Genomic DNA, 57,671 nt, shown 5'->3' with positions numbered 1-57,671 from the left:
TCTGACTGTTGGTGATGACGTTGAAGCGAAAATCATCAGTGTTGATCGTAAAACACGCAACATCAACTTGTCTATCAAAGCGAAAGACGAAGCTGAAGAGCGTCAAGCGATTAAAGAACTAAGCAGCACAAGTACTACTGCCGCTGCCGGTTCTGAAGCTCAACCAAAAACGATTGGTGACTTGATCAAAGAACAAATGCAGTAAGCTGCTAAGTTATTGATATAAAAGTAATGTAAAAAAAGCGACTCCGGTCGCTTTTTTTTATGAATAAATTTTGATATTGCTATTAGGGCGTGTCCTCATTTTAAAAATGGTGGTAAAAATGAGATAAATTGCCGTCAAACGAGGAAAATAGTGCAGATAATATCGAGATATTGACCAACTATTTGACGATGTTTGGCAAAATTTAGCTATTTTTAGCCCATTTAGAGAACACTCGTTTGAACTGAGGACACGCCCTAATGAATGATGTTTTTGTTCAAATGGGAAAACTCTTATTTTCATTTACGGTAATATCCGCTATCATTTGCAACATTGAGTAACAAGATGTGAATCATCGCTTATTTAAGACAATGGTGTTACTTTCATCGATGGATTTTCATCCTTATGATTTTAAAACAAATACTGTCTTAAACATAACAATTGAGCATGATAGTCTGATTCACAGTCATCTTATCCATTAATCAACAAGGCAAGCGTAATAATGCAGCAAGCGATTAACAAGTCCGAATTTATTAGTAATTTGAGTGCGAACTGTGACAATATGACTGATACAGTCGTCGATGATGCAGTGCGTGAAATATTAAATTTAATGACCCATACTTTAGCCAATGATGGGCGTGTAGAAGTTCGTGGGTTTGGCAGCTTTTGTCTGCACCATCGCCGTGCTCGTATGGGTCGAAACCCTAAAACGGGTGAAAGTGTGCCTGTACCTGCTAAAGCCATTCCACATTTTAAACCAGGCAAAGCCCTGCGCGAAGCGGTCAATGAAACGGTAGCAAATAGCTAATTATTGTCATATATCACTGATCCAATGAAACTTATCATTCTAAACTGAGGTAACTGTCTCATGCGCTTTTTACTATTCGTATTGCTGTTTTTGAGCTTTGCCTATGCGCTTGGTTTGGTGTTGGCAAATAATACCGAAGTTGGGGTAAATTTACTGTTTTCGCAAGCACCCACGATGAATCTGGGCTTGCTGCTGATACTATGTTTGATGTTGGGTATTGTGATTGGTATTTTACTAGCGCTGCTTATATTCCGTGTATTGCAAAATAAATGGGAAATTTCACGTTTGCAAAAGGCAAAAACCAACCTACAAGAGCAACTGACACAAGCCAATACCGTCATTGATCGCCAAGCACATTCGTCAATGGTAGAAGAAATAGATTATGGCTCTACGGCAACCAACATGCAAGATGGCATGGACAGTGATTTAGGTGAAGGTGCTACGCTTACTAAGCATAAGCGAGACTGAAGCCACGAACAATAAAATTGCGATGATAGTTAGTCCTATATAAATCAGATACGGTGTCAGGCTCGCTCAGTCTACTGTTTGTAGTACTTTTACTTTACTGCCTTGTATCCCAATTATATTGAACCGACTCTCAGTTAGGGCGGATCCTCAATGCAATCGATAGTCCTCTAAATGGACTAAAAATGAAGACATACCCTAGATATACTTTTTTAATAATTCTGATATCAAGATGGCAAACTCATGAATAATATAATGAAATCTCCAGTCGTCGTCGCTCTAGATAATATGACTTTAGATGCTTCCTTAGCGCTAGCTGACCAACTAGATCCCTCTCTATGTCGATTAAAAGTGGGCAAAGAGCTGTTTACACGCTGTGGCCCTGATATCGTTAAAGCGCTACATCAGCGTGATTTTGAGGTATTTCTAGACTTAAAATTTCATGATATTCCCAATACTACTGCACAGGCAGTATTGGCAGCGGCTGAGCTTGGTGTATGGATGGTCAATGTCCATGCCAGTGCAGGGCTAGAAGCCATGTCATTGGCAAAACAGCGTTTGTTAGATAGAGATCTTGATACATTGCTAATTGCAGTAACGGTATTGACCTCTATGGACAGTGAGGCCTTGATGCAAACAGGCATTACTGACAGCTTAGATGCACAAGTAAGCCGATTGGCGCAATTGACCAAGCAAGCTGGCCTTGATGGGGTGGTATGCTCAGCGCAAGAAGCCAAGACACTTAAGGCGCTATGTGGTCAGGATTTTAAGCTGGTGACCCCTGGTATTCGTCTAGCAGAAGACAATGCTGATGATCAAAAACGCATTTGTACGCCGGCTCAGGCACTCAGTGATGGCTCTGATTATTTGGTGATAGGTCGTTCGATTACGCAGGCCGCCGATCCTGCAGCGAAATTGCAGATGATACTACAAAGTATTTAGTCCACGCCTTAATAATTTGTAATGCCTGAACGATAAAAAGACAGCCTAACTTGCTGCCTTTTTTGCTTTTTGCGAGTAGATAAAAGGTGCTAAACTATTTACGTTTATTTAATGATAGTGAACTTATGAAATTACAAATATTAAGTGACTTACATATTGATAGCTATGCTCGTCAGTCACATCCGATAGGGCATATCCCTAAAACAGATGCAGACGTGGTGTTAGTAGCAGGAGATACCGCAAATAGTGATAAAGGTATGCCATGGCTACAAGACCAAGCCGCGCGTCTACAAGTACCTCTGATTACCATTGCAGGAAATCATGAATACTTTAATGAAGATGTGCGGCATTTTGACCACAAGCTAGCGACTTGGGATAATTATAATGTAGCGTCGAATCAAGGCGTTCGTGTCTTGCAATGCCAGCATATTGATATTGGTGATATTCGCATTTTAGGCTGTACGTTATGGACAGATTATCAGTATCAAGCCACTGAAGACACCATGGAAACCGCTATGCGCTTTATGCGAGACTATAAGCAAATCTATGCAGGCAGCGAGTTGTTTTCACCCGAGATATCCATGCAAATTCATGCTGAACATCGCCAGTGGCTACAAAAAGCATTGATGATTGCCAAAGAGCTGGGTAAAAAAACCGTGGTAATGAGCCATCATAGTGTCAGCTCGCTATCTGTGTCTGAAAAATATGCCGATCTGCCGAGTAATGCCGCTTTCGTTAGTGACTTTTCAGGTTGGATGCATGAAGATTGGGCACCGATGCTATGGGTGCATGGACATACCCATGAAGCATTTGATTACCGACTCGGTAACACGCGAGTGATTGTAAATCCACGAGCTTATCCGAATGAGGTGAGTAGTACTGCATTGGAATTTGCATGGGACAAAGTCATTGATATTGGTTAGGATGGTGTTGACTAAGGCGTGTCTTCAATTCAATCGCTACCCATCTAAATGGGCCAAAAATGGCTAGATTTTGCCTAAAAACGTCAAGTAGCTTGATATTATCTGTATATTTTTATCGTTTGATAGCACCTTATCTCATTTTTATCATCATTTTGAAATGAGGGCACTGCCTAGATATATTGCAACTAGATTTGTCTATTGTTCATTCTTGATCAGAAATCTGCTAGGCTTGCTGTTATGAGTAAATACCTTAATAATACCCTGTCAAAAATATCTGCTGATAAGCTTGCGAGTCACACCCCAAGTGCGCCTGCACCCTCGCATTTGCCAGACAGTATGATTCCCTCCGTCAGTTTATTGCCAGAAAATAAGCGGCTGATTTTATTTACTAGGCACTCTTTGCGTGAGCGTTCTGATGGTAATGGTTTTGCCAGCTATCAGTTACCGCTCACCCCAAAAGGTCGCGTGTTGGCAAAGTCTTGGGGTCGTTGGTTGGCAGGTCATCTGCCATATTCGCTCGATGTCGATAGTATCTCGAGTCCGATTGGCCGCTGCATAGATACCGCCCAGCTTATGCAAGAAGGCGCTGGTCTAAAACGTGATATTGCCCACCAGTCACTGTTGGTTGAGCCTGGTAGCTTGGTTACTGAGCCTGAGATAGCCAATCCTGTGTTTAAAGAAATTGGCGTACTGAATTTTATCAATCGCTTTTTGCAAGGCAATCTCGAAGGCACCAAAAATACCTATCAAGGGGGGTTGGATATCCTGTCGCTTTTTTACCAGAATCAGCCGCAACATGGCCACCTAATGCTTGCCGTGAGTCACGATACACTGTTATCTGCATTTTTAGCCGTCATGTTTGATGTGGTTGAGATTGATTGGAATGATTGGCCAAAGATGATGGAGGGCGTGTTTTTGTGGTTTGATGACAAGCCTTTTGATCAAGCGAACGCCCATTTTATCTGGCGCGGTAATGTCTATACTCGTCCGATTAGCTCATTATTAGATGGTTATCGTGCGGCAGGCTTTCATCCAAGCAAGTTATTATTGCCCCCAGAAGTGCAGTGGACATAATGTCTTATTTAAAGATGTGATGAGTTGCGCCAAATCCGCTATTTATTTTTAGCGTTGAATTTTTAATTAAGTCGTTTTGTTGTGTCATTTTTGAAGATGGTGTAGAGGTAGGTAGCGTCATTGCTCAACACTCATATTTTGAATAGACATAAAAAAACCTTGCCACTGTATTAGAAACAGCGACAAGGTTTTAGTCATGACGCTATAAAAGCGAAATGCGGTCTAGACAATACAAATCTTAAGCTTGTAGGCCTTTGATTGTTTTGTTTAGGCGGCTCTTACGACGAGCAGCTTTATTCTTATGAATAATACCTTTGTCAGCCATACGATCAAGAACTGGTACCGCTTTTTTGTAAGCTTCGGTAGCCGCGTCATAATCTTTAGCTGCGATAGCCGCATCAACACGTTTTAGGTAAGTACGAACCATAGAGCGTTGTGACGCAGAGTTCTGACGACGTTTGGTGTTTTGACGGGCGCGTTTACGAGCTTGTGCAGTATTAGCCACGCGTATCTCCTTGATAAAGATAGATAAAAATATGAATGTTGATTGCAATAATGGGTTTAACAATCATCGGTGACGAGCAGCCGTCTCGCCAAATATGATGTCGATGTCTGATATTAAAGCATCTAATATGAATAGATCATCGCAAGCACCAAAACTGTTTGGAATAATTAAACAGCGTTGGCGTGTAAAGCCGATTATCTTAGCAAATTATTGAACTAAGGACAATATATTTGATGATTAATGCTCAAAGAAGTTACGTAATAACAAGGAATTCAGGCTCATTGGGCTATCTAAGCCACTAGCGGACGCTAAGAGAGGCAGATGGCTGATAAAATCTCTTACAATAAATTCCACATAATAGCGTCAGTTATTCGCAAATTTAGGTATGATATCCTAACGATAGACCTTGATATAGGTATTTTTTCATCAATATAGATCATCTAACGTTATATAAGTGGATAGGGTATGCAGCGAAAAGCAATTGTGATTGGCGCGACAGGATTGGTAGGGCAGCACTTGGTCAAGCAGTTGAGCGAGCTTTATGACACATTGATTGTGATCGCTCGACGCCCGCCACGTTATATTAATGTCAGCATGCGTTTTTATCAGGTGAATGATTTTGATAATCTCTCTGAAGTGTTTGCAAGTGTTGGTGCAGATCGGACGACAGATGCCTTTAGTTGTCTGGGTACGACAAAAAAGCAGGCAGGTAGTGACGAGGCTTTTCGCAAAGTAGATCGTGATTACAACGTAAATTTTGCCAAGCTATGCCGTGATAAAGGCGTGGAAAACTTATTTTTGCTCTCTTCAATGAATGCGGATATTGACAGTCGCTTTTTATACAATCGTGTCAAAGCTGAAACGGAACAGTCAATTATGGCACTAGGCTTTGGGCAATTGATTATTTTTAGGCCTTCATTATTATTGGGTAAGCATAAAGGTCGTCCACTTGAGAGCATCGGCCAAAAAGCATTTAAGCTTATTTCGCCTTTGGTATCAGAATCATTCTCATTGCATCCTATTTCTGCTAAGCGCGTTGCTATTGCTATGGCGATGAGCGCACATAGTATCTATGAGCGTAGTAAATACTGTACTGACCCACAGATTGAACATACCGATATTATTGAAAACAAACAGATGCTGGCGATGACCCGAGTTAAGCATTGAGTGATAAAGGCGATGTGATTTTATAAAAAGTTTCACAGTAAATAGCCTAAGTGAAATGATGAGGAGCGGGTTAAATAGACCGCTTAATCAAAAAATTAATCATTGAGAGCAAGGAGCTGATCATGCCAGAATCGATACAAATGGATAGAGAGAATTTTGTGACTTGTGATCTGTTGGATGCCAATCCTGAGTCACAAGTATGTCTACCAAATATTGAAGGTAAGTCATTCCGTCATTTTGGCGCAAAAGACAGATTCTGCGGTGAAATCGTGACGGTTAAGTGCTTTGAAGACAATAGCCGTGTCAAATCATTGCTGAATAGCGATGGCAAAGATAAAGACGGCCATGGCAAAGTGTTGGTTGTGGATGGTGGCGGCTCTATGCGCTGTGCATTGCTGGGTGATATGATTGCACAATCGGCTATTGATAATGGCTGGGCTGGAGTCGTTATATATGGTTGTGTCCGTGATGTCGATGACATCGCCAAGATGGATATTGGGGTGATGGCACTTGGTTGTATTCCGCGTAAGTCGAATCGCCGTGATGAAGGTCAAACCGATATCGACATCAGCTTTGGTGATTTAACATTGAACTCGGGTATGTTTGTCTATGCAGACAATAATGGCATTATCGCTAGTGCTACACCGCTAATCTAACAATAATTGAATGAATGCGAATCAAAAACCTCAGTTGATACGTTGAGGTTTTTTGTTGCAGGGCCATTGTCATCGATTTTGTCACAGCCTGAATCCTCGTTTTTGAAGTAATTACACCTCAATCAGTAATAAATAAACTTTTAAGTGACAAACCGTTACGGCATAAGTTTTGGTAATTGCCTAAATATTCGTATAATAGCTTTCTGACTCCTTAACTTTGATCCTATTCTTTATGCCTATCACTGCTTTGACTGACGCGTTTGACCCTATTAACCAGCAGTTGTTCCCTATCCAAAATGCCGAGCGGCGTTGGCTAGCGCCTGTCCATGGTGCGGTCAGCAGTTTGTGGCTGGCAAGCTTGGTGCAAACGCCTATGTGGAATGTTGCCGAGCGATTAAAGGTCGTGGTGGCACGTGACCAAAACCAACTCAATCAAATAGAGACCGAGCTGGCGTTTTGCGGAGTCGATGCTTATGTGTTCCCTGACTGGGAAACATTGACTTATGATGAGCTGTCTCCGCATCAAGACATCGTTAGTGAGCGCATCAACCTGCTGACGGATATGCCAAGATCAGGTGTGCTGCTTATCTCCGTACAGGCGCTGATGCATCGCGTTGCACCGCCAAGTTGGCTGATTGGTCAGCATTTTGATTTGAGTGTCGGTGATCAGTTTGATATCAATACGCAACGTGGGCTGTTGGCAAAGGCAGGCTACCGCGCTGTTGAAAATGTCTTTGAACCAGGTGAGTTTGCAGTGCGTGGCAGTATTATTGATATTTTTGCCATGGGTCAGCCTTTTCCGCTGCGTTTAGACTTGTTCGATGATGAAATCGAAACGATTCGCTTTTTTCATCCTCAAACCCAGCGCACATTGACCGCTGATGATCTCAAAGCGATGTTAACGGGCAACGATACCAGCATGGCAAAAGAGTCGCTGTCGTTACTGCATAAGATGCCAGATATCTCAAAGCCTATTCAGCAATTTCAAATACTGCCAGCAAAAGAGTTTCCACTTGATGAAGGGCGTGAGACGTTTCGCACGAACTTTGCTGCGATGTTCCCTAATACCAGTAGTCGCAAGTCTGAGCTACATAAAGACGTGATGGCAGGGATTGCTAGTAGCGGATTAGAGTATTATCAGCCGCTATTTTTTGACTTAAAAGACTGGGAAGCAGAGAGTAGCTTATTCTCCTATTTACCAAGTGATGCATTGTTTATCACCGATGAATTAATCAACGAAAAACAAGCCGATTATTGGTCACAAATCCAGCGCCGCTACGAAGAGCGTCGACATGATGTTGACAAGCCTATTGTAGAGCCTGCATTGCTGTATCTATTATCCAATGCACTTAATGAGCAGCTAAACCAGTATCCACGAGTGATATTAAGTGCTCGTGATGAACTGGCTACGATGAATGATGTGTCAGCGTTGGAAGATACAGACGCATCACAGATACCATTGCCATTGAGTGTCACTAAACAACAAGGACTGGTGACACTAAGTGCTCAAGAGCCGCCACAACTGGCAGTCAATCACCAAAAGTCTGAACCATTAATTGAACTGCTCGACTTCTTAAGTGTGCAAACAGAAACAGCAACACCTGTATTAATCGTTGCAGAGACCGCAGGCCGTCGCGAGGTTCTCATTGAACTGTTTAAGGGAAAGATTGATATCAAAGCGTATGATAGCTTTGAAGCCTTTCTAGCCGCAGATAAAACCAATGCTATTAATAACAGTCATTTGCCGCATGTTGGTTTGACTGTCGCACCACTCGAACGTGGTGTCTATGTGCCTGAGCGCTTGGTGTTGATTAGTGAGACGCAGCTGTTTGGTCGTCAAGTTTTACAGACGCGCCGTCGTCGTCAAAGCGGTGTATCAGAAGAATTCTTGGTCAAGAGCGTCACTGAGATAACAGACGGAAGCCCAGTGGTTCACATCGAGCACGGTATTGGTCGTTATAATGGTTTGATTACCTTAGATGTGGGCGATGGTGAGCAAGAGTTTATTCATTTAAAGTATTCTGATGATGCCAGCATCTATGTACCAGTCGCCAATCTGCAAATGATTAGTCGTTATAGTGGCGGTGATCCAGCCTTGGCACCGCTACACAAGATTGGTAGTGGGAAGTGGGATAGAGCCAAGCAAAAGGCGCTAGAACAAATTCATGACGTCGCTGCAGAGTTGCTGAATATGCAAGCCAGACGTGAGGCCAAAGTTGGCATTCATTTTAAAATAGATCCTTCGCAATATGAGCTATTTGCCAGTCAGTTTGCTTTTGAAGAGACGCCTGATCAAGCCAATGCCATTCATGCAGTGATGGAGGACATGAGACAAAATCAGCCAATGGATCGTCTGATTTGCGGTGATGTTGGTTTTGGTAAAACAGAAGTCGCGATGCGCGCGGCCTTTATTGCCGTCAGTGCTGGATATCAGGTTGCCGTACTAGTGCCTACCACGTTGCTCGCTGGTCAGCATGAAGACAACTTCCGCGACCGTTTTGCCGATTGGCCAGTTCGTATTGAGAGCCTGTCACGCTTTGGCGGAAAAAAACACCAAGAAATGGTATTGGCTGATTTGGCTGCTGGTAAAGTAGATATCGTCATTGGCACTCATAAACTGCTACAACCTGATGTAAAGTTTTCGAATCTCGGGCTAATGATTGTTGATGAAGAGCATCGCTTTGGAGTGCGTCATAAGGAGCGTATCAAGGCGATTCAGACAGATGTAGATAGTATATCTATGACCGCGACCCCTATCCCTAGAACGCTTAATATGGCGCTCTCAGGCATGCGTGATATGTCGATTATCGCCACACCGCCTGCCCGTCGCCTTGCCATCAAGACCTTTGTGATGCAAAAAACAGAAGCCTTGATGAAAGAAGCTATATTGCGTGAGCTTTTGCGTGGTGGTCAAGTATACCTACTGCATAATGATGTTGCGAGTATTGAGCGCATGGCAGAGACCATTCGCGACCTTGTACCAGAAGCGCGAGTAGGGGTTGCTCATGGACAAATGCAAGAGCGTCAGCTTGAGCAGATCATGCAGCAGTTTTATCACAAAAAATTCAACGTGTTGATTTGTTCCACCATTATCGAGACGGGTATTGATGTACCGAATGCCAATACGATCATCATTGAGCGTGCGGATAAGTTTGGTCTTGCGCAATTGCATCAGCTGCGAGGCCGAGTAGGACGCAGTCACCACCAAGCGTATTGTTACTTACTAGTGCCTTCTCTTAAAGGTCTTAAAGGGGATGCCAAGCGCCGTTTGCATGCGATTGAGCGTGCCAATACTTTAGGTGCAGGCTTTATGCTGGCAAGTGAGGATTTAGAGATTCGCGGCGCAGGGGAGATATTGGGTAAGCAGCAGAGTGGCAATATGCAGGCGATTGGTTTTAGCTTGTACATGGATATGCTTGAGCGGGCGACTAAAGCCATTAAAGCGGGCAAGGAGCCTGATTTAAATACACCATTGTCGTTGACCAGTGAAATCAATCTACACAGCTCTGCCCTTATTCCAGAGGAATATCTACACGACGTGCATCAGCGCTTATTGTTTTACAAACGTATTAGTAATACTGATGATAAAGAGGCATTGACCGATATTCGCACGGAAATGATAGATCGCTTTGGTGCACTGCCAGATCAAACCAAGCAGCTATTCGCCATTCATGGATTACGTTTACAAGCAGAGCCACTGAAGATCAACAAAATCGATGCCAATAGTAGTAGTATGACGCTGGAGTTTGCGCCAGATACTCCAGTCGATGCGTTGGCCATTATCAAATTGATTCAATCGAATGGGCAGCATTATCGTATGAATGGTGCGTCTGGTATTCGTTATCAGAATGCCGATAAACTGGCAACGTCGCAGCAACGAGTGACGGTCATACAAGAGCTTTTGCGCTACTTTAGCGAGCATATGGTGACAGAGTCTCCTTAGGCCAGTCAGATATAAAGTAGCTGCTGAGTCAGCGAATTCAGTGGAATAAAAGAACTGACTAAGCTGAGCAGTAACATCAAAGCAATAAATCATGGTGCTATTTTATCGACCAGATAACTGATAAAATAGCCAAACTGTATTTTTAACTTACTGTATTTTATTTGCATTAAACAACAAGAGAACCGTCATTATGTTCCAACTTCATCATAAACTTGCTGCTGATAGTTTTTTAGTGGGGGATTTTCCATTATCCACTTGTCGTTTAATCAATGACTGCCAGTTTCCTTGGCTGATATTAGTGCCACGCGTATCGGGTATTAAAGAGCTGTATGAGCTGTCTGAAGCAGACCAAACACAGTTTTTACGAGAGTCTAGCTGGTTGTCGAGTCAGCTAGCCAAAACCTTTCAAGCTGATAAAATGAATGTGGCAGCCCTTGGTAATCAAGTACCACAGCTTCACTTTCATCATATTGTCCGCTATCAGAATGATATGCAATGGCCCAATCCAGTATGGGGGGTTCCTGCGATACCTTATACCAAGGAAGTATTGGCGCAAATGCAGCAAACATTGATGATGGCGCTACGTGGTCATCACCAAATGCCATTTGATTGGCAAATGCAATAAGCTTTTGACTTTATCTGATGACACACCCTAGATAATAGTTTACCTAAATGGTAGTAGATTGAACATCAGTCTTATATGAAAGAGAAGCCAGATACCCAGCCGTATCTGGCTTCTTTTTTTTATAGTAGCGCCAGCTATCGTCTTAAGTGAGTCAATAAACTAGACAAAAGGTCGCTTTTGCAGCACCAGTGACCTGTGCATTACCTTATTCCAAAAGTATAATATATTATCAGACATGTTTTACGACAAATTGAGATAAGGGCAAATAAGGCGCATTCATATGTGCTAGTGTGAACGACTTTGTCCTTCAGATAGTTCTCCTTATTTAGGTGAAATTCCATATGCCCTTTTCAGAGACATTACAGCCAAGGTCGCCGTTAAAGGGCAGTGGATCCTGCCGTTTTGATTATCCAGAAGTTTTCGTTCTGATCCTTACCGTCATACTCCTCGCTTTATATTTTGATTTTAGCCCAAATTCAATGGCACTGCTTGTCATTGTTTGCCTGCCCAGCTTAATGATTTTGATTTATAACTATCGTCGTCAAACCAGTTTTTGGACGTCTAATATTGTCATCATTTTATTATCTGCGGTCATTGGATCGATACAGTTTTGTACGGTAATTTCGCTTAGCTTAGCCGCGCTTATAGGGCTAAGAGTTATTATTAGTAGCTCTGAAAATCACTTAAAACTGCTTTCTGTTTCAGTCATAACGGGTATTGTTTTTTATTATGTTAGCGTTACTTTGAGTAGTACTGAGATAGACTGCCATAACAGTTGGTTGCCTCCTACGATACTACTAGCCAGTATGACTGTTATCTTATGTCAGTTTCGACGCGTATACCAAGAATATATGGGTTATAAGGTGTCCGCACATAAGATTGGTGGGCGACTTAATACAATGGTGTCCGTTATTAATAAGTTGACACGATTTATACCACCCCAAATTTGGGAGCCTATCGTAAAATCGGATAGCCCAGTCACTGTCTCTAACAAACGTGCCAAGCTGACAATTATGTTTTCAGATATTGTGGGCTTTACAGAGTTGTCAGATAGTTTGAGTTCTGACAATTTAGCGGACATTTTGAATACTTATATGAATTGCATGACATCGATTGCTGACAAGCATGGTGCCGTTCTTGATAAGTTCATTGGCGATGGCATGGTATGCTTCTTTGGTGAGCCTGATAGTCGTGGCTCGCGTCAAGACGCGTTAAATTGTGTGGCGATGGCCATAGATATGCGCCGAGAAATGCGAACTTTACGGCAGAAATGGCGGCTGATGGGGTTTGAGGGCTTATACATACGTATTGGCATCACAACTGGCTACTGCCATGTTGGTAATTTTGGTAGTAATAATCGACTTAGCTATACAATGATTGGTAAAGAGGCCAATCTAGCCTCTAGGCTTGAGTCCCGCGCCGATAAGGATCAGATACTGGTTAGCGAAAGTACTTATGATTATATCTGCCATAATTATGAGTGCCAGTACGTTAATGCATTTCAATTAAAGGGCTTTGATGAAAAGGTCAATGCATGGCAAGTGTTTGATCCCAATGCCAACAAAGGCCACTTGTCTAAATGGGTTGACCACACGTTGCCTGGTTTTAATCTACATTTGAATTTTAGAGATATGAAAGACAATGATTATCAAGATATTAGAGCTCGCTTAAATTTTGCGCTTGAACGTATCGAGCAAGAGGAAGAAAAAATGGTGAAGAGTATCACTGCAGAAAAAGCACGTCAGAATATTACTCACAAATAAGCGTTTTATATGCAAGCGTTGTAAAATGGACATCGTAAAATGCCACACATAAAAAGGCCAGCTATCATCATAATAGCTGGCCTTTTTGGTAGTAACGTAGAGATTACGATAGTGGGTTCATTTTACAACCAATGCAGTGCAACTGGAATGAATCTCTTCTAGCTTCTGTGATGGCAGAAAGCAAGGAACATTTATATCAGTCACACATGACTATGAACGTATCGACTCTATATTGAACTGACAGTCTGAGTGCTTAATGATTTTCTTTTGCGTGATTGAGTGTATATTTAGGAACCTCAATGGTTAAATCTTCATCATCCAACATAACCTGACAAGACAAACGTGAGTCAGGCTCTAGTCCCCAAGCACGATCAAGTAAATCCGCTTCGATATCATCCATCTCATCTAAACTATTAAAGCCTTTACGCACAACAACATGACAGGTGGTACAGGCTTTTGACATCTCACATGCGTGCTCGATTTTGATGCCTTTCTCTAATAGTGCTTTGCATAAGTTTTCGCCAGCTTGTAGCTCAACTTCTGCGCCTTCAGGGCAAATTTCGTGGTGGGGTAATATGGTAATTTTTGGCATAAATTATCTGTCCGATGCTAATCAATTTAAAAAATATGAGAAGTTAGCTTAATATGTCAACTAAGCTATTATGTCGATGTATCTGTTACCAGTCTTTGGCACTAGTACCAGCCATACTGGTCTTGACGCTTTGATTCATAATACGAGCAGCAAAGGCATCGCTATGTGGTTTAAGCTGTGCCTGTTGAGCTTCAATAAGCGCTAAATCGTCAGTACCAAGAGCAGTACGCAGCGTTTGTATATGCGCCGCTAATGATTGTTGTTCTTCAGCAGAGAGTAATACGGCAAACTCGTTAAGGGCAGATTCTAAGGCAAGGATTTCACGTTCAGCTTCTACCTTGGTCTCGATTAAAGAACGTGCATTTTTATCTTCTTCTGCATGCTTGAATCCTGCAATAAGCAACTGTTCTTTTTGCTCATCTGATAGGCCATAAGAAGGCACAATCTCAATCTTACTTTCTGTTTTGGTCGTGGTTTCTTGCGCACTGACAGTCAGCTGACCATTGGCATCAATACTAAATGTCACCTCGATACGAGCAAAGCCAGCCTTCATTGATGGGATACCATATAGCTCAAAGCGTCCCAGTGAACGGCAATTGTCTACGGTTTCGCGTTCACCTTGCACCACATGAATCACCATACCTGTTTGACCGTCTTGATACGTTGTGAATACTTGGCGTTTTTTGACAGGGATAGGGGTATTGCGCGGTATGAGCACTTCGACTAGGCCACCCATGGTCTCAAGACCAAGTGATAGCGGCGTCACATCTAGTAATAATAAGTTATTGTCACTATCACCGTTGACCAATTGATGGGCAGTTTGTGCGGCACCTAAAGCAACGACTTCGTCTGGATTCAGGCGGCAAAGTGGTTGCTTGGCAAAGAATTCAGTCACAACTTGTTGTATGGTAGGCATTCGCGTCGAGCCACCAACTAGGATAACTTCGTCTAACGCTGCGGTAGACAGTTTGGCATCACGCAATACTTGCTCACACACGCTGAGCGTGCGACGGCTAACAGGTTCTGTGATAGCTAGTAAGTCTGCACGGCTCAGCACACCTTGATAAGACTGTTCATTGACAGTGACACTGATATCCACTTGCTCAGCATCAGTCAATGCTTGTTTATACGCTTTGGCTTGTTGCGCGAGTATTGATTTGTCATGACGGCTTACGTCTTTTGGATCGATATTTAACTGCTTAATCATCCAATTGGTGATAAGGCGATCAATATCATCCCCACCTAATGCGCTATTACCACCCGTTGCCAATACTTCAAAGACACCATCAGTCAGCTTTAAGATAGAGACGTCAAAAGTACCACCGCCCAAATCATAGATTAGATAATAGCTTTCTTTTTTATTGTCTTCTAATGACTGGTCAAGACCATAAGCGACCGCCGCCGCTGTTGGTTCATTTAGCAAACGCAGTACCTTGATACCAGCTGCTTGAGCGGCATCCTTGGTCGCTTGACGCTGCGCCTCATCAAAGTAAGCAGGTACAGTAATGACTGCGCCCTCGATACTGTCTGTAGGCAATGCAGTCGCTGCACGTTGCTCAAGCGCGGCTAATATACGCGCTGACACCTCAACAGGAGATACTTCACCCTGAGCGGTGACAAAAGCTGGCATGTCATCTGCGCTGCCGCTTAACTCATACGGGTGAGAGAATTTGATATCAGCTTGGCTACGACCCATAAAGCGCTTAGCCGAGACGATCGTATTTTTTGGATCATCCGCTAAATGTGCGAGAGCATCACAGCCGACCAATGGATTGCCAGTAGCTGGATAATAGACGACAGACGGTAATAACGTATCTGACGCGGTGCCTGCCTCTAAGACTTGTGCTTTACCTGAACGTACCACAGCGACCAGTGAGCGTGTGGTACCAAGATCGATGCCCAAGCCAAATTTATGTTGGTGAGGTTGGGCGCTTTGATTGGGTTCAGCAATTTGCATTAAAGACATAAGGATAACTCAGAGATAAAATGAATAAGTGAAATGGAGCAAATATAGCACATGCAATATGAGCATTTACCGTCTGTAATCTCACTCCAAAGATAATAGATTTTGGCTGTCTAGCGTGCTTTAATTCAGAGATTATACGGTATAGTTGGTACTATTTTAACCAAATATTCAGAATTTGGTTTTTGAGTAAAATACAAAACCATAGGCATTTAGACGTATAGGTCATCGTCATCTGAATGCGCCGCAGCTGCAACGTCATCAAGACCAGTCGTGACATCTGCATTTAACTTGACCAAAAACTTCAATTTTTGTGTCGCATCAATCGCCGTTTGCCAATCTTGGCTGTCATAAGCATGGCTAAAGCGCTCAGATTGTTTTGCGAGACGCTCTGTGATTTGAGGATGTAACTGCTGCAAGGCTGGAAGATCTTTGCCTTCAATAGCGTCATCCAAATCCATTCGCATTTCCATCGCATCTTCTAAGAAGTCTAAGTCTGCAATTGAATGCTCTATATTTTGTGCTTGGTCTGCCATATCTAGCATATAACCGGCACGACTATCAGGTGCGCTCAGTGTTTGATACGCCTGATTGATAAGCGCTGAGGTTTGCTCAGACTGTCGTTGCGCTTGAGCCATGTCTGTCTGGTTCTTGACAACATTGTCAGGATGATAACGTTTTTGTAGCAGACGCAGATATTGATCGAGACTATTTTGGTTGACTTCAAATTTTACAGGTTGCTCAAATAGGGCAAAGAAGTTATCAAACTGAGTTTCTGAAATGATGTCTGTCATAATCTTATGCCTTGCTTTTTTATTTGTTTTTTAAAGTCTTTGTCTGGTTAAGCACGTCTTAATAGAGTGGTTTTTAACGAAGCTTGTCACGCTGTTTGTGGCTCTGGCAAAGGTTTTGCACTGTTCGTATGAAAATCTATGTGTGCAAGAATTTGTTTGCGTAAGAGTCTATCAAACGTCAGCCATGGAACGATTAAACTGTGAAAGATTCGCCGCAACCACATTCACCTTTCTGGTTAGGATTGGTGAATTTAAAGCCTTCGTTGAGGCCTTCTTTTTCGTAATCCATTAATAAGCCATCTAAATATACGAGGCTTTTAGGATCAATAAAGATGCTAACGCCACGGCTTTCATAACGAGTGTCATTCTCGTCAGGGGTATCTACAAACTCTAAAACATAAGCCAAGCCCGAGCAACCGGCCGTACGGATACCCACTCGAATGCCTTCACCTTTACCGCGATTGTCCAAAAAATCTCGAACATGCTGAGCGGCGCGTTCTGTCATTTCAATCATGCCAACTCCCATTGACTATTAATAATCATAAATATCAATAAAAAAATCTGTATGAACTGGCAACCAAAATCACACGTTTGCCAAAACAATAACACTAGAAAACAAAAGGTGACAATTACATAAGCGTCATTGTCACCTCTTTAGCGTCAGTAGCTATTTACGTGTTGCTACTATAGCGCTGCTAATACCATGCAGCACATAGGCTAGTAGGTTTGTTTAGCCTTAGATAACAGCTTCTTCAGTTGCTGCTGCTACGCCATGCTTACCTTTATAGTCGCTAATAGCGGCTTTAATGGCGTCTTCTGCAAGGACAGAGCAATGCACTTTTACTGGTGGTAATGCCAATTCTTCAGCAATGTGACTGTTCTTGATTTCGCCAGCTTGGTCTAGGCTTTTGCCTTTTAGCCACTCAGTAACGAGTGAGCTTGAAGCAATAGCTGAACCGCAACCATAAGTCTTAAAACGTGCATCTTCGATAATACCATTGTCATCGACTTGGATTTGTAGACGCATCACATCGCCACATGCTGGGGCACCGACCATGCCAGTACCAACATTTTTGGCATTTTTATCAAGATTGCCAACGTTGCGTGGGTTTTCGTAATGATCAATAACTTGGTCACTATAGGCCATGGGGTTTTCTCCTAGTTAGATGATGAGTAGTCGTTTATTAACTTTGAATGTCTAACTACTCATCGATAATTGGGGTCAAACGCTTATCTTAATTGTCTGATCAATCGTTTAATAAATATATTTGAGGATTGTGCCGTTATTGACGCTTGATTTTAGTGCTCAGCCCACTCGACTGAGTTTAAATCAACGCCTTCTTGGTACATATCCCAAAGTGGTGATAGGGCACGTAATTTGTCAACGGCTTCATGCATTTGCTTGATAACGGTATCGATATCTTCTTCAGTCGTATAACGACCAAAGCTAAAGCGAATAGAGCTATGTGCCAATTCATCTGGACGACCAATAGCACGTAGTACGTATGATGGCTCAAGCGTCGCTGATGTACAGGCTGAACCTGATGAGACAGCCAAGTCTTTAAGTGACATCATGAGTGATTCACCTTCAACGAAGTTAAAGCTGATGTTCACAATATTAGGAACGCTATGCTCTAAATCACCGTTTAAGTAAATTTCTTCGATATCTTGTAGACCGTCCCACAGCTTTTGACGTAGTTTGGCTGCATGGGCATTGTCTTCTTTATAGCTGTCATTGGCTAAGGCAAATGCAGCACCAAGGCCAACGATTTGATGCGTTGGTAATGTACCTGAACGCATACCACGCTCATGACCACCGCCATGTTGCTCTGCTTTCAAGCGGATACGTGGCTTACGGCGGACAAACAATGCGCCAATACCTTTAGGGCCATATGCTTTGTGACCTGAGAAACTCATCAAATCGATTTTCATGGCTTCAAGGTCAATCAATACTTTACCAACAGACTGTGCGCCATCAACATGGAATACCACACCCGCTTCACGAGTGATTTCACCAATAGCAGTTACGTCTGTAATCGTGCCAAGCTCATTGTTCACCATCATCAGTGATACTAAAATCGTATCTTCACGTAGCGCATCTTTCACTTGTTCTGGCAAGATAAGACCAGTGCTTGGCTGTGGCTCAAGATAAGTGATTTCAAAACCTTCTTGCTCAAGCTCACGGCAGGTATCTAATACCGCTTTGTGTTCAATTTTACTGGTGATAATGTGTTTACCACGAGACTGATAAAAATGCGCAGCACCTTTAATGGCTAAGTTATCAGACTCAGTCGCACCAGAAGTAAAGACGATTTCGCGTGGATCAGCGTTAATGACTTCAGCCACTTGACCACGAGCAGTTTCTACTGCTTCTTCTGCTTGCCAGCCATAACCGTGTGAGCGCGAGGCTGGATTACCAAAGATGCCATCTACAGTCAGATACTCGCTCATTTTAGCGGCTACTGATTTGGCAACTGGGGTAGTGGCGGCATAATCTAAGTATATAAGGTTATTATGTTGGCTCATGCTGGGTTTGCCTCGCTGTTCGATAGGGTAATAGTATTGATGTCTTTTATGGAAATATCTTTTGTAGAAGTGTGCTGGCGTTCTGAGACGGACTGCACATTTTCCATATCTAATAATTGCGCTAATGTTATATTTTTCAAGTACTGTTCGATATGATTTGACAGTGCACACCACAGATCGTGGGTTAGGCACATTGTACCACCTTGACAGTCACCGCGTCCTTCACATTGCATCGCGTTCACTGATTCATCAACCGCAGATATGATGCTCATTACATCTATCTCATTCAGTGGCTTAGCGAGATGGTAACCACCTGCGGCACCGCGAATACTGGTAACAAGACCACGTTTTCGAAGTTTGGAAAACAACTGTTCAAGGTATGAGATTGAGATAGACTGCCGCTTGGCGATATCGGATAACGATACAGCACTGTCTTGTTGGCTGGTCTGCAATGCCAAATCTAATAATGCGGTAACAGCGTATCTGCCCCGAGTAGTCAAACGCATGTGTTATCTCCAAACTTGATGTCATTTATGTTTAACAACGATCCCAACCAAAGGTATTGATAAGCACTCATAAAATAAAAAGCGACTAAAAATACACCAGCTAAGTTTTGTTTTATCGTTATTGAACAACAGATGATTAACCCGATGTGTGCAACGATTAAGGTAATTATACTTAATCCCGAGTAATTTAGTCAAGATTAAAGTGTGGTTCAATGGTTAATCAAGCTTATTGCTATAATTGATAAAAACAATGATGTTGATAAGAGGGATATGAGTGAGGTTCGAATGGCCTATTTTACGTAATTAATGACACGCCTTAGAGGCTTAGGTTTTAGTGATAGCTATATTCGATAGATGAAAAAATAAGCGTTCAATATCTGTAAAAGACATTGAACGCTTATTTATGATAGATAGTATAGATAGTACCGTGCAATCAGAATTAATTCATCAATAGTGCTATGACTGAGCCAATCATAATGACCAGTGCCACCACAGTGACCATCATCAACGTCTTTTGTTTGCTCTGTAATTCTTTTACGGTTGTTTCAAGCTCACGGTTTTTGATGGTCAAGGTGTTAATCTGTGTTTGCTGTTCTTTAATACGCAGTTTGTAGTTGTTCTTTTTTTCTTCTCGCTCAGCATCGGTAGGCTTGGTTTTAGCTTTACCACCTTTTATCTTTCTAATCAGACCTTGAATCAAGCTGCCAAGCCCAAGTTGCATAATAAATTGTTTGACCAGTTGTACTTGAATCGATTCACCACGCATCTGTAGTTTGTCAGTGGTTTCGCTATCGTGAGTCGTAATGGCGTTGATAACTTGGATGCTATAAGCATTGATGACCACATCAGGCTCACTGCGTCCAATGGGCAATTCAGCATCTAGTAATACACCTTTGGTACTAAAGGTGGCAAATATTTCTACATGAGGTAGATATAGACGAAGCGCTACGACGGTGCCCTGCTTGGCAAGCGGATAAGCGGCCTTACGCAATTCAGGATCCAAACGTAACAGTAATGTCAGCGCCGACTCGATAAACACTAAAATGATATTAAGAAAAGAGTGAGACAACGTAGAACGCTTCATGTAAATAATCCGTTTTTTATTTAGCAAATCTTGTTTAATAACAGACATTAGTTTATTATTAAGCAAGATTTGCAGTGATATTTTGCTTATAGTAACGTCTTTATAATAAAAAGTAACGCTAGTTTCTGTAGTGGCTAAAGTATTACATTACAATTTGGCAGTCAACAAAGACATGATTATCTGTGACTCGCAATGTACGGGCCTCATGAGTCGCAATGCCTAGACGGTAAATGATAACTTTTCTAACGCCTAGAAACCATATAAGCCAATCCTCTCAGTTAAATACGCTGGCTTATATAGCGATTATTGACGCTTTGCGTAACATTAGGTGTCAAATACGTAGTGCAGAGCGCAAAAATATGTAAAATCGCTTGCGCTCCTTATGCTGCCTTGATATAAAGACGATAACAAAGAAGAACCTGTTAATACGCCAGTTAAGTAGTTTTTATTGCGTAAGCACCATGAGAGCGTTACAATACTTGGCGTGAGCATTTATTACTCCCTTAAACTTGAAGGAAATTTTATGAATAAGTCAGAATTAATTGATAGCATTGCAGACAAAAGTGGTCTAAACAAAACCCAAGCTGGTGATGCGTTAAATGCTGTTATGGAAAGTGTTGGCGAAGCGCTAGAAGCTGGCGATAGCATCTCATTAGTTGGCTTTGGTACTTTTAGTGTGAAAGATCGCAAAGCACGCACTGGTCGTAACCCTAAGACTGGCGAAGAGCTAAGCATTCCAGCAAGCAAAGTACCAAGCTTCAAAGCTGGTAAAAACTTAAAAGAGCGCTTGAACTAAGCCGCTTTGCTAAGAGCAAAATGATAGTGGGTGGCTTGTAGCTGATGTTATAAGCCAGCCATCAAAGAAAGCACCTAATATTTAGGTGCTTTTTTTTATCGCTATAGTTTGTCTCATACATCGTGAATATTTTGAGTCTACGTGAAAAATCACGTATCATAGGGCGCGCGATAGGTGCGTCATTTAAGTCAAATTTCTTTAGTAAGTTTTATTTTTTACTATAAAATGCATACGCCCTTACTCTTACCATTGCCAGCTTAGATAGCACTGATATCAATAATAGTATTACAATGGTTTTTCATCAATATAGGTTAATAAAGCAGAGATAACTATGGATAAATTGCGCGATTTCTTAAAAAGCTGGCCAGGTCGCATTTTATTGATTTTATGCCTATCGCCGCTCGCTCTATTGGGCGTCGAAAGCTATTTTGGCGGCAACGTCGATCCCAACCAGATTGCTCAGGTAGGTGAGGCAAGCGTAGGACTGTCCGAATATCAAACTGCTGTCAATAGCCGTCGTACTGAGGTGCTAGAGCAAGTCGAAGATGCCAGCTTATTGAACGAAGATGTGCTTCATGAGCAAGTATTAAAGGGTTTAATTGACCGTACTTTATTAGAGCAGCAAGCAGGCAAGCTTGGCATGACAGTCTCTGACGACACGATTAACCGTCTGCTGCGTCAAGAAGAAATATTTCAAGATGCAGAGGGTGATTTTTCGAATGATCAGTTTGCGAGCTTCTTGCGCCAGCGTGGCATGACCAAAAACCAGCTGTTTACAGAATTTCGCAATCAGTTAAGCTTGGATCAATTGAATGCCAGTATCGTTGGTACAGCCGTTTATCCTATGCAAGCGGTCAGTCAATTGATTGATTTACAGCTTGAGTCGCGTAATATCTGGGTACATCGTTTTAATTGGCAAGACTATGCTGACAAGGTTAAGTTGAGCAAAGCAGATATTCAGTCCTATTATGATGCCAATAAAGACACGCTGAAAAGTGCAGCCATGGTTGACTTGGCTTATATCCAGCTTAGCCCGCAAACCATTAAGGTTGATGACGTAACAGCAGAAGATTTGCAGCAGCAGTATGAAGCCTACAAACAAGGTATCGCTGCGACTGACGAGCGTAAAGTCAGTCAAATTCTCTTGACTGGTAAAGAGGCCAAGGCACGAGCAGACAAAGTGAAAGCTCGACTAAATAAAGGAGAAGCTTTTGCTGCATTGGCTAAAGCAGAGTCGGATGATCCATCAGGAGAAACAGGTGGTGATATCGGACGTTTCAACCCATCAGTGTTTGGCAGTGATGCAGATACTGTGCAGAAGGCGTTAGAAGGGTTAAGCGTTGGCGATGTGACAGCACCTATCAAGACCAGCTTTGGTTATCAAATATTTACGGTCACTGAAGACAATGGCGAAAAGATTCCAAGCCTTGATAGTATGCGTGAAGCGCTGACAGCAAAAGCAAAAGAGTATAAGCGTCAGGAAATCTATGCTGATAAAGTGACGTCGATCAATGATTTGGCCGCAGATGGCTTTAGTATTGAAGATATTGCGCAACAAGAAAACGTAACTTTGAAGCGTCTCAAAGATTATCGTAAAGAAAACAATAAATCAGCATTACCGCAACCAGCAGTCGTTAAACAAGCTTTTGATGAGTTTACCATTCAAGATCAAGCGGTAACGGCGGGCGTGGAAGTTGGTAACGGTACAGTATGGTTACAGCCAAGCAATTATCGCCCTACTAAGACGCTTACTTTGGCGAATGCAACCCCAAGAATCACTCAAATATTACGTCAGCAGAAAGCGACAGCATTAGCTTTAACAGATGCTAAAGCATTGGCAGCTGGTATTAAGACGTCAGCTGACATCAGTAAGCAGACGATAAGCTTCCAAGCATTGGGTGAGATCAATCGTCAAACGACACAGCTAACAGACAAAGAACGCGGGTTGGCATTTAGTCAGCAAGCGGCTGATAATGGTGTTGTTGCCATTGCTAGTGAGACTGAGATGGGTGCAACGCTATTGGTTGGAGATCGTATCAGAACTGAGCAGCAGTCACCGCTGTCTGATATGCAAAGAGCACAAACAGCCGGTATCATTCGTGATAATTTGGGTCAAGATCAGTTGCAAGACTACTTAGATTATCTGCGTTTGGTATATAAGGTTGAGATTAATGAAGCCAATATGGCAAATGCACAAGGACGCTAGAGATAAGGATATTAAGGACAATACAACAAACTTGTTAAATTGTATCTTCTAAATACCCTTATTAAATTTGACGTATAAAAAAGCCACTATTTATAGTGGCTTTTTTAATGGATATTGCTTTTATCATAAGAATGTAGCATTAACAGTGACATGAAAATTTGTACAGCTATTAATGCCAGTTTTCAAAGTGATACGACACAGCTTAATGGCGGAAATGGCGCATGCCCGTGAATACCATCGCGATACCATGCTCATTAGCAGCAGCAATGGTTTCGTCATCACGCATAGAGCCACCGGGCTGAATGATAGCAGAGATGCCTACTTCAGCAGCATTGTCGATGCCATCACGGAACGGAAAGAATGCATCTGATGCCATAACAGCACCTTCTGTGGCTAGTCCAGCATGCTCTGCTTTGATAGCAGCGATACGTGCTGAATTAACACGGCTCATTTGACCTGCGCCAACACCGATAGTACGTTGACCTTTGGCATAGACAATGGCATTAGATTTGACATACTTTGCCACGTTCCAGCTGAACAATAAATCTGCAATCTGTGCTTCAGTTGGTTGTACGTCAGTGACGATTTTTAGGTCATTGGCAGTGATTAAGCCAAGGTCTTGCTCTTGTACCAGTAGGCCACCGTTGACGCGCTTATAGTCAAGTTGGATATCGCGCTGATCGGGTGCTGGTAGCTCGCCGCATACCAAGACACGTACGTTTTTCTTAGTAGCTGTCGCTTCAAGTACACCGTCTTCGATACTAGGCGCAATGATTACTTCTACAAATTGATTGTCGATAATGGCTTTTGCAGCAGCAAGCGTTAACGGACGGTTGAATGCGATGATACCGCCAAAAGATGATTCAGGATCAGTGCTAAAAGCAGTACGATAAGCCGAAACTTGGTCACTATCAACCGCGACACCGCAAGGATTGGCATGCTTGACGATAACGCAAGCAGGGGTGCTAAAGGCTTTAACACACTCAAGGGCAGCGTCGGTATCAGCAATATTGTTATAAGACAGAGCTTTGCCCTGTAATTGCTTAGCAGTAGCAATAGAAGCCTGTTGGCTTTTTAGTGGCTGGTTTTCAGTATAAAAAGCAGCGTTTTGATGTGGGTTTTCACCGTAGCGTAGGTCTTGTGCTTTTTCAAGCTGTACATTGAATGTACGTGGGAAGTTCTCTGGTTCTTGAGTTTCGTTGACACGGCTACCCAAGAAGTTTGCAATCATACCATCGTACTGTGCCGTATGCTCAAAAGCCTTCACTGCTAAGTCATAACGTAACGCAGTCGTCAGTTCAGTGCCGCCATTTAAGGCGGTAAGGACGCGGTCATAATCAGCCGGATCAGTCACGATACCCACATGAGCATGATTTTTGGCAGCTGAACGCACCATGGTAGGGCCGCCAATGTCGATGTTTTCGATGGCATCGTTCATAGTCACATCAGCACGTGCAATCGTCTCAGCAAACGGATATAGATTCACGACAACTAAGTCAATACGTTCGATCGCATGATCACTCATGATTGCATCGTCCGTTCCACGGCGCCCTAAGATACCACCATGAATTTTAGGATGTAGTGTTTTAACACGGCCATCCATCATTTCAGGAAAACCTGTGTAATCCGATACTTCCGTCACCGCGACGTTGTTTTCTGTGAGTAACCGATAAGTACCGCCAGTAGATAGCAAGCCAAAGCCTGCTTTAATAAGGCCTTGAGCAAACTCGACGATATTAGATTTATCGGAGACCGATAGTAGAGCAAGAGGGGTTGTACTCATAAGAAATCTTCCATAAAAAAAGCCTGACGTAAACGTCTGGCAAGGTGATGATAACAACAATTGTGTACCGTATCATGATAGATAAAGCGACGAACATTCAATTGCCATACATAGTGATAGTCAATGATGATGGGTGAGCTCATATAGCCATGCTACATTAAATCGTACGTTTTAAGTTTTTTGCGTAAAGTACCCCGATTTAGACCTAGGATTTGCGCACATTTGGTCTGATTGCCTCTGGTTTTTTCTAGGACGACTGATAAAAGCGGCTCTTCGATTTGCTTTAAGATAAGCTCGTACAAATCAGTAGGCGTCTCATCGCCTAGCATCGCAAAATATTGACGTACCACGCGCTCTACATGTACCCGTAACGGCTGCTGAGCACTGCTTGTATCGCTATCAGCAGCAAAACTAAAGCTGTGCGCAGGAGGGTGATAGTTTTCTTTATTATAATCGGCAGGGTGCTCAGAGCTTTTAGCAAAATGATTGGCATTATGCTGTGCATGAGGTGCCATAAAATAATATCCTTGAGATGAAAAAAGAGTCTGACCGTAAGGGGTTAGAGCCATAGTATATCAAATTAATATCGTTTAGCACTGACAGATTCATCGTTATCTTGGCTGCCACGATATGCATTGAAAATGAATGTACGACGTATTTTCTACAAAAGTTTATCTGTTTATGAAAAACCAACTCAATAAAGCGCGGTCATCGTGATTTCGCGAATCTGTGCATTGGCTACAGGAATAGTAAGTAGTAGCGTCCTATCCATATTAGCGGCTAGATGGCCTTGTTTCCCTAATAAATAATCGTTTGGTGCGGCAATAAATTCTCCAATGAGATCATTAGCACCATACACACTGACTTTTATATTTGGGTATATCTGAGCTTGCGTGCTTCCATTGCCCAAGGTCGCACTTATGTCACTGAACGTACCACCCGCCTTAATCCGACTGCTCTTGTGATGAGGCTTGGTGATGGTCAGCGCTGCCAAATCTGCACTTGGCAAACTACAAGCAGCGACTGCACATATTGCTTGCAAGCGCTGCGCGTATGAAGGGTTTTTGATTAAGGTCTCTAGGTTGAAAATGACGTATTGTGCAGCCAGTAGGAGTGCCAATACTAGGCAGCCTAACATCCATAATAATGAAGCGATCGAACGTGTCGTTGGCGTCGGAGTAAACTGTAACTGCGTTTTTCTTGCACGTTCTTCAGCTGAGATGCCCTCATCTTGAATGGGAACGCCCATATCAAGCAGGAGCTGTGATAGATTTGTATCATCTGGCGGTGTTTCTTCGTATTTATTTTGCTCTTCTAAAAGTTTTTCTAGCCACGAGTTGTCATCAGTACTATCAATATTTGCATGAATATCGTTGGCAGCCGCCGAGCTAAGTACGTCTTGAGTTGATGAATTGGTTTTTTTGGAGTGAGTGTCTTGTGGTTTGTCTATTATTGCTATGGCAGCGTTGGCATTGCTAGCTTGAGTCAACCAAGCATCCATACTGTCTAACGAGTCGTACTCTAGCGCATTCTCTTCTGGTTCATCGACATCCATATCATCATAGATTAAGTCATCATGAATCAAAGTCCCCGATGATCGGGTTTTATGGAGTGATGATCGAGATGTGCTCGATATACCATGAGACTTGTGATGGGTATTGCTAGGACTGGCAAGGGAATCGTTTGAATCGAGTTCAGAACGCCCTTCTTCTTGATGGGTAATGTCTATTTGGCTTGTAGGCTTATGCGGAATATCAAAGTTCACAATGAGATGCTTATTGACCAAAAAACTTTGCTGGCATTGATCACAGCAGATGGTCGCATTCACTTTATTTAATTGCGTTTGTTGCACTTTAAAGCAAGTCTGGCAATGAGGACACTGGGTTTTTATTGGCGTGGTCATAGAGGTGAATCCAAAAAAGTATGGTTATCAATACCGCTTAGCCACTCACCAATAGCTGCCTATAATACTCAATTGTACTTTTGTGATTCTGATGAATCATGGGCAAAGACAGAGTGGCGTCAAATACATAACATTTGACTGCCCTCTATCGTAACAGATGTAATCAAATGTTGCTAGCTAGTAAATGTACCAGATAGACGCTGCCAATGTTGATCTTCTTGTGCGGTAAAAGCATGTTTTGGATCAAGTGCAAAATAAGGCTGATAAGCGGCGGTCACTTGTTCGGTTTGCGATTCTATTAGACCTGCCAATACAATCCGACCTTTCGGTGCAATCAACGTCGCAAAGTAGGGCGCCAAGCCAATGAGCGGTTTTGCTAAAATATTGGCGACGATGACTTCTACAGGCAACACATCCTGCTGTGAGCAGTAATCTGTGAAGTCTTCTGGTAAGAATGCTTGCAAGCGATTGCCAACATGATTACGTACCGCGTTTTGATTGGTGGCGAGTACCGCTTGTGGGTCAATGTCGACTGCATACACTTGACGCGCACCCAACAATAAAGCGGCAATACCTAAGATGCCTGAGCCACAACCATAATCGATCACCACTTTGTCCGTTAGGTCTTGTTCTGTGAGCCAGTCCAGACATAAGCGAGTCGTCGCATGATAGCCTGTACCAAATGCTAAGCCTGGGTCCATGATGATATTAGTTGCATCAGGGTTGGGCGACGTCAGCCAATCAGGTACGATCCATAGATCATTTGCACACTCGATAGGATGATAGTTACTCATCCATTCACGTTCCCAATCTTTATCCTCAACCGCACTTAGCCACATACGAGTCGCATGCACTTGCGCTGCGATTTCATGGCTTAATTGCTCGACAGCCTGACGACTACCAGTATCAGTAGTGGCGTCAAACAATCCTGTTAATATCACCTCGTCCCAAAGCGGTGATTCGCCTGGTAGTGGCTCAAACAAAGGCTGGTCGCCTGCATCGTCTAGGGCAATTGATAGTGCGCCTGCTTCTAACAAAAGCGCTTCAGCCAAGTCGACGTTTGATTTTTCACATTGTAAATGTAGTTGTTGCCATGCCATAAAAATAACCTTAAGCGAAAATAAAAATAAATGTATCTCAACCAATGAATCTAACATTCATTAGCGTGAAAATAGGCAACGACTAGCGCAATGCCTGTTTTGCTTCATTGATCACGCGCGAGTTGCCTTGAGCTTGTCCTGACTGCAAAATGATTTGCCATAGCGCTCGCCGACGATTGGCATTTTGAGAGACGCTAAGACCACGGCGTGCCATTGCTTCTGCTTTGCGAGGCTGGTTCTTCTTCAACGCCACTTGTGCCAAATAGAAGTACACCGCCGACGATTTAGGTGCCAAACGCTGTGCACGCGTAAAGCTGCCTTCCGCATTGGTGAGATTACCTGCTTTTAGTTGGCTGATGCCCACTTGCATCAGATTGCGAAAGGCGGGTAAGTTGCTATTGTTGCCTGCCGCTTGTTGCGTCCGTTGCTGCGAGTTCCTTCTAGCATGTTCTAGTAGCTCATTGTGTGAGGGTATCGATGGCTCAGAGATTATATAGTCATTGCGAGAAGGCGCAATGATAATGGCATCAGGTTGTGTTAATTCTGGAGCAGGAGGAGCGAATACAGGCATCTCCTCCGTGAACGGATTTGATGATTCGGACTGCTCAACAGCATCATAAGGCTCAACGGGATAATTACTATCATCGTCGGCCTCAATAACAGGCGTTTGAGTAGCAGGCGCCGTTGCTTGCGTTGTTGACTGTGATGGTGGCATCGTTTGAACGGGTGGTGTTTTCATCGTCGTCGACGTGCTGGGTGCCGTCTGACAAGCACTTAGGCTCAGCATGCCAATTATCGCACTGCTTGCAAGCACAGTATTGGCCGACATGAGTTTTTTACGCCACTGCGTCATTGTTTGTTTTACAAAAGCAGTTGTCCTTAAAGATGACACCATCATGTTAAAACCTTTTTTTAACTATTAAAAGCAATGTTAGAACCATTCAACGGCACGGTCATACCAAGTATCAGCATTATCTTGGTCATCACCATTATTTTGATCATTGCCGCCTTCTGAGCTACCAGAGTCCACGGCTTCACCATTTGGAATCTCTAAACCTTCGCGGCGACGCTGTTGGTTCATAGCGTTTTGCTGATTTTGAAATTGTGTTTGTTCACGAGCGCGGTCTTGTTGGTACAGGCTAAGCGCACAACTACTGGCCTCTTCTGGCAAATGAGCTGACATCACTGGTAAGTAGCGAGCATCGGCACAGCGTTCATTAGACAGCTTACCTGAGTTGTTCTCTAACCATAGCCATTCGATACCTTCAGGCTCTGGTAGGGCAACGGGAGTGAGTTTTAGCTGTTTCATATAATCCACCCAAACTGGCAATGCACCAGTACCACCGCTCAGGCCAATGGGTTTATTGTCATCACGGCCAACCCAAACAACACTGACATAGTTACCACTATAGCCTGCAAACCACGCATCACGGTAGTCGTTCGTCGTCCCCGTTTTTCCTGCAAGATTTAAGTTGCTACCAAGCGATTGAGCACGTCTGGCTGTCCCGTTTGACACCACTTGCTGTAGCGCGTAGTTTGTCAAATAGTTGGTTTCGGGCGGGATACTACGTTGAGTATTTAGCCCAGTACGTTGCAAGATACGGCCGCGATCATCAATGACAGTACGAATACTATGAATAGGGGTGCGGAAGCCGCCAGTCGCAAAGACTTGGTAAATGCCAAGCATGTCCATCGGGCTAAGGTTGACAGAGCCTAACAATGCTGACGGATATGGTGGTATTTTTTCTTTAATCCCCATGCGTTGTAGTTGCTTAACAAAGGTGTTGACCCCGAATTCCATACCTAAGCGTACCGTCGCTTGGTTATAAGACTTTGACAAGGCGCTGGTAAATGGTACATAGCCATGGTCACGATTGTCGTAGTTTTTAGGGTTCCATTTGCTACCATCACCCAGATTCACAGTAATCGGTGAATCATCGACCGAACTGGCTAGGTTGTAGCGTCCGCTTTCAAGCGCTGTCATATAAATGATAGGTTTCAACAAAGAACCCACTTGGCGCTTGGCATCGACAGCACGGTTAAAGCCAGTAAATTCACTGCCACTACCGACCACAGAGACCAGCTCGCCAGTCTCAGGATTGGCACTCACCAAAGCCCCTTGCAGATTTTTGGTTTTGCTACTTTTACGGCGTAGCTCACCAAGTTTTTTATCAACGGCCTTGTCAGCTGCCAATTGAGCGATAGGATCTAAGGTGCTGATAATGATGAGACCTTCGTTTTTGAGGTCATCGGAATAATAAACGGTATTCAGCTCACGTTTGACGATATCCAAAAAGTCAGGGAACTGGCTTTTGCCTTCAGTCGGCTTATCCATAATATCAAGTGACTGCTTTAACGCTTTATCGTAATCTTCTTGACTCAGTGAGCCAACGGCCAGCATATTACCAAGTACCACATCACGGCGTGCTTTTGAATCGTTTGGATGGCGGCGTGGATTATAAATACTTGGGCCTTTTGCCATACCGACCAGCATGGCTTGTTGATCAAGGCGCAGCTCGTTGAGTGGTTTGTCAAAATAAAACTGTGATGCCAAGCCAAAACCATTGATAGAACGTTTACCGTTTTGACCTAAGTAAATCTCGTTCAAATACGTCTGTAAAATCTCATCCTTGCTATAATGCAGTTCGAGTAATACGGCCATTAGTGCTTCGTTGGCTTTGCGTTTGAGTGTACGGTCTGAATTAAGGTAAAAGTTTTTAATCAACTGCTGAGTGATGGTCGAGCCACCTTGTCTAGAGCCACCAGAAAAGTTATTCAGGACAGCACGAGCGATACCGCGTATCGATACCCCTTTATGCTCATAAAATGCGCGGTCTTCGGTGGCTATTAGCGCATCAATTAACGGCTGCGGCACTTCGTCCAAGGTAACAACCAACCGATCTTCATTGCTGTCTGGATAAATCCCACCGATATTCACTGGCTCTAAGCGAATAATGCCGCTTTTGGCAGGCAGGGTACTCTGGATAGAGTCTACTTTATTGCCAGCGATGGTCATCTTGATGACTTGCTCAGCATCTTTATCATTTGCGCTATAAGTAAAGCCGCGCGTGTGAATAAAGTAAGTATTGCCTGTCCGATGATAGGTACCCGTGCGATCATAAGCTTTGTTGCTTTGATAATTAAGCAACTCTAGCCATGTCTTCATCGTATCTCTATCGACATTGGCGCCTTGATACAGCTCAAGCGGCTGAGAATACACTTTGGCTGGAATGTCCCAGCGCTTGCCCTCAAACTTATGAGTAATGGTGCGATCAAGTTTGATCAAATACAGCGCCAACAGCACCATGCCTGCGATGATGATAATTAATAGCAGACTACTAAAGACCAAGCCGCGCTGCTGCGAGGGTAGCGTGTGCATAGCAGACTTAGATGACGCTGATAACTTGGTATTTGGTAACTTGTAATTAGGTTTTTGCACGGATGTCGCACCATTTTTGGATAAAAAACTGCCTCATAATGACGCAAATTGACAAATTTTTCAATCTATCATCGTCAACGCAGGCATTTATTGATAGTAGACAGTGAGCGATGATACTGCTCGCAGTGATTGCTTATAGTATAATCTCTATGAAAACCCCGATACTTGTCATAAAGCGTCAGTCACTTTCAATCGGGTAGATAAGCACCATATAAGATAACAATTTACGATTGCTGTCATGATGTATTTTGTATGAATCGGCTGTTGTTGCTTATGGTTTTCTATCTACGCTTTGCAAATAGCTTTGCGCTCATAGCGGTAGCGATGGCAATGCTGTTAAAGACGGCTATTTTGAACGATGTGAAGTACAGTCAATAAGAGCAAGTTTGCTTTGAGTGAATGCATTTTTAGCAAGCCTGTTAAAGGAAGTAAGCGCGATTATGTCTAGTATCCCCTCATCAGTATCATCTTCCCCCACGCATTCTTATGAAGATAACTCTATCACCGAAGGGTTGGTGCTCCCACTGGCCGATCATTGCTTTCACTGTGGTGATCCCGTACCTCAGCCACCGTTTCATACTGAGATATTGGGTCAGTCACGTGAGATGTGTTGTATGGGCTGTCAATTGGCAGCTCAAAGCATTGTAGAGGCTGGTCTGGAGCAGTATTATCTTGACCGCTCGGAAATTAACCGCACGGCAAGCTTGCCCACTCAGCTGACGCGCCTAGAGGTTTACGATCATGACGAGATAAAATCGCAGTTCGTTTATGCGCAAGATGGGTTGTCAGTAGCTGAGTTATCAGTTAACAATTTACGATGCGCTGCCTGTACTTGGTTGATTGAGTCGCGTCTTGATGAGCTAGAAGGCATCAGTAAATGTCAGGTGAATTTGACCAACCAGCGTATGCGGGTCATTTGGAATGAAGACAAATTACCCATCAGTCGCATTTTAGCGGTCATCAATGAAATCGGCTACGAAGCCAAGCCTTATCGACAAGATACCCACGAAGCCATGCTGGCGCGTCATAACAACCAAATGCTATTGCGTCTTGGGATTGCTGCACTGGGTTCAATGCAGGCGATGATGTATGCCGTTGCGCTTTATTTTGGTGAATATAGCGACATGTTGATATTTCAGCGTGATTTTTTACGCTGGGTGTCTCTATTTGTGAGTACGCCTGTTTTTTTCTATGCTGGCATTCCTTTTTTTACCTCAGCATGGTCAGCGATTCGCGCGCGCCAAGTCAATATGGATGTGCCCGTCAGTCTTGCGTTGATTATCACTTTCTTCGCCAGTCTTTATGCCACCATCACTGGGCAAGGTGAGACGTATTATGACTCGGTCAGCATGTTTATTTTCTTTTTGTTGGCAGGGCGTTATATCGAGCACAATGCGCGCCTAAAAGCTGCGACCATGGCCAATGATTTGGTCGTGGTTGAGCCAGTATTGGTACAAAAAATCGCTGAAGACAAAGCAGCTGCTAAGCGTATTTTACAGCAACTCAAAGAAAATGAGTCTCAGCAAGATGAGCTTATTGAAAGTGAAACTACTAAAGGTGAGTCGGCTACAGTAGAGCCGATGCCAGACTTTATGAAGCAGATGGATGCGAATATCTATCAGCTCACATCACTTATCGCTCAAGACTGGCAGCAGTCGCGAAACCAACCGAATGAACCATTACAATCTGAAGGCGATACAAAGTCAAAGCAAATGGTGACGGCTCATAGCTTGCAAGTGGGTGACATCATTTTGATCGAAGCGGGTTCTGAGATTATCAGTGATGGCATCTTACTGAGTCCAACAGCAACGGTCTCGCAAAGCCTGCTGACAGGTGAGGGCGATTTAATCATCAAATCCCAAGGCGATTATATTGTCGGCGGTGCACAAAACGATAGCCAGCCGTTTGAGATGCTAGTCACCGCCTTGCCAAAAGACAGCCAGATAGGCTTAATTGATCGATTGATGAACCGCGCCATGAGTGAAAAGCCCAAACTGGCGCAGCAAGCGGACAAGCTGGCACGTTGGTTTGTCGCGCGTATTCTGGTGTTATCCGTCTTGGTCTTTGTCGGCTGGTATATTGTTGATCCAAGCCAAGCCATTTGGGCGACGGTGGCAGTATTGGTGGCCACTTGTCCTTGTGCACTGTCATTGGCGACACCTATTGCCTTGACCGTTTCGACCAATCGTCTGGCCAGCTATGGTTTTTTGACCACTCGTGGACATACGCTACAGACGCTGGCTGAAATCACGCATGTCGCTTTTGATAAGACAGGCACACTGACTTATGGCAAGCCAAATTTATTAAATATCGAGTTGGTAGCGCCAAAAAGCCAGACCGAATCTGATGGTTTATCATCAAGGGCGCAAAAAGACACGCTGTTGGCCATTGCTGCTGCTCTAGAAGTAGGGAGCCGCCATCCGATTGCTCACGCGTTACTGACGGCGGCCTATCAGTTACACCTGCCATCGACGCAAGCGGTACAACATTACCCAGCAGGCGGTGTAGAAGCGATGATTGATGGCATGGTATACCGTATCGGCCATAGGGATTTTGCGTTAGATAAAACAAGGGACAATGCCAATGATATAGAGGCAAATAATGATGTAACCATCGACTTGGTGGCACAGCGAGCCAGCTCAGCAGTCGTGTTATCTCGTCAAAATATTGATGACAATGAATGGCAGGCGCTGGCGTGCTTTTACTTTAACGACAAAATACGGGATAGCGCTAAGTCCATGCTCGATACGCTCAAAGAGCTAGGTATTGAATCTGTGATGTTGACGGGTGACCCAAGCCCGCAAGCGCTGGTCATGGCTGAGAGTTTAGGAATGCAGGCGGCTTATAATGGTCTCTCACCGACTGATAAAGTCAATCATATTCAGCAGCTGCAAGCCAAAGGTGCGGTCGTACTGATGGTGGGTGATGGCATCAATGATGCGCCAGTATTGGCAGCGGCAGATGTGTCCACCTCGATAGCTGGTGCCGCAGACTTGGCACAAGTATCCAGTGACAGTATTATCTTGAATGGACAAATCGAAGCCATCACCGCCGCAAAACGCATCTCTGATAAAACGGAACGTATCATTAAGCAAAATTTCCGCTGGGCGCTTGCTTATAATAGTATTGTCTTGATACCAGCGGCTCTAGGATATGTACCACCATGGCTTGCTGCGATTGGTATGTCGCTCAGTTCTTTGTTTGTCGTGTTGAATGCGCTGCGCCTCAAACGTGCTTAGCTGATTTATAGTCAATCCTCTATAAAAAAGTTACAGCGTTAACCTCGCTTAAAGTATTACATATACATCTGCACTCGGTTGCCTTGACTCTTTTGTAAATTAAATTTAAGCAAGCCTGCAAGATTCAGCTATAAAAAAACCGCCTTCAACTATGTAAATAGTTAAGGCGGTTTTTTTATACAGAGTACTGTTAAATAACTCTTTCAGTTAGTCTTGTAGATAGCTCAGCAGACGCATAAATTCAACGTACATCCAAACTAAGGTTGCAAGAATACCAATGCTGAATAGCCATTCGTAATCTTCTGAGATGCCCATCGCCACACCGCGATCGATATTATCGAAATCTAACAACAGCGTGAAAGAAGCGATAACAATGACAAACAAGCTAAAGCCGATAGCGATAATGCCACCTTCAAATAGGAATGGCAGGGTTGAGCCAAACACTAAAGAAAGTACCCACTGTGCTATATAAACCATCATGATAGCAAAAAGAGCTGAGGTTACAATAGCGCGGAATTTTTCAGTCACTTTAATCAAACCTGAACGATATAGTCCTAGCATGACGGCTGCAGTCACAAATGTTGCACACATCGCAGTCACTGGCACACTTGGATACATTCTCATAAAGAACAATGAGATGCCGCCCAAGAATAAGCCTTCTAACAAGGCATAAGGTACTGCCAACGTTTTGGCTTTTTGTGGTTTAAAGGTGATGACAACAGCGAGAATAGTCGCAGCAATCAGGCTACCCAAGGCTGCCATCGTGATAAAACCCTGCGATAAACCAGCCATCAGCGCATAAAAGAAAAAGCCGACACCAGTAATCGCGGATAAACCAAGTAAAAAGCTGGTCTTTTGAATCACGCCCTTGACCGTCATTGGCGCACCGCCGATCGCAAGTTCTGCGCGACTGACAATAGGATTGGCCATACATAAGTCCTCAATAATAAAAGATAAAAATAGTAATGTTAGCTACTTTAGCAAAACCGCCATCATTGTCAACTATGTTTGCGTGACAACCGTTGCGGCTTGACCTTACGCTGCTTATTGGCTCGCGTATCAAGCAAGCTATTGTATAGCCAGATAGCCAGCCGAAAAACTAAGCAGGCAGGATAAGTCTAAACAAGACGTTTGATGGCTTTTATATGGGGTCAGTTACGACAGTTAACAACGATAATTCATAAACATGCTAGTCTAAGCGCGCATTTATCGCTATCATTACCTTGTACTTCACCGTTATACCGAGTCGTTTTATGGAAAACTCAGCGCAGTCAGCAAGATTGCCACACTTACATGAATCAGAGCTATTCCACGCTATCAAAAACCCTGCCTTTAGGCGTATTGGTCTAATGGGCCGTGCTGGTAAACGTAGTGTTATCCAAAGTCTGATACAGATAGCCCAAACCGTCAATGACATGAAACTGACGTTGATAATGGACGTACAAACCGCCAATTTGCCAACGCTTGATCTCACTGAGATTGAAAAAGTCAAAATCGTTAAACGTGGCTTGATCGGTGAGATTTGCGACTTGGTCATCGTGGTTGGCGGTGATGGTTCGATATTACATGCCGCCGAAGCATTAGCGCGCTACCGCGTACCTGTATTGGGTGTGAACCGTGGTCGTTTAGGGTTTTTGGCGGATGTAAAACCTGATGAAGCTGCGTTTAAGTTACGTCAAGTATTGATGGGAGACTATCAGCTGGACCATCGATTTCTGTTGACGATGGAAATACGAGAAGGTCGCAAAATCATTCATGAAGACATGGCGCTCAACGACATCGTGCTGCACGCGGGTAAATCCGTACATATGATCGATTTTCAGATGAAAATTGATGGTCATGATGTCTATAGACAGCACAGTGATGGCTTGATAGCAGCAACCCCAACAGGTTCAACCGCTTACGCACTGTCTGGTGGTGGCCCTATTATTCATCCGAGTATGGATGCCATTTGTCTCGTGCCTATGCATCCCCATACACTATCTAGCAGGCCGATTGTGGTCAGCGGCAATAGTGAGGTTTGTATTCGTATCCACGAGGACAATCGCACTCAGCCAATGGTTAGTGCGGATGGTAAGCCAAGTGTGCCGCTTGAGCAAGAGCAGCGTCTACATATTCGCAAGCACCCTGATAAGCTTACTTTGTTGCATCCGCCTGGGTTTGACTTTTATGAGGCTTGTCGTACAAAGCTGCACTGGAACGTACATGCCGAAGAATTCAGTCTTGATGTCGATGATGATATTATGGACGATGAATAAGCGTATCTTTTAGACAAAAATATGATACAAAAAATGGTAGTGGAGAGTAGGCAAGATGGATAAACAAACAATACTGGCAAGTCTAACGCCCGAAGTGGTTGATAAATTTCGTATGGCGATTGAGCTAGGTAAATGGCCTGATGGTCGTAAAATTACCGCTGAGCAGCGCGAAACCTGCATGCAAGCAGTGATGGTGTGGGAGCATGAGCACTTACCACCAGCCGAGCGTACTGGTTATATTCATAAACCAGTAAAAGACGATGGCTCTGTCGTTGGTGCTGAATGCGACGTCGAGCACGAGCATCATTATCCCAATATGCCAAACCCTAAAGGCGCGGTACAGCCTGTTAAGTTTCGTGATAAATAAAGGTATCAGTAAGTGGCTGTATAAACAGTTATCATTAAAAAGCCACGCTATATAGCGTGGCTTTTTGGTATTTTACCAATAATTAAATCACCATAAATGATTATAACGCAGTCGTATCGACGCTAGGACGAACCGTTAGCGGGTTCTTTTGCATCAAAAATCCTTGCCAGCCCCAATGTAAAAAATTGCGGATATTGGCATGGTCACTACCGTTAGGTGTTGCTTTAACCTTGGCATAATGTTCGCCAAATAGGCTCAGCGTGTCCAATTGGTTCAAGCCATGGTGCTTCGCAAAACCAAAAATCTTTGCGCTGCCTTCGTTCTCACCGGCTGCATTATGTACCATACCATTAACAAATGGGGCAGGTGCATAGCGATAAAAATCATCAATAAAGCTGATGACATCATTGAATCCAATGGCTTTTTTGTTCAAACCATTAAGTAATGCCGATACATCTGATTGGCGGATACTCATAAATAAATGACCTCAGAGCAGATTAAAAAAACAATATAATATTTATGTGTGCTCAATGATAATAATAGTCGCTGAGCACTAAGTATTATAGCTTAACGATTGAAGTAGTCTTCATCATCAAATGAAGGCGAAAAATTGCCTTGTTCAAGATGCTGCATTTGCGACTGTACAGAACGCTCATGCTGAATACGTTGATAAATTTCTTCGCGGTGTACAGCGATATCTTTAGGCGCATTCACACCAATACGTACTTGATTACCTTTGACGCCTAAAACCGTCACACTCACTTCATCGCCAATCATTAGCGTTTCGCCCACACGGCGTGTCAAAATTAACATGCGTCACACTCCTTATGTCGCATCAACAAATTATTACTCATCAGATTACTTCTCAATTGCAGGACATTACCGCCGCACTAAACATGCAATATATCAATTATTACAATGCTCGATGTCGTGCTTATAACGGTAATGATAGGTAGATTCATTTAGCCCAAATGAAAGCCCCATTATAGGGGGCATAACAGATACTGTCACGGTTTTTCACAAAACTATTAGATAAATGCTCATTTCAACTATTATAAAAAATAAAAATAGGATCTAAAAAGATCCTATTTCGTCTAAGTATTGTTTTTATTTAGATACTATATAAAGTCATTGATAGCTGTTGAGTGGATAACCGTAACCGCTAAAACGATACTTGACTAATTTGAGCATTATAGCCCAGCGATTTTGCTTTCGCCGTCTTCACGATCTAGGCCAAATGCCGTGTGCAATGACTTAACGGCTTTTTCTAAGTGTTGGTCTTGAATCAGAACCGACACTTTGATTTCGCTGGTTGATATCATTTGGATATTGATGTTGTTTTCAGCCAGTGTTTGGAACATAAGGCTAGCAACACCAGCATGTGAGCGCATACCAACACCAACCAATGAAACTTTAACAACTTCACTGTTGCCTAATATTTCTTTGGCGCCAATTTCATCTTTCACTTCTTCGTTAAGCACTTTTAGCGTTTTATCTAAATCAGTGCGGTTAACTGTGAAAGTAAAGTCAGTGGTACCGTTATCCGAAAGGTTTTGTACAATCATATCGATTTCGATATTGGCACGGCCAATTGGACTTAAAATAGCAGAGGCAATACCAGGGTGATCAGGCACGCCGCGTACTAAGATTTTTGCTTCGTCTCTGTTGAACGCGATACCTGAGATGATTGCCTGTTCCATATTGTCTCCTTCGTCTATCGTAATTAGGGTACCAACGTTGTCTTGAAATTCTTGGTCAAAGCTACCGTCTGTGTTTTCATCAAAGCTAGAGAGTACACGCAGCGGCACGCCATATTTACCAGCGAACTCTACTGAGCGAATCTGTAAAATCTTAGAGCCAAGACTTGCCATTTCAAGCATTTCTTCAAAGGTGATTTTTTCAAGCTTTTTGGCTTTTGAGGTGACGCGAGGATCAGTGGTATAGACGCCATCAACATCGGTATAAATTTGACATTCATCAGCACCCAAAGCAGCTGCAATAGCGACACCAGTAGTATCAGAGCCACCGCGCCCTAATGTGGTCGCGTTGCCTTCTTCATCAATACCTTGAAAGCCTGCGACGATGACGATATTGCCAGCATCTAGTTGCTCACGTATGTTTTTATCATCGATACTTTCGATACGGGCTTTGTTATGGGCGTTGTCAGTTTTAATAGCCACTTGGCGACCAGTAAATGAACGGGCACCAATACCAAGCTCTTTAATCGCCATGGCCAGTAGTGAGATAGAGACCTGCTCACCAGTTGAGACCATTTGATCGTATTCACGAGGGTCAGGCTGCGTGCTAATTTGGCGAGCTAGATCAATCAAACGGTTGGTTTCGCCGCTCATGGCAGAGACCACGACAACCACTTGATGACCATTGTCATGCCAGCGCTTGACTCGTTTGGCGACGTTTTTGATGCGGTCGATACTACCCATCGAGGTGCCGCCATATTTCTGTACTATTAACGCCATAAAAATCTACCTATTATTCATTAATGACCTTTTATTATCATTGATGAGAGTCAATGTGATACTCGCCAATGCCTGTATATAGTCAAATCCTTATAAGTTAGATACGGTGTTAGACGCGCTCCGCCTACAATTTGTAGTACTTTCACTCGTCTGTCTTGTCTCTACCTTATTCTGAATCGACTATAAATAAAGCCAAATTATAAGAGTTACGTCCTATGTATTTCATTCATCTAATGGTATCTGCTTCAAACTTAGTGAATGAACAATATGTCCAAACGTTGACCTTTATACCATATATACAGCGTAACTTTAAGTCTCTGTATCACTTAGATGTATGGCGATTGGTTATAGTGGTTATAACCAATCACATAGCCTGTGCGAAATAGGCCAGAGTGGCGTTTCACGTTGTCACGCTTTATATCCCCATCATTGCTATTCATCACTGTCAGTTTAGCTAAGCTGGGTTTCAATCCAAGCAGGTAGAGCATTGATCACCGTGGTGCTATTGCCAGATTTTGGTGCGCCGCCCTGTGCATAGTCAGGCTTACCACCACCTTTACCACCAAGCTCGCCCGCCAAATGACGAATGATATCACCAGCTTTCACTTTAGCAGTGACAGACTTGGCCACGCTTGCTGCTAGCGCCAACTGATCGTCTTTGTCACCAATCAATACAATCACGCTATCTGGCAGTTTCGATTTGATATCGTCCATTAAGGTACGGATTGATTTACCATCGATACCGCTTAAGGTACTGATTAGCACTGGCGTACCAGCGATAGTCTGTACGTCATCGAGTAAGTTGGCTGCTTGAGCACTGGCTATTTTTTGTTGCAAGCGCTCTAGTTGTTTTTCTAGGTCGCGCTGCTTATCTGCCATGGTACGGACACGCTGGGCAACTTCAGGGCGTTTTACTTTAAGCTGACTGGCGAGCTCGCTCAATTGTTGCTCGCTTTGCTGAATGTTTTTGACCGCATTCATGCCAGTAACGGCTTCAATACGGCGGATGCCAGCAGCAATGCCTGACTCGCTCGTAATTTTTAACAGACCAATATCACCAGTACGCTGCACATGTAAACCGCCACACAGCTCGATAGAGAAAGGCTTGCGCTGACCATCTACGATACTGTCTGTACCCATGGTTAGTACTCGCACGTCACTGCCGTACTTTTCACCAAACAGCGCCATTGCACCGTTTTTCATGGCTTCATCAATCGACATGTTCTCGATACGGGCAGGAGTGTTGGCTTGAATCTGTTCATTGACGAGACGTTCGATACGCGTAATTTCAGCGACACTGACAGGCTTGTCATAAGAGAAATCAAAACGTAATACTTCGCTTGATACTAGTGAGCCTTTTTGGGTGACCGCGTCGCCCAATACTTCTCTGAGCGCTGCATGCAATAGGTGAGTGGCTGAGTGGTTTTTTGCACTGGCTGTACGAATGCTTGAGAGCACTTGTGCTTCAGCCGTTTGCTTGGTGCTAATTTCACCCATGGTCACGACACCATAATGGATAATCGCCTGACCAGATTTTTTGGTATCTTGGACCTCAAAGACGCCCGATGCAGTACGGATTTCGCCCAGCTCACCAACTTGACCACCACCTTCAGCATAAAATGGGGTGCGATCCAATACCACAACGCCTTCCATGCCTTCTGTTAAGCTGTCTGCTGGGTTGCCGTCTTGATAAAGCGCGTCAATAGTCACGCCGTCTTCTTCAAGCTGCTCATAGCCGATAAATGCCGTTGGCGTTTCTACTTGAATGACGCTGCTGTAATCGACGTCAAATTTGCCAGCATCACGCGCACGCTCACGTTGCGCTTGCATATGCTCGTCAAATTCCGCTTCATCAATCGCAATACCACGCTCACGAGTAATATCGGCGGTCAAATCAAGTGGGAAACCATAGGTATCATAGAGCTTAAACGCTGCTTCACCAGATAGCGTATCGCCATCTTGTAAGCCTTCAAGTTCGCTGGCAAGCAAGCGTAGACCTTGTGCTAATGTCTTGGCAAACTGTGCTTCTTCTTTTTGAATGGCATTTTCGATGAGGCTTTGTTTTTCTTTTAGATCAGGATAAGCACTGCCCATTTCAGCCACGAGCGGCGCAACCATTTTGTAGAAAAACTCACTATCAGCACCAAGTTTGTTGCCATGGCGTACTGCGCGACGAATGACACGGCGCAATACATAACCGCGACCTTCATTGCTTGGTGTGACACCATCGGCAATCAAAAACGCCACGGCGCGGATGTGATCAGCGATGACTTTTAGTGATGATTGTTGCTCATTGCTGATCTCTAAGATGTCAGCCGCTGCATCCATCAAATGGATAAATAAGTCGATCTCGTAGTTGCCATGAACGCCTTGCATAATGGCACTAATACGCTCAAGCCCCATGCCTGTATCGACACTTGGAGCAGGTAGCGGCAATAGCGTACCGTCTTTTTGACGATTGAACTGCATAAATACGCAGTTCCAAATCTCAATATAGCGATCGCCGTCTTCTTCTGGCGTACCTGGCAGGCCGCCTTCGATATCGGCGCCGTGGTCATAAAAGACTTCAGTACAAGGGCCACAAGGACCAGTGTCACCCATCGTCCAAAAGTTATCGGAAGCGTAAGGCGCACCTTTATTATCGCCAATACGAATGATGCGTTCACTTGGAATGCCTATGTTTTTATTCCAAATTTCAAAGGCTTCGTCATCAGTCTCATAAATAGTGACATAGAGACGATTTTTATCAATCGCTAGCCATTCATCTGAGGTCAAAAACTCCCAGATGTATTCGATACCTGCTTGTTTGAAGTAATCACCAAACGAGAAATTGCCAAGCATTTCAAAGAACGTGTGATGACGTGCGGTATAGCCGACATTATCTAAATCGTTGTGTTTACCGCCAGCACGTACGCACTTTTGAGAGGTTACCGCACGTGTATAGTCACGTGGCTCCATTCCCAAAAATGTCTCTTTGAACTGATTCATACCAGCATTGGTAAATAGCAATGTCGGGTCATTGTGTGGAATCAAGCTAGACGATGAAACTTGGGTGTGCTGCTTGCTTATGAAAAAATCGAGAAAGGCTTGGCGAATATCGGCTGAGCGAAATGGCTGGCTCACAGCGGCTCCTTACTAATTGGTAGTATTGAATAGAATAAGATGAGTAATTTTGCAAGCGATTTTAGCACAAACGCCTAAGCTCTTGGTACAAGAGTTATAACTGCAGGGTTATTCTGCGAAGGCGAATGGTGCTTTAATTTGCAACTAATCAGCGTTAATGGGTTTCACCGCGAATGACAGCATGAGTCGCCAAAAAGTCACTGGTGATATCAATCTCAGCATGCTCAATGTTAACTTTGTGTTTGTGCTGGCTGATTACGGCTGCGAACCCACGCCCAAATAATAGCCACAATCATTATTAGACCAATAATGCCTAGCATGGGATACACGGTGCCAATGAGTTTACTGAAACCAAGCTGGCTTAAGCCAAGTCCAACGATAGCGAAAAATGCGCTAAGCGATTTGAAGCGATTTGTTCCTGGCGTCGCAAAGCGTGTACTAAAGGCAAAAAACATACCCACTGCGGTACTGTATATCATACAAATGAGCGTCACTGACATAATTATCGCTAACACGGGTGAAATGTTTGAGGCCAATCCTAAAGTAGGCATTTCAACGCCTATGAGTTTATCGATGTTAGCAAAAAGACCAATGTTGAGTAAAAATACTAATAAGCCCAAGCCAAGCCCACCCATCGCGCCACCGCTGGCTGCCGTTTTTTCTGAGCGGGTCATACCCCCAATGACTGCCAGCATAGGAAAGCCAACCGCAATGTTAAAGGAGGCATAAAGCACCGCACCAAAAAACCAATTTGAGATTGGCCAGTTTGAGCTGATAGTGGGTATTTCTTGCGCTACCTTATTTAGCGTGTCACTTGAGGCGCTGCTGTTAAAAATTGAGTACGTGGTAATAGCCAATATCAATAGCAGCAGTACAGGCATAATGATACTGATTAGCCTTATAATACCCTTTACTTTTAAACAGAGTGTGGCGATTACCAGTACCGTCATGAAAATACTGCCCACCAGCGGTGGCCAACCGTATTGCTGAGTAAAAATGGAACCACTACCAGCCAGCATGACCACGCCAACACCAAATAAAAAGAACGATAACACCACATCCATAACCAATCCAGCACGCGTACCAAATAAGGTATACAGTACTTTTTTGTGTGAGTTGGCTTGCATATTCGAACTCATGCGCGCAATTTGCATTCCTAAAAAAGCAAAAAGCGCGGCACTAACCAGCGTGCCAATAACACTTGCCATACCATAGCCGGTAAAAAACTGAAGGACTTCCTGACCAGAGGCAAAACCGCCGCCAACGACTACTGACATATAGGCTGCGGCTATTTGCCAAGATTGTTTGTTCACTATTATGTACTCCTATCCCTGAAGTTTAGGTTTGTTAGGCTAACTTGCCTTAATTGTTGTAGCGCGAAATATAGGATTCGATGGTTTATTGCCAGATGATTGAGCGTCAGATAACAAAATCATGGCAGTAAGGCTTTAAAAAAAATCCTAGATACTAACACGGTATTCGATAGAAGTCAGCCATCAAGTACAGCCTATACATTTAGTTAAAAGTCTTGCTATTTTTGTATGTTTAATTTGTGAAGCGTAAACAACCATGTGGATAGTAAGGATTCAGTGATGAGTTGGCCATTTTAGTGAGAACACCAATGGTCTTATGAGCATATTTGAGGATGGTGACTGTAGATACGTCTTTGAGGATGAGGTGTAGGCTATTGAGGATAAATTAAGGCGTGTCATCATTTAGACTGCGGGGCTTAACATGAGAAAAATTGCAGCCAAACAAGGAAGCACTCGCCGTAAATATGAACATATTGACAAGAATTCTGACGATGTTTGACAAAACTTAACCATTTAAAGGCGACTAACTGTATCAATGTGCTCATTGAGGACACGCCCTAAGCATTAATTGGTCAAAATTGCCGCATCGGTTTCATCCAGTTTGTCTTGTGTGGTTGGATTGGACTCAATCACTTGTACGGGTAGATAGCGCAGTTGGAGCTTGATGGGCAAGTATTCAGGGAAGTTTTCTGCCATATCTTGAGTAATGAGCGTTTCAATCTGGCGTACGTCATATGAGCTTGGTAATGTCTCTCCACGAATGACTGCACGTACGACTCGATTTTCTTCTAATGTGTCGAACTGAGTATTGGTCAACACGTTGCCTTGATCGACAAAGTAACTATTGATGACCTCTTTGACACTACTCTCAAATACTTGCTGCTTGGCATTGGTCTGTAGGTTGATAGTCAAGTAAGCACCTAAGCCACCAAGTAGTAATAAAGTCACCGCGTTACGCTGCAAAAAAGTCAGATAGGTATTGGACTTATAATCGTCATCGACCAAACGACGGAAGCCTAAGACCCACAAGACAAGCGCGTTGGTAAACTGGATAGCGAGGATGTTGGTCGCTGCTAATAAAAGCGCGCCAAGCCCGAGTTGCATCTCACCATTGGCGAGCAAAATACCACTAGCAGCCAGTGGTGGTACCAAGGCCGTTGCGACCGCCACGCCGACCACAGCGACTGAGAGGTGCGGGGATACCATCGCATAAGCACCAGCCGTACCACCAGCTAAGGCAATCATTAGATCCATGGAAGTAGGCTGGGTGCGTGATAAAATTTCTGCCGTCAATGGCTGATCTTTATGTAGCCAACCAACGATAAAGCCCACCAGTACCACCAGTGAGACACCAATGATAACGGTAAAAAATGACTTACGCAGTAAAGGCATACGGTGGTCAATAATTGCCAGTGCGATGCCTGTGATAGGGCCTAACATCATGGCTACCAGCATTGCCCCGATGACCACGGCTGCTGAATTGGTCACCAGCCCATAACTGGCAATGATGGCAGACAGTATGTTCATGATGAAGTACATCTTGCTAGGCAGGGCGTTCGCCTCAATCCTAACCCGTACTTCTGGGTAATCTACTTTTTGATTGCTGAATTGTTCGGCGACAAACTGTTTGTAAGACTCAAGTTTGGCTTCTTTTTTTTCTTGAACGTCTTCTTCGTTACCTTCGTTTTCGTCTTCTTGGGCATCGTTATCTTCTATATTGGTATTTTCACTTTGGCTATCATATTCTGAGTCATCATTTTGATGACCATCGCCATTCTTAAATTTGTTTTTTGATTTTGATTGATTGGCTATTTGCTGATTTGATGGCGGTGTCGTGGTATTTTGGCCATCGGTAGGGTGATCGTCTTCTGCTTCTACCGTTACCTCCGCGTCACTATCGTCTTGAGCGTTTTTTTCTGTGGTATTTGCCACATTCGTTTGAAAAAAATCTGACTTCTTCTCTGTTTCTATGGGATTTGATTCTACACGCTTTGACTCTTCAGTGGTGGATTGCGCCTCAGATTTGGGTGACGCCAACGTTGCCACGACCACATCGTCACTGATGGTTTCTCTCGTTATCTCAGCGTCAGAGGACTGCGCATATTCTGCTTCTGTTTCGATGTCTATTTCAGCCGCCTGCTTGTGCTGAGTATTTTCTCGTTGAGCCTCCTCTATCACATCATCATCAACGGCGGAGTCAAACACAGTATCTTGATTGTGAGTGTCATCCGCTGTGACCGATAAATCCTTTTGATTCAATGAGTCAGGAGAAGTGGTTTTTTTAGATGAGGTCATGATAGAAGGCATTCTTAACAGATAAAGAAAGTCACTATTGTAATGATAAATAGATAAAGATATAGGAGTTTTTTGCGACTAAGCGAAGAGAATGTTCGGTAAATAATAACCGTTAAATAGGGCGTATTTATAATATTGAGAGTGTCAGCATAAAAACCTTAATATTAACAAGGTTTTTATGCCAGATCATCGGATATGACTGCCCTGAAGGTTTAAATTAAATACTTACTTTTTTTGTGGGTTTCGTGTATAAAGGTATTATACCCACAATAAAAATGAGGAATAACTTATGAACTGGCCATTATTCTCTGTCATCTACTCAATGGCAGCAACGGTTACTATCGGTATCTTTATGATTGGGGCGTTAGTCACAGGATTTAATGAAATACCTCATATTCAAATGGCGGTTGGACTGGGCTTTTTGGTCGCTATCCCTGCAGGACTGTTTCTTACCAAAAAAATCGGCAGTATTACTGGTAATGAAGAAGGCTATAAGACATAAAATCGAATAGTGCTTTTGAGTTGAGCAACCACGTGCTAGCAAACAAAAAAAAGACCTCAATAGTGAGGTCTTTTTTTCATTATTACAAATAGCGGCTAATCAAAATCATTCATCAGGATTATTTAAGCTCGACAGTCGCGCCATTCTCAACATTGGCATAAACCTCTAGCACATCCCAGTTGGTCAAACGAACACAGCCTGCAGATGCTTGACGGCTGATGCCTTCAGGCTTCGGTGAGCCATGGAGACCGTAAGAAGGTTTAGATAAGCCCATCCATACGACGCCTACTGGGTTATTTGGTCCTGGCGCTATCATATGTACTTTCTTTTGAGCACCTTCACCAACTGTTGACTTATACCAAGGCATTTTTACTTTATTGATGATCTTAAACGTACCTTTTGGTGATGGTGTCGCAGCACTACCGACAGTTGTTGGATAAGTGGCAACCAGCTTATCACCATTGTATGCATACAGGGTTTGGTCTGCTTTGTGAGCTACGATACGGTTGATACGTTGGTTAAGCTCGCCACGGTTGTTCAATACTGTGATGGTTTCACCGACTTTGTATTCTTTGTTCTTGTTCAACTTATCAAGGTAGCGTACGTCCATGTGGAAACGTTCGCCCAACATCTCTTTGATGTCTTGATAATACAAACCTTTCATTTTTGACTTGGCTTCTGAACCAGAAGGGGTAGTTGCAAAGTTGGTATCAAGATCTGCTTTAGTCAGCGTATAGGTGACCAGTACGGGCTTATTAGCAGGAATGTTTTTGACTAAAGCATCCCATGTTTTTTGGTCCATCTTACCGTTAGCAGTCAAACCTTTCATGGTTTGAAAATTGATAAGGGCTTTTTTACTATTCATACCCCAACCGCCATCGATAGGACCAGGAGACGCATGGTTCCAATCCAGTAACGCCTGCATCTTGATCGTCATCGCTGAGTTGACTTTCATGTTCGGTGACCAGACAGAACTATTCACTTGCTTGGCATAGTTTGATAGGTTCAGAGTAGTGTGTCTTTTACCATCTTTGTCTTCGATATTTTTGATGGTTGGGTCGTCACTGAAGTCTTGACGTTTTTCGTTTTCTGGCAACTCAAAAGCGAGTGGGTCAGATGAATCGATAGATGAGAGGTTGCTAGGAGCAGCAACGGCTTGGCCTTCGCTAATATCATCAGTACTGTCAGACTGTTCATCTTTCAGCGTTAGTTCTGCTGCACTCATATTGTCAGCCGCGGGTGCTGGCGCGTTTTGCTTGGTATTGATCAGCTGATCCATGCTATCCACCGATTTGGTGGTATTCGCATTGGGCTTTACAGCGACAGACGCGGCACCATCTGAGCGACTACGGCTCTCTTGCACATTGAGGCTGACTCTTTTAGCGATGTTCGGCATAGAGTCAATCGTGCGTACTGGCAATGTGCGAGTACTATCGGTAGGCGCAGCAAGAGCGCCAACACTGGCACTTACGGCAGCGATAGATATAGCAGTAATAATAGGCTTTATTTTCATCATTTTTAGTCACTTGTAGTTGCTATTAATGCGGCTATTATGCGCATAATTTGATGGCTTCGCAAACTTTTGACACATCTTTTTGCATTTAAAGATTGCCAAACGTCAACTGCTGACGTATTCGCTACAATTGAGTAATAATTTAACGAAGCTGTGTATGGCATCGTGCCTGATTCTTACGCAAACCATTCATTATTCGCACTATTTTTTTGTTTAAGTAAAAGCCACAGTTATTGGCGCTATGTGGTGTTTACGTCTATAATGTATGACTGAATTTTTATTTAATACAACGATTTTTAGCGAAAACGCAATTTAACCCGCCAGCAGTTAATCCACAAGGTGCGATATGTCAGAAGACCAAACAATGAGTGCAGAAGAGTTTCAAAACCAATACTTCGATAATGAGTCTGAGGGCTTAGAGGGTGAGATGGAGTATGATTTAGAGACTGGACTTCTTGGTGAAGACGATGAACTTGCTAACTTGCATACCGAGCTAAATGAAGCACGTGAGCAGCTCGTCAGTATTCGTGATTTTATTCGTTTTTCGGTCACCCAGCTGCGTAACTATGATGTGGTCGTTGCACAAGGCACGACTGATGAATTTGCAGAGGCATCTGCCATTGTATTGCATTCATTATCTTTAGATTGGTCTGCTAATGAGCAGATTCTTGATTGTCGTTTGACCACGTCTGAGAAGCAGTTAGTGCTAGGACTGTTAGAAGAACGTATCGCTGAACGTAAGCCACTCAGTTATTTGATTAACTTGTCGTACTTCTGCGATTTGCCTTTTTATGTCGATGAGCGTGTGCTTATTCCTCGTTCACCGATTGCAGAATTGATTCGTCAGCAGTTCCATCCGTACTTTGAAGTTACCGAATTGGCTAAACCACTGGGTATCAGTCCGAACGAAAAGTCAGCGGTATTTTATGACCACGGCTTAGATGTGAAGCAGTTGTCACAGCCTGAGCGTATTTTAGATTTGTGTACTGGCTCTGGTTGTATCGCGATCGCGCTTGCGACCCGTTTCGTGGATGCGTTGGTCGATGCCGTTGATATTGATAAAGGCGCATTGGAAGTGGCAATGGTCAACGTAGATCATCATGACCTTGGGCATCAAGTAAATGTGATTGAGTCCGATTTGTTTGCCAAGATACCTGCTGAAAATCAGTATGAGCTTATTGTAACCAATCCACCGTACGTTGATGCGGCTATCATGGCAGACTTACCACCTGAATTTTTATATGAGCCTGAGCATGCGCTCGCTGCTGGTCAAGATGGTTTGGATTTGGTACATCGTATCTTATTTGAAGCGCCAGATTATCTTAGCCCAGATGGTTTGCTGATCTGTGAAGTGGGTGACAGCGAATGGGCATTAAAGCAGGCCTATCCTGAAATTCAGTTTGATTGGTTGAAGTTTGCACATGGCGGGCATGGTGTTTTTGCGATTACCTATGATGAGCTGATGACCCATCGTCAGTTGTTTGCTGCTTACGTTCAGCTATTGGATAGCAGTCAATAGTCAAACATTGGGTTGAATAGACGTCGGTTATATAAGCCGAAACTATAAACAATCACTACAACTACTCATCACAAGCAATGGTATGGGTAATGGGTCAAATAGTCATCAGTAGCGTTTACTTGTTTAAGGATAGTTATGGCAGGCAATAGTATTGGGCAGGTTTTTACGGTCACCACTTGCGGTGAGTCGCATGGCGCAGGCCTTATGGCCATCGTCGATGGCGTACCACCAGGTTTAGAATTATCTGCCGACGACCTACAAGTAGATTTAGATCGTCGCAAACCGGGTACGTCTAAGTATTCAACCCAGCGCCGTGAGTCTGATGAAGTTGAGATTATCTCTGGCGTCTTTGAGGGCAAAACCACAGGTACGTCTATTGGTCTACTGATTCGCAATACCAATCAAAAATCGAAAGACTATAGCGATATCAAAGATACTTTTCGCCCGGGTCATGCCGACTATACTTATAGTATGAAATATGGCTTTCGCGATTACCGTGGTGGCGGTCGTTCGTCAGCGCGTGAGACGGCGATGCGCGTGGCTGCTGGCGCTATCGCGAAGAAGTATTTGCAAGAGCGTCTGGGCGTACAAATCCGTGGTCACGTGACCCAAATCGGCAATGAGCATAGTAACGTACTAGACTCGAGCCAAATTGACTGGGACTTTGTAAACAGCAACCCGTTTTTTTGTGCAGACAAAGAAGCGATTGGCCGTTTTGAAACCTTGATCGATAGCTTGCGCCGAGAAGGCACCAGTTGCGGCGCACGTCTTGATATCATTGCCAGTGGTGTGCCAGTAGGTCTTGGTGAGCCAGTGTTTGATCGTTTAGATGCCGATATCGCTCATGCGATGATGAGTATCAATGCGGTCAAAGGCGTTGAGATTGGTGATGGTATGGCGGTGGCTGGACAGTTTGGACATAGCGCCCGTGATGAGCTGACTCCAGATGGTTTTGCGGCCAATCACGCTGGTGGTATCTTGGGCGGTATCGCATCAGGGCAAGACATTCGTGTGAGCATTGCGCTGAAACCAACGTCTAGCATTACCACCGCTGGCAAGAGTATCAATACGCAAGGTGAAGCAGTCGATATGCTGACCAAGGGTCGTCATGATCCTTGCGTGGGTGTACGTGCCACGCCTATCGCAGAAGCGATGCTCGCGATTGTATTGCTCGATCACTATTTGCGTCACCGTGGCCAAAATGCCGATGTGAAGCCGCCACTAGAGTCTATTACTTAACGTTTTTTTAACGTAATCAGCCCTTTATCATTGCTAGTGATTTAATACTAGAAGTGATAAAGGGCTTTTTTATGGATTGTTATAGTGACTGCCAGCACCACATTTGAATGTTCAACAGACCCTAATGTGAATTATATTTAAATACAATCAATGCATTGAGTAAGTAAGGTATTAGGCTGCCAATTGATACTCATCGATAGCCACACACTGTTGATGTCGAAACACCAATAACAACCGCTGACTAGGAATCGCGAGCCAATGACCAAACTCAATACTATCGACGCCTTGGCTTGATAAAGTCTGCGAGCAATGATGGCGGCTCTGACCTATTAAGTTTTCTATAATAGAGTTATTCGTTGATACATGTTGCATGGCGTTTCTTTCCTTAATCTGTCTGACGAATTTGAATAACGCTATCGTAAGACAAAGAAATAGAAAGTCTGTGTAGGAATGATGGAAATTTAATGAACTCTGTGTTTATCTAAACTTTATTCTCTGGCCAAAGGCAGCGTGATACGCACTATGACGCCAGAACGCTGGTTTTTACCAGTGCCAATATTATCAACATTGGCATGGATGTTATGAATAGCAACATGGCCACCATGATGTTCAATCACCTGTTTTACTAACGTTAAGCCCAGGCCAGTGCCTTTTTTTAGAGTGTTATTAGATATGTTAGGCTTTTCTTGGTCTTGTTTGCTCTCTGATGCGGTAGGCGTATCGAATGACGACTTTGATGCCTGAATGGGTGAATGACTGGTTGCATGATAAGTAGCTTGGCTCTGATGTGATAAGCTAAAATAACGATCAAACACTTTTTTAACCGCATAGTCAGGTAGTAATTTACCGTCGTTAAATATATCAATGGTCACGGTTTGCGATGTGCTGTGTAGAGAAATCTCAACAGTACTTTTGGCAAAATGAATGGCATTATCCAGCACATTTTGCAGTACTTGTATTAACCAAAATTGGTCAGAAAACACGCTGATCGATGCCAGTATTTCTGCTGGCAAGTTTGCGGTGGTGGTCACGCGTTTATCGTCGATGTATATATCAATGGGGTTGAGGTTCTGCTGTTGCTGCTTAGCAGAATTGTCTTTGATAAGGCTCTGCAATATGGGCAATAGGGGTGTCAATTGCCGATTGAGCTTAAAGGTAGGTTGTTCCACTTTAGCAAGTAATAATAGTCGGTCAATGAGCTGCTGCATCTTTATGCTTTGTTCACCGATTGTTTCGATAAGCATTTGCCGATCTTCATTATCCAGTTTATGACCATCCAATCCGTCATCTTCTAACAGCTCGCCACTGGCGCGTATCGCGGTTAGAGGGCTTTTTAGCTCATGGGTCAACGTGTGAACATAATCAGTGACATAAGCACGATTTTCCAACCGATGCTTCATGGTTTCGATCGTATCTGTCAGGCTATTTAGCTCATGACCTAAGTAAAAATAGGGTTTTTTTGTGTCCTCTGCCAGCGCACTGGTATATTGAGTCACCAAGGTGATGCTTTGCTTGAGCCACCATGCCACTAGACCTGCCAGTATAAGAGCAGCAATGCTCATAAGTAGCGCTGTGATCAGCATGCGGTTGCGTGTATTGTCCAAATACGGCAATACACTAGCGACAGGCTTGCCGACGCTCACGATACCAATCAGTTTGCCAGAATCGTCTTTGATTGGCTGCGCCACATACATGATCGTACCATCACGCTGATTGTGATCTCGTGTCGTACTTCTCGCACCATATTGACTTTTTAACGTTAAATATACATCGTTCCAGCGGCTATAATCTTGCCCTTCATCATTGTCGGGTTCAGGCAGAGAGTCGTATATGACCACCCCTGTATGGTCCGTTACGTATATCCGAAAACTGCTATAGCTTTTGTTTTTATCTTCTGGTTCTTGAGTTTTAGTCATCGCTGGCAGGCCAATAAATGCCGCATCAAGTCTTGCTTGATACGCTTCATCGTATAGCTGCCCTGAAGAAAATGGCACCTGCAAGCTGGCTGCCAGCAGTTTGCTGGTATCTAATAATGTGTCTTCGATGACTTGCTGCGCTGTTGGTTTGACATAGCCAAACAGTTGAGTAAACGCGAATACACCGCAAATAATCAGTACTAAGGCCAACGCGAGCCAAATCCTAAAAAAAATACTTAAATTGAGCAAGCGTTTCCGTTTAGGGGCTTGCTGTGCGGTGCCAATGGGATGCAGTTTTGCATACCAATTGCTTTGGCTGGCATGAGCACGGTGATCACCATTATTCTTAGCATGGCTGTTGGCGCTATCATTCGCTTTATGATTCATATTTTTATCAGTGTTGCTTGCAGTTATAGAAAGTCAGTACTAAGTAAAATATAGCTAAGCGGGACATAATGCATAACCCAATCCGCGATGCGTATGGATGACATCGATGCTTGAGTCGACAGTCGCCAGCTGCTTACGAATCGCCTTGATATGGCTGTCTATGGTTCTGGCCAAGCGATGATCTGGATAATCGCTCACTGCGCTAAGCAGTTGCTCACGGCTAAAGACTTGGTTGGGTGCTTGCAATAATGTTAATAAAATTTTGCGCTCGGTATTGCTTAGTTCAAGCTTTTGCTCTTGCCACATTAGCGAGTAATTGAGTGGCTGGTAATGCCAAACGCCAGATTGACATTTGAATGTTAAGGCTTGCCCCGACATATTCTGAGCAGGGCCATCATTGTCTATTGCGGCGGTATGAGTCGTAGACTGCTGGGACAATAGCTGTTCACGTCGCCAAATGGCTTTTAGGCGGGCGACCAATTCACGCGGGCTAAAGGGCTTGGCACAGTAATCGTCGCCACCCATCTCTAAGCCCAAAATTCTATCGACCTCATCACTACGTGCCGTCAAAAATATGATAGGAAGGTCTTTTAGGGTCTCAATATCAGGTGTGTGGCGTATTTGTTGACATAAGCTAAGACCATCACCATCTGGCAAGCCAACATCCAAAATAATCGCTGATAAGTCTTGCGCCGCCTCATTGTGTAGCATCGGTAGTACGCTACTGGCATTGTCTAGCCAGGTGATTTTCCAGCCTTCACGCTTGCAAGTCACCTTGAGTGACATTGCGATCGCAGGGTCATCTTCTACCAGTAAAATATGGGTCATAGTCTCTATATCATTTTATAAACTTAGTAAATTATCGTAGCACAAAATGGTAGCGAGCTTTTGCTACTGCTATCTAAACGGTGTGAAAAGTTAATGGAAAAGTAGAGTGCCAAGCAGACAGTCTATGATGTAATCGCATTATGGTTTGAACGGTAATCACGGCAATAGGTCAGTGCTAGTAAAATCTGCGCCTCTAAGCTAAGCTCACTTGGACGACCTGATTTGGTCTTGGAAGCTTCATGCTCTTGCATGGCTTCTAGCATTTGCTCAAAAGTGGCTTTGTGGATGCCGGTATAACGTTTAAAACCTGCATCACTCTGTTCAAGTAGTTTGGCTATATTTGGCATATCTATTGAATATTTAGGGGTCAGTTATATTCTTTGAGTCTTGAAGCTACTTTTGCAAGAGGTCTAATATAGACATAAATTCTAAAAAATACTAAAGATCAGTCCGCTATTGGGCTTAGATCACGCTTGTCAATCCAGCCGAATTTAGTACCATTTTTATAAGCAACTTTCACCCAGTCCTCATTTTGATCAAAAGCTTCAATCAAATCACCTTTAATATAATAGTTCGGTTTCGACCGTGATTCGAATTTTTCATCAAGAATTTCTGCTTGATCTGTTTTGACAGTGTACTTGGTCGGAGGTGGGGGGCAGTTTCTGACAAGCTCATCAGCTTCTGTTGGATACGAAGCAATCAGGGTAATAAAATCATCTATACTAGACTTATTGTGGTCAATACAATAATACTCATCACCAGTTGGTATAGAACCCTCATTTGATGAGTCTGATATATACCATTTACCATTTTCAAATGTATAGTAAAAAGTATATTCAGAGCTCCCTGTAGAATATTGAGTGCTTATAATAAATCCTAGACGGTCTCGACGCGGTAATATGTTGGATAAATACCAACCTGTATCAGTGGTATAGCTCCGCGTACTCAAGCTCAGTGTGTATTTACCACTTTTGTCTCCAGTCAGTACATAGAGCTCATCGCCTTGAAATAAATTACTATCGTCATTGATGCGGCTAATCACTAAGTCGTCTATGTCATCCGCATTGACATCGAAAGTAAATATTTCAAACTGATCTTTTGGTAAGTCTTTTTTGATTTCCTGCAAAGATAGCAACCCATTAAAGGTGAACTTATTAATAGTGCCGTCCATATTCCATTGCTTAGAAATACCAATTTTCTTACCGTTCTTATAGTTACTGTCAGACTGATAAATATCAGGATAAGAGTTGAATTTGGAATAACAGCGACCATTTTCGACACCATGGTTATAAGTGCATTCAAGTGTTAGATCGCCCTGTTCATTCCAGCTTTTAGATGTACCGTGAAGAAACCCGTCTATGTAATAATCTTCATTGTGTTTTTGTCCATTTTCATAGTAATCAATCCAAGTTCCTGCGAGCATGTTGTTTTTATAGTGTGATTCTATTTTTTTATTACCAGACTCAAACCATACGATCCTTGCGCCTTCTCTTGGATAATTATTGTTAGGATGGGCGACGTCCTCGTCCTCGTTATCGTTATATTCAAGCTTGCCATCTGTCAAAATATACGGATCTGTAAGCTTATCTCCCGAGATAAAAAAGTCTTGTACTAAATAGCTATCGTTAGGCAGCTCTTTAATAAGCACTCGATAAAAATTAGCATCAGACTCAGTAGATTTTTCAAGACCAGATAAGTCATGATACTTCATATATAAAACGATATTTGGTTTAGCATTTACATCGTTATCAGCACCACTTACCTCAGCCGTAGCCATCGTTTCTTCATTGCTTGTTTTAGGTTCTGAAGGAGATGATTGTGCATTACAGGCAACGATAGAGATTGGCACTGTTAGTAAAAGAAAAAATTTTAGCGTACTTTTCATTGAATTTCGCCTAACTAAAAATTAATAACTGCTACAACCACTCACAACTGTCGTTATAAGATGAAAATAAATACTCTTTATCTCTACAGTCGGATGATAAATTCGTCTATGGGCATCTCATGACTCCGTTGTATTCTTGGTCGAAAACAATAGATTAGTGAGATGCTCTTCTTTTTTCAATCACTTTTAAAGTTGAGAGTGGGGTTTATAGATTCACTCGTATAAAGGTTACTGATGGTAACCTGGCTAAAAATATTTAATTGACAACTTGAAAATAAAATATGTTTATCGATCTAACTGGGCGCTCAAGGAATAAGACTTACAGCAGCATAGGTAAGCACTATAAAAAAGAATATGAAGCATACCGTTTAAATCAAAACAAACCTCATGGATTACCACTGCGACCACAGCGAACGGTAGTGCAGTTTAACAGTACTTATATGGAGCTAGTTGATCGATGGGAGTCTGAACGTGGTGAAATAACACATATCCAAGGTGCTGCTCTACTACTTGGACTTACAGGGTTTAGTTTATGCGCCTATATTTCATTCAATATTTTCATAAAAGAAGGTTTTAGTTGGGTAGTAATTGCTATGCTTTTACTCGTTATTATATGGGGTGTAGGTGTATGGTTTGTTATTCGACTTCTCAGCCGCGAGCTATTTACCTATACCTATTTTCCTGTTCGCTTTAACCGCAAAAACGGTAAAGTCTATGTTATTGGTGCGAATAAACAAGTGGAAACCTACGACTGGAATAAACTAAAGATCCATATGCAGAATGATATCAACACTCCTTGGGATGTACGCTGTTGTGACGTAGATAATGCCGGTATTATTCAGCGCACCTTTAGTCTACCTTTTATACATACCAGCCCAAACGAGTTTTTAAAACATCATTTTGATTTTGTAAACGCCTATATGAACAGCAAGACCAATAAAGACATCAAGCATGTAGCGGATAGTATCTGTAGTGGTCAACTAATTTAGGACACCTGATAAGAGGTTTTTATTAAAGTAGCGCTTCTCTTTTTCTAACGGTGTTA

At 43.3% G+C, this 57,671-nt stretch carries 47 protein-coding genes and 1 pseudogene (1 of these 48 running past the window's edge); 20 read left to right on the top strand and 28 right to left on the bottom strand.

The window, feature by feature from the left end; translation table 11 throughout:
• The 6 genes from rpsA to QL982_RS00215 all read left to right on the top strand — a co-directional run.
• On the top strand, positions 1–205 hold the final stretch of the coding sequence (rpsA, locus tag QL982_RS00240) for a 30S ribosomal protein S1 (protein ID WP_290162885.1). It extends 1,484 nt beyond the left edge of the window; the window shows 205 of its 1,689 coding nt (coding positions 1,485–1,689); the start codon falls outside the window, past its left edge; it ends in the stop codon at positions 203–205.
• Between the two features lie 499 nt (positions 206–704).
• Complete coding sequence (locus tag QL982_RS00235) at positions 705–1,010, top strand: integration host factor subunit beta (protein ID WP_290162883.1); 306 nt, start codon at positions 705–707, stop codon at positions 1,008–1,010.
• Positions 1,011–1,070: 60 nt separating this feature from the next.
• The gene (locus tag QL982_RS00230; protein ID WP_290162881.1) at positions 1,071–1,478 is read left to right on the top strand and encodes a lipopolysaccharide assembly protein LapA domain-containing protein; all 408 of its coding nucleotides are present in this window, start codon (positions 1,071–1,073) and stop codon (positions 1,476–1,478) included.
• Positions 1,479–1,718: 240 nt separating this feature from the next.
• Complete coding sequence (gene pyrF, locus QL982_RS00225; protein ID WP_290162879.1) at positions 1,719–2,417, top strand: orotidine-5'-phosphate decarboxylase; 699 nt, start codon at positions 1,719–1,721, stop codon at positions 2,415–2,417.
• A gap of 125 nt (positions 2,418–2,542) precedes the next feature.
• Complete coding sequence (locus tag QL982_RS00220; RefSeq protein ID WP_290162877.1) at positions 2,543–3,340, top strand: metallophosphoesterase; 798 nt, start codon at positions 2,543–2,545, stop codon at positions 3,338–3,340.
• 237 nt (positions 3,341–3,577) lie between these two features.
• Positions 3,578–4,414, top strand: coding sequence for a histidine phosphatase family protein (locus tag QL982_RS00215; protein WP_290162875.1), 837 nt, complete (start codon positions 3,578–3,580; stop codon positions 4,412–4,414).
• 238 nt (positions 4,415–4,652) lie between these two features.
• Here QL982_RS00215 and rpsT read toward each other — a convergent pair whose 3' ends face one another.
• The gene (gene rpsT, locus QL982_RS00210) at positions 4,653–4,919 is read right to left on the bottom strand and encodes a 30S ribosomal protein S20 (RefSeq protein WP_010200097.1); all 267 of its coding nucleotides are present in this window, start codon (positions 4,917–4,919) and stop codon (positions 4,653–4,655) included.
• A 465-nt stretch (positions 4,920–5,384) separates the two neighbouring features.
• Here rpsT and QL982_RS00205 point away from each other — a divergent pair, with 465 nt between their 5' ends.
• The 5 genes from QL982_RS00205 to QL982_RS00185 all read left to right on the top strand — a co-directional run bounded on the left by QL982_RS00205 (position 5,385) and on the right by QL982_RS00185 (position 13,073).
• Entirely contained in the window at positions 5,385–6,086 is a 702-nt protein-coding gene (locus QL982_RS00205; RefSeq protein ID WP_290162870.1) for an NAD-dependent epimerase/dehydratase family protein, read from the top strand.
• Positions 6,087–6,208: 122 nt separating this feature from the next.
• Positions 6,209–6,742 (top strand): ribonuclease E activity regulator RraA, encoded by a 534-nt coding sequence (gene rraA, locus QL982_RS00200; protein WP_290162868.1) that lies wholly within the window; start codon positions 6,209–6,211, stop codon positions 6,740–6,742.
• A 232-nt stretch (positions 6,743–6,974) separates the two neighbouring features.
• The gene (gene mfd, locus QL982_RS00195) at positions 6,975–10,685 is read left to right on the top strand and encodes a transcription-repair coupling factor (RefSeq protein WP_290162866.1); all 3,711 of its coding nucleotides are present in this window, start codon (positions 6,975–6,977) and stop codon (positions 10,683–10,685) included.
• A 190-nt stretch (positions 10,686–10,875) separates the two neighbouring features.
• Positions 10,876–11,310: an HIT family protein gene (locus tag QL982_RS00190; RefSeq protein WP_290162864.1), complete on the top strand. Its 435-nt coding sequence runs from the start codon at positions 10,876–10,878 to the stop codon at positions 11,308–11,310.
• A gap of 341 nt (positions 11,311–11,651) precedes the next feature.
• Complete coding sequence (locus QL982_RS00185) at positions 11,652–13,073, top strand: adenylate/guanylate cyclase domain-containing protein (protein WP_290162862.1); 1,422 nt, start codon at positions 11,652–11,654, stop codon at positions 13,071–13,073.
• A 253-nt stretch (positions 13,074–13,326) separates the two neighbouring features.
• Here the strand turns inward: QL982_RS00185 and fdx are convergent, their stop codons facing one another.
• The 8 genes from fdx to QL982_RS00145 all read right to left on the bottom strand — a co-directional run bounded on the left by fdx (position 13,327) and on the right by QL982_RS00145 (position 20,538).
• Positions 13,327–13,665: an ISC system 2Fe-2S type ferredoxin gene (fdx, locus tag QL982_RS00180; RefSeq protein ID WP_290162860.1), complete on the bottom strand. Its 339-nt coding sequence runs from the start codon at positions 13,663–13,665 to the stop codon at positions 13,327–13,329.
• Between the two features lie 85 nt (positions 13,666–13,750).
• Positions 13,751–15,631, bottom strand: a complete 1,881-nt coding sequence (gene hscA, locus QL982_RS00175; protein WP_290162858.1) for a Fe-S protein assembly chaperone HscA — start codon at positions 15,629–15,631, stop codon at positions 13,751–13,753.
• A gap of 209 nt (positions 15,632–15,840) precedes the next feature.
• Positions 15,841–16,422 (bottom strand): Fe-S protein assembly co-chaperone HscB, encoded by a 582-nt coding sequence (hscB, locus tag QL982_RS00170; protein WP_290162856.1) that lies wholly within the window; start codon positions 16,420–16,422, stop codon positions 15,841–15,843.
• Between the two features lie 193 nt (positions 16,423–16,615).
• Complete coding sequence (iscA, locus tag QL982_RS00165; protein WP_021814983.1) at positions 16,616–16,936, bottom strand: iron-sulfur cluster assembly protein IscA; 321 nt, start codon at positions 16,934–16,936, stop codon at positions 16,616–16,618.
• Positions 16,937–17,158: 222 nt separating this feature from the next.
• Positions 17,159–17,569, bottom strand: coding sequence for a Fe-S cluster assembly scaffold IscU (gene iscU, locus QL982_RS00160; protein ID WP_110922415.1), 411 nt, complete (start codon positions 17,567–17,569; stop codon positions 17,159–17,161).
• A 152-nt stretch (positions 17,570–17,721) separates the two neighbouring features.
• Entirely contained in the window at positions 17,722–18,948 is a 1,227-nt protein-coding gene (locus tag QL982_RS00155; RefSeq protein WP_290162852.1) for an IscS subfamily cysteine desulfurase, read from the bottom strand.
• Positions 18,945–19,454, bottom strand: coding sequence for an Rrf2 family transcriptional regulator (locus QL982_RS00150; RefSeq protein WP_057759222.1), 510 nt, complete (start codon positions 19,452–19,454; stop codon positions 18,945–18,947). Before QL982_RS00150 ends, QL982_RS00155 begins: the two co-directional genes overlap by 4 nt.
• Positions 19,455–19,893: 439 nt before the next feature.
• Positions 19,894–20,538, bottom strand: coding sequence for a hypothetical protein (locus QL982_RS00145; RefSeq protein WP_290162847.1), 645 nt, complete (start codon positions 20,536–20,538; stop codon positions 19,894–19,896).
• Positions 20,539–21,061: 523 nt separating this feature from the next.
• Between QL982_RS00145 and QL982_RS00140 the strand changes: the two genes are divergently transcribed.
• Positions 21,062–21,334: an HU family DNA-binding protein gene (locus QL982_RS00140; RefSeq protein WP_045445077.1), complete on the top strand. Its 273-nt coding sequence runs from the start codon at positions 21,062–21,064 to the stop codon at positions 21,332–21,334.
• 331 nt (positions 21,335–21,665) lie between these two features.
• Complete coding sequence (locus QL982_RS00135) at positions 21,666–23,540, top strand: SurA N-terminal domain-containing protein (protein ID WP_290190104.1); 1,875 nt, start codon at positions 21,666–21,668, stop codon at positions 23,538–23,540.
• Positions 23,541–23,742: 202 nt separating this feature from the next.
• Here the strand turns inward: QL982_RS00135 and purH are convergent, their stop codons facing one another.
• From purH to mrcB, 6 genes are all read right to left on the bottom strand, one after another.
• Complete coding sequence (gene purH / locus QL982_RS00130) at positions 23,743–25,323, bottom strand: bifunctional phosphoribosylaminoimidazolecarboxamide formyltransferase/IMP cyclohydrolase (protein ID WP_290164480.1); 1,581 nt, start codon at positions 25,321–25,323, stop codon at positions 23,743–23,745.
• Positions 25,324–25,475: 152 nt separating this feature from the next.
• On the bottom strand, positions 25,476–25,838 hold the full coding sequence (fis, locus tag QL982_RS00125) for a DNA-binding transcriptional regulator Fis (protein ID WP_290164479.1): 363 nt from the start codon (positions 25,836–25,838) through the stop codon (positions 25,476–25,478).
• 179 nt (positions 25,839–26,017) lie between these two features.
• Positions 26,018–27,226 (bottom strand): DUF3426 domain-containing protein, encoded by a 1,209-nt coding sequence (locus tag QL982_RS00120; protein ID WP_290164477.1) that lies wholly within the window; start codon positions 27,224–27,226, stop codon positions 26,018–26,020.
• 173 nt (positions 27,227–27,399) lie between these two features.
• Positions 27,400–28,326 carry a 50S ribosomal protein L11 methyltransferase gene (prmA, locus tag QL982_RS00115; protein WP_290164476.1) on the bottom strand — a complete coding sequence of 309 codons (927 nt, stop codon included), beginning with the start codon at positions 28,324–28,326 and terminating at the stop codon, positions 27,400–27,402.
• Positions 28,327–28,408: 82 nt separating this feature from the next.
• Entirely contained in the window at positions 28,409–29,224 is an 816-nt protein-coding gene (locus QL982_RS00110) for a tetratricopeptide repeat protein (RefSeq protein WP_290190103.1), read from the bottom strand.
• 33 nt (positions 29,225–29,257) lie between these two features.
• Positions 29,258–31,705 carry a penicillin-binding protein 1B gene (mrcB, locus tag QL982_RS00105; protein ID WP_290164487.1) on the bottom strand — a complete coding sequence of 816 codons (2,448 nt, stop codon included), beginning with the start codon at positions 31,703–31,705 and terminating at the stop codon, positions 29,258–29,260.
• 500 nt (positions 31,706–32,205) lie between these two features.
• Here mrcB and QL982_RS00100 point away from each other — a divergent pair, with 500 nt between their 5' ends.
• Complete coding sequence (locus QL982_RS00100) at positions 32,206–35,004, top strand: heavy metal translocating P-type ATPase (RefSeq protein ID WP_290164472.1); 2,799 nt, start codon at positions 32,206–32,208, stop codon at positions 35,002–35,004.
• A 207-nt stretch (positions 35,005–35,211) separates the two neighbouring features.
• Here the strand turns inward: QL982_RS00100 and QL982_RS00095 are convergent, their stop codons facing one another.
• Complete coding sequence (locus tag QL982_RS00095; RefSeq protein WP_290164471.1) at positions 35,212–35,934, bottom strand: Bax inhibitor-1/YccA family protein; 723 nt, start codon at positions 35,932–35,934, stop codon at positions 35,212–35,214.
• Positions 35,935–36,257: 323 nt separating this feature from the next.
• Between QL982_RS00095 and QL982_RS00090 the strand changes: the two genes are divergently transcribed.
• Together QL982_RS00090 and QL982_RS00085 are read left to right on the top strand one after the other, a co-directional pair.
• On the top strand, positions 36,258–37,262 hold the full coding sequence (locus tag QL982_RS00090; protein WP_290164470.1) for an NAD(+) kinase: 1,005 nt from the start codon (positions 36,258–36,260) through the stop codon (positions 37,260–37,262).
• Positions 37,263–37,317: 55 nt separating this feature from the next.
• Complete coding sequence (locus QL982_RS00085; protein ID WP_057759241.1) at positions 37,318–37,629, top strand: DUF1315 family protein; 312 nt, start codon at positions 37,318–37,320, stop codon at positions 37,627–37,629.
• A gap of 100 nt (positions 37,630–37,729) precedes the next feature.
• Here QL982_RS00085 and QL982_RS00080 read toward each other — a convergent pair whose 3' ends face one another.
• The 6 genes and pseudogenes from QL982_RS00080 to QL982_RS00055 all read right to left on the bottom strand — a co-directional run bounded on the left by QL982_RS00080 (position 37,730) and on the right by QL982_RS00055 (position 46,837).
• Positions 37,730–38,104 (bottom strand): HopJ type III effector protein, encoded by a 375-nt coding sequence (locus tag QL982_RS00080; protein WP_290164468.1) that lies wholly within the window; start codon positions 38,102–38,104, stop codon positions 37,730–37,732.
• A gap of 170 nt (positions 38,105–38,274) precedes the next feature.
• Positions 38,275–38,442 (bottom strand): annotated as a pseudogene (gene csrA, locus QL982_RS00075) (carbon storage regulator CsrA); the annotation flags it as partial.
• Positions 38,443–38,819: 377 nt separating this feature from the next.
• Positions 38,820–40,106 (bottom strand): aspartate kinase, encoded by a 1,287-nt coding sequence (locus tag QL982_RS00070; RefSeq protein ID WP_290164389.1) that lies wholly within the window; start codon positions 40,104–40,106, stop codon positions 38,820–38,822.
• Between the two features lie 450 nt (positions 40,107–40,556).
• The gene (alaS, locus tag QL982_RS00065) at positions 40,557–43,229 is read right to left on the bottom strand and encodes an alanine--tRNA ligase (RefSeq protein WP_290164388.1); all 2,673 of its coding nucleotides are present in this window, start codon (positions 43,227–43,229) and stop codon (positions 40,557–40,559) included.
• A 230-nt stretch (positions 43,230–43,459) separates the two neighbouring features.
• Positions 43,460–44,542 (bottom strand): hypothetical protein, encoded by a 1,083-nt coding sequence (locus tag QL982_RS00060; protein WP_290164387.1) that lies wholly within the window; start codon positions 44,540–44,542, stop codon positions 43,460–43,462.
• 564 nt (positions 44,543–45,106) lie between these two features.
• On the bottom strand, positions 45,107–46,837 hold the full coding sequence (locus tag QL982_RS00055; protein ID WP_290164385.1) for a DUF389 domain-containing protein: 1,731 nt from the start codon (positions 46,835–46,837) through the stop codon (positions 45,107–45,109).
• Positions 46,838–47,126: 289 nt separating this feature from the next.
• Between QL982_RS00055 and QL982_RS00050 the strand changes: the two genes are divergently transcribed.
• A complete protein-coding gene (locus QL982_RS00050) occupies positions 47,127–47,339 on the top strand; it encodes a hypothetical protein (RefSeq protein WP_290164384.1) in 213 nt (70 codons plus the stop codon).
• Positions 47,340–47,457: 118 nt separating this feature from the next.
• Here QL982_RS00050 and QL982_RS00045 read toward each other — a convergent pair whose 3' ends face one another.
• On the bottom strand, positions 47,458–48,855 hold the full coding sequence (locus QL982_RS00045) for a L,D-transpeptidase family protein (RefSeq protein WP_290164382.1): 1,398 nt from the start codon (positions 48,853–48,855) through the stop codon (positions 47,458–47,460).
• A 343-nt stretch (positions 48,856–49,198) separates the two neighbouring features.
• Here QL982_RS00045 and prmB point away from each other — a divergent pair, with 343 nt between their 5' ends.
• Positions 49,199–50,371: a 50S ribosomal protein L3 N(5)-glutamine methyltransferase gene (prmB, locus tag QL982_RS00040; protein WP_290164381.1), complete on the top strand. Its 1,173-nt coding sequence runs from the start codon at positions 49,199–49,201 to the stop codon at positions 50,369–50,371.
• Positions 50,372–50,506: 135 nt separating this feature from the next.
• The gene (aroC, locus tag QL982_RS00035) at positions 50,507–51,610 is read left to right on the top strand and encodes a chorismate synthase (protein ID WP_290164379.1); all 1,104 of its coding nucleotides are present in this window, start codon (positions 50,507–50,509) and stop codon (positions 51,608–51,610) included.
• 171 nt (positions 51,611–51,781) lie between these two features.
• Here the strand turns inward: aroC and QL982_RS00030 are convergent, their stop codons facing one another.
• The 5 genes from QL982_RS00030 to QL982_RS00010 form a co-directional block, all read right to left on the bottom strand.
• Complete coding sequence (locus QL982_RS00030) at positions 51,782–51,982, bottom strand: hypothetical protein (protein WP_290190102.1); 201 nt, start codon at positions 51,980–51,982, stop codon at positions 51,782–51,784.
• Between the two features lie 116 nt (positions 51,983–52,098).
• The gene (creC, locus tag QL982_RS00025; protein WP_290164377.1) at positions 52,099–53,913 is read right to left on the bottom strand and encodes a two-component system sensor histidine kinase CreC; all 1,815 of its coding nucleotides are present in this window, start codon (positions 53,911–53,913) and stop codon (positions 52,099–52,101) included.
• A 54-nt stretch (positions 53,914–53,967) separates the two neighbouring features.
• A complete protein-coding gene (locus tag QL982_RS00020; RefSeq protein WP_290164375.1) occupies positions 53,968–54,741 on the bottom strand; it encodes a response regulator in 774 nt (257 codons plus the stop codon).
• A 122-nt stretch (positions 54,742–54,863) separates the two neighbouring features.
• Entirely contained in the window at positions 54,864–55,088 is a 225-nt protein-coding gene (locus QL982_RS00015) for a hypothetical protein (protein ID WP_290164374.1), read from the bottom strand.
• A gap of 98 nt (positions 55,089–55,186) precedes the next feature.
• Complete coding sequence (locus QL982_RS00010) at positions 55,187–56,626, bottom strand: hypothetical protein (RefSeq protein ID WP_290164373.1); 1,440 nt, start codon at positions 56,624–56,626, stop codon at positions 55,187–55,189.
• A 281-nt stretch (positions 56,627–56,907) separates the two neighbouring features.
• On the opposite strand from QL982_RS00010, the gene QL982_RS00005 reads away from it, so the two are divergent.
• Positions 56,908–57,615, top strand: a complete 708-nt coding sequence (locus QL982_RS00005; RefSeq protein WP_290164372.1) for a DUF6708 domain-containing protein — start codon at positions 56,908–56,910, stop codon at positions 57,613–57,615.
• Positions 57,616–57,671: the final 56 nt, after the last annotated feature.

The organism is Psychrobacter sp. 5A.1, from assembly GCF_030407455.1.
Lineage (GTDB): Bacteria > Pseudomonadota > Gammaproteobacteria > Pseudomonadales > Moraxellaceae > Psychrobacter.
The sequence above is the reverse complement of the archived record's forward strand: the minus strand, read 5'-3'. Positions and strand labels throughout refer to the sequence as shown.

Coding starts and splice junctions, on each gene's coding strand:
- QL982_RS00235 (WP_290162883.1), top strand. CDS start 705: ATGCAGCAAGCGATTAACAAGTCCGAATTTATTAGTAATTTGAGTGCG.
- QL982_RS00230 (WP_290162881.1), top strand. CDS start 1,071: ATGCGCTTTTTACTATTCGTATTGCTGTTTTTGAGCTTTGCCTATGCG.
- pyrF (WP_290162879.1), top strand. CDS start 1,719: ATGAATAATATAATGAAATCTCCAGTCGTCGTCGCTCTAGATAATATG.
- QL982_RS00220 (WP_290162877.1), top strand. CDS start 2,543: ATGAAATTACAAATATTAAGTGACTTACATATTGATAGCTATGCTCGT.
- QL982_RS00215 (WP_290162875.1), top strand. CDS start 3,578: ATGAGTAAATACCTTAATAATACCCTGTCAAAAATATCTGCTGATAAG.
- QL982_RS00205 (WP_290162870.1), top strand. CDS start 5,385: ATGCAGCGAAAAGCAATTGTGATTGGCGCGACAGGATTGGTAGGGCAG.
- rraA (WP_290162868.1), top strand. CDS start 6,209: ATGCCAGAATCGATACAAATGGATAGAGAGAATTTTGTGACTTGTGAT.
- mfd (WP_290162866.1), top strand. CDS start 6,975: ATGCCTATCACTGCTTTGACTGACGCGTTTGACCCTATTAACCAGCAG.
- QL982_RS00190 (WP_290162864.1), top strand. CDS start 10,876: ATGTTCCAACTTCATCATAAACTTGCTGCTGATAGTTTTTTAGTGGGG.
- QL982_RS00185 (WP_290162862.1), top strand. CDS start 11,652: ATGCCCTTTTCAGAGACATTACAGCCAAGGTCGCCGTTAAAGGGCAGT.
- fdx (WP_290162860.1), bottom strand. CDS start 13,665: ATGCCAAAAATTACCATATTACCCCACCACGAAATTTGCCCTGAAGGC.
- hscA (WP_290162858.1), bottom strand. CDS start 15,631: ATGTCTTTAATGCAAATTGCTGAACCCAATCAAAGCGCCCAACCTCAC.
- hscB (WP_290162856.1), bottom strand. CDS start 16,422: ATGACAGACATCATTTCAGAAACTCAGTTTGATAACTTCTTTGCCCTA.
- iscA (WP_021814983.1), bottom strand. CDS start 16,936: ATGATTGAAATGACAGAACGCGCCGCTCAGCATGTTCGAGATTTTTTG.
- iscU (WP_110922415.1), bottom strand. CDS start 17,569: ATGGCCTATAGTGACCAAGTTATTGATCATTACGAAAACCCACGCAAC.
- QL982_RS00155 (WP_290162852.1), bottom strand. CDS start 18,948: ATGAGCCAACATAATAACCTTATATACTTAGATTATGCCGCCACTACC.
- QL982_RS00150 (WP_057759222.1), bottom strand. CDS start 19,454: ATGCGTTTGACTACTCGGGGCAGATACGCTGTTACCGCATTATTAGAT.
- QL982_RS00145 (WP_290162847.1), bottom strand. CDS start 20,538: ATGAAGCGTTCTACGTTGTCTCACTCTTTTCTTAATATCATTTTAGTG.
- QL982_RS00140 (WP_045445077.1), top strand. CDS start 21,062: ATGAATAAGTCAGAATTAATTGATAGCATTGCAGACAAAAGTGGTCTA.
- QL982_RS00135 (WP_290190104.1), top strand. CDS start 21,666: ATGGATAAATTGCGCGATTTCTTAAAAAGCTGGCCAGGTCGCATTTTA.
- purH (WP_290164480.1), bottom strand. CDS start 25,323: ATGAGTACAACCCCTCTTGCTCTACTATCGGTCTCCGATAAATCTAAT.
- fis (WP_290164479.1), bottom strand. CDS start 25,838: ATGGCACCTCATGCACAGCATAATGCCAATCATTTTGCTAAAAGCTCT.
- QL982_RS00120 (WP_290164477.1), bottom strand. CDS start 27,226: ATGACCACGCCAATAAAAACCCAGTGTCCTCATTGCCAGACTTGCTTT.
- prmA (WP_290164476.1), bottom strand. CDS start 28,326: ATGGCATGGCAACAACTACATTTACAATGTGAAAAATCAAACGTCGAC.
- QL982_RS00110 (WP_290190103.1), bottom strand. CDS start 29,224: ATGATGGTGTCATCTTTAAGGACAACTGCTTTTGTAAAACAAACAATG.
- mrcB (WP_290164487.1), bottom strand. CDS start 31,705: ATGCACACGCTACCCTCGCAGCAGCGCGGCTTGGTCTTTAGTAGTCTG.
- QL982_RS00100 (WP_290164472.1), top strand. CDS start 32,206: ATGTCTAGTATCCCCTCATCAGTATCATCTTCCCCCACGCATTCTTAT.
- QL982_RS00095 (WP_290164471.1), bottom strand. CDS start 35,934: ATGGCCAATCCTATTGTCAGTCGCGCAGAACTTGCGATCGGCGGTGCG.
- QL982_RS00090 (WP_290164470.1), top strand. CDS start 36,258: ATGGAAAACTCAGCGCAGTCAGCAAGATTGCCACACTTACATGAATCA.
- QL982_RS00085 (WP_057759241.1), top strand. CDS start 37,318: ATGGATAAACAAACAATACTGGCAAGTCTAACGCCCGAAGTGGTTGAT.
- QL982_RS00080 (WP_290164468.1), bottom strand. CDS start 38,104: ATGAGTATCCGCCAATCAGATGTATCGGCATTACTTAATGGTTTGAAC.
- QL982_RS00070 (WP_290164389.1), bottom strand. CDS start 40,106: ATGGCGTTAATAGTACAGAAATATGGCGGCACCTCGATGGGTAGTATC.
- QL982_RS00055 (WP_290164385.1), bottom strand. CDS start 46,837: ATGACCTCATCTAAAAAAACCACTTCTCCTGACTCATTGAATCAAAAG.
- QL982_RS00050 (WP_290164384.1), top strand. CDS start 47,127: ATGAACTGGCCATTATTCTCTGTCATCTACTCAATGGCAGCAACGGTT.
- QL982_RS00045 (WP_290164382.1), bottom strand. CDS start 48,855: ATGATGAAAATAAAGCCTATTATTACTGCTATATCTATCGCTGCCGTA.
- prmB (WP_290164381.1), top strand. CDS start 49,199: ATGTCAGAAGACCAAACAATGAGTGCAGAAGAGTTTCAAAACCAATAC.
- aroC (WP_290164379.1), top strand. CDS start 50,507: ATGGCAGGCAATAGTATTGGGCAGGTTTTTACGGTCACCACTTGCGGT.
- QL982_RS00030 (WP_290190102.1), bottom strand. CDS start 51,982: ATGCAACATGTATCAACGAATAACTCTATTATAGAAAACTTAATAGGT.
- creC (WP_290164377.1), bottom strand. CDS start 53,913: ATGAATCATAAAGCGAATGATAGCGCCAACAGCCATGCTAAGAATAAT.
- QL982_RS00020 (WP_290164375.1), bottom strand. CDS start 54,741: ATGACCCATATTTTACTGGTAGAAGATGACCCTGCGATCGCAATGTCA.
- QL982_RS00015 (WP_290164374.1), bottom strand. CDS start 55,088: ATGCCAAATATAGCCAAACTACTTGAACAGAGTGATGCAGGTTTTAAA.
- QL982_RS00010 (WP_290164373.1), bottom strand. CDS start 56,626: ATGAAAAGTACGCTAAAATTTTTTCTTTTACTAACAGTGCCAATCTCT.
- QL982_RS00005 (WP_290164372.1), top strand. CDS start 56,908: ATGTTTATCGATCTAACTGGGCGCTCAAGGAATAAGACTTACAGCAGC.